Consider the following 54112-nt stretch of genomic DNA (forward strand, 5'->3'; position numbering starts at 1 on the left):
GCATCAGTGCGGGGCACGATGGAACTCTGATTTCGCGACGGTCTGAGAGATCAGTATTTGCGCGCCATTGCGACCGATTGCGCGATCGGATCGATCGCGGCCCTTTTCTGACGACGCAAAGGCTGCGTTGAATGGGCGATAATCTACCCTTCAACAAGTCAGTTTGAAGAGCTTTACTATTTGGGCCAAAGACCCCGCAGAATGCCTCACATGCCGAAGACCAGATTCACCGAAGCTGACGTCAGACGAGCGATCAAAGGCGTTATGGCGAGCGGTGCTACAATTGCGACCGTCGAAATCTGGTCTGATGGACGCATATCTGTCACACTCAAAGAGGACAACGGCAAAACACGTGCGCAGATGGACCCGGAAGACGATCCGGAGGTTACCAGGAGGTTGCTGTGACGAGAGTGGGACGTTCGGCGCTGCCGCTACCCCGCTACACTAGACGCAAACGCCTGAAGAATGGAAGCCTTGCCTATTTTTTCGACGTACCTACCTGGGCACGCAAAAAAGACTGCTCGGTCGAGAACGAACCGCTCGGTACCGATTATGAATTAGCGGTGCAGCGCGTCGAAAGGATATTGCTGCCCGCATTCGATAGCTGGCTGAAAGGCGGCGATGATGGAAATCCGGTTGGCATCGGAGTGGTGATTGGAACGCTCGACTGGATGTTTCACGAATATCGTCGAACCTGAAAACAGAAAACTGCGAAGCGGCTGCAGCCCTTGAGCCCTGGCCAATGTCGTCTGCATGAAACCGGCATCAAGATGATCTGCGAATATCTATTGAAGGACGGGAGGCGTCTTGGCACGCGGCGCGTGTCGAGCATCGACACGGCGTTTGCGGACGATCTGTTTGAGAAGCTGCTGTACAAAGATGTCGATGGCGAGAAGATTGAACGCCGCACCACCGTCAATCACGCGATGAAGACCGCGCGCGGCGCTTGGAATACGATCTCTCGCGCACACCCTCACATGTTTCCGCCGAAGAACCCGTTTGAGAAGATGGGCCTGCAATCAACCTCGCGCGAGACTCCGCACGCGAACTTTGACGAGCTGGCGGCGTTCCGCGCGAAAGCCATCGAGATGGGCTATGCGTCGTTGGCGACGGGTGTCCTGATCGGTTGGGAGTGGCTGCAGCGCAAGGCTCACATCTTTATCCGGTTCATGGCTGAGCACTACCGGCCGGATAACCGTCCGAACCACGTCTATGTCATCAATTACAAGACAAGCACGGGCTCGTGGGAGCCGCTGTTCGATAAGAAGGGCAAGCCGCTCTATCCTCTGCTGATGGCTGAGCTGGACGCCATGAAGGCACTTCGCCCAACGGGCGGCTTGATGTTGCGCCGAGACGGCAGTGGTTTGCCCTGGGGCGGCAAAGGCGAGATGCTCACTCAAGTCGAACGCATCTCAAAGAAGATCATCTTGGCTGCAGGCCTGCGGCCCGAGCTGACATTCACGTCCTTCGGCCGGCATGGTGGAACCACCGAAGCGAGCACGTCCGGTCTCACGGAAACGCAGTTGATGAAGAAGGGCCAATGGTCGTCGACCAAAGCGATGGCGCACTACCTTCATCATGACGACGAGGCCAAACAGGATGCGCAGATCAAGCGCATCAAACGGCGTAAGCATGCGGCCAAAAAGTGAACGTTTGTCGGAATGGCTCAGCCGGGCTTGTCGGAATGGAAGTCGACAAATTCAATAAGTACTTGAAAACATTGGAGCGGGTGAAGGGAATCGAACCCTCGTATTCAGCTTGGAAGGCTGCTGCTCTACCATTGAGCTACACCCGCGAGGCACGGATCACCTAACACGGTCGGCCTGCCCGCTTCAACCGTCCTAACACGCTTGTTCCACGGCCGCTTTAACAGACTGCTTTGCTTTAACAGACTGCTTTAAGGAGCGCCTTTAACCGACGGCCGGGCGTGCCTATATTGGTTATCCCATCAACAACGAAAGGAGGTGATCCAGTGTCTTATCTCAAGCGCTGTCACCTCGCTGAGGTCGCCCGCTAGGTACGTCTAGCGCCTGGCAGTGGGCGCCTCGGCGCCTGGACCAGCGAGTTGCAACAGGTGAGCGCGGCGGGAGCGATTCCGCCGCGTTTCTGTTGGCCGGGTTATCCCCTCAATTTCGCGCCCTCATTTCGAAATGCGCGCCTTCCGGCGTTCGTGCGCTTTGTGGTCTCAGGATCGTTTTGCCGCATTGTGGGGGCGAAGGTTTGTGCGATGTCGGAAAGTGGCAACCGTAAAACGTCCTTGAGTAAGGTCGATCCGGTCAGGAAAGGGGAAAGTGATGCTCTATGCCATTCTCGCCTATCACGTCGAAACCGAGGTGATGGCGTGGACGCCGCAAGCGGATGCGACTGTCATGACGGACCTGGGCAAGGCCCATGAGCGCATCAACCGGCAAGGCAGACTGGGACCTGCGGCGCGGCTGGGCACGACCCAAAAGGCGCGGACCTTGCGCGGGCCCGGTGCCGGCACCGTGCTGGACGGCCCCTTTGCCGAGACCAAGGAGCAATTGCTCGGCTTGTACATCGTCGAGTTCGATGACGAGGATGGTGCGATCGCGGCGGCGCGCGAGCTGAAGAAAGCCAATCCCGGCGCTGTCTATGAGATCCGCCCGATCGCGCTGTTTCTGCCCGGTCAAACCATTTCAAGGAACGAGGCACCCGAGGTGATTCGCCCCGACTAAAGCGCGATGGGATCAGCTCCAATCGGCATCGCACTTCCAGCTTTTTGTTTGAGCATGATCTCGGCGCAAACGCCTCGCGTTTACGCTAACGCGGCCCTCCGGGTCCGGATCATGCTTCGGCTACGCTGCGGTTCGATCGCCGACGAAGCGATGCGCCAGCACGCCGCCGAAGGCGAGCAGCCAGAGATATTGGGCATATTGCGGAGCAACGGTCGCCAGCAGCGTGCCCGCCAGCAGCAGGAACAGCGGAAACAGCGCGCCCGCAAGCTCTGGGCGCGCCGGCTGGCCGCGGGTCGCGATCCACCAGAGCCAGGCGTTCACGGCGGCGATCGCGGTCAGATGCAGCCCATAGAGCACCGCCACCGCACTGCTCGCACCATAATTGCCGTAGAGGCCGTTGCTGACCGGCAGGAGAATAATCAGGAGCAAAAAACCCAAATTGATGAGGACCACCGCACGGTCCGCGTGGGGCTGCCGGGCAAGCCTGCGGTGATGGCTGACCCAGAACACCCCGGCAATGACAAAGCTGAGCACCAGCGCGATCAGCCGTGGCGCATAGAGGTGGTAGAGCTCCGCCCAGCCCGGCGCATGACCGAACTCCGTCGCCCGCGGCAGGTCATAGGCAAGCAGGGTCATGGCAACACCGAAGATGGTGTTGCTCAGCGATTCCAGCCGCCGCATTTCGAACTGTTCGGGGCTGGGTTTATCCATGGCGGTGATGCCTGGTCTAAGTCCGTCTCCGCTTTCGCTCGGCTCAAGCTACGCCGGACACGCTTCGCCCTCACGGACTAGGCGCGGCTGCGCCACGCGTAGCCCGTGAGGGCGAAGCGTGGTGGGGGAGGAAGGACTCGAACCTTCGAAGCCATGAGGCGGCTGATTTACAGTCAGCTCCCTTTGCCACTCGGGACACTCCCCCGCTCGATGGCCTCGCAACCCGCGAGGCCGCTTTCCAAGCGGCGACGGACCGGGACCATGGAGGGTGAAGACCGCACCGCCCAATGACGGCGAACAGTCGGCGCGTTTATGGGGACGGGGCGCGGCAAAGTCAACCAAGGCCGCCGGCGAATTTGGTACCGATTGGGGCCAAATTGCCATTGTCCGGAACCCGTGACACAAGGCGCGCAGGATGAGTGGGAGCCCATGACCGATCGCGACCGAAAGCCGCCGTTCCGGCGCGGTGGAAGACCGTTCGACAAAGGCCGGTCCGGCGGCCGGCCGGCGTGGCGCGCTCGCGAGGGCGTGGGCGATGGCCCGGTCATCCTCTACGGCTGGCACACCGTCACGATGGCGCTCGCGAACCCACAGCGCCGCATCCGCAAGCTCTTGCTCACCGAGAACGCCGCGCGGCGGCTGAGTGAGGAAAATATCGAGACCCGCGTGGCGCCGGAAGTCGTGCGGCCCAACGAGATCGACCGGCTCTTGAGCGCCGATGCCGTGCATCAAGGGCTTTATGCCGAGGCCGATCCCCTGCCCTCGCCGGATCTGTCGACGCTCGCCCCGGAAGGCCTTGTGCTGGTCCTGGACCAGATCACCGATCCGCACAATGTCGGCGCCATCCTGCGCTCGGCGGCAGCGTTCGCGGTGAAGGCGATCGTCACCACCGCGCGTCACAGCCCGGAGGCAACTGGAGTGCTGGCGAAAGCGGCCTCCGGCGCGCTCGAACTGGTGCCGCAGGTCACCGTACAAAATCTGGCGCGGGCGCTGACCGCGCTGAACGAACGCGGCTTCCTGACGGTCGGGCTCGACAGCGAAGGCAGCGAGGATCTCTCCACCATCGAGTTGCGCGAGCCGCTGGCGCTGGTGCTGGGCGCCGAGGGCAAGGGCCTGCGGCAACTGACGCGGGAAACCTGCCGCGCGGTGGCGCGTCTCGATCTGCCCGGCGAGATCAAGAGCCTCAACGTCTCGAACGCTGCGGTGCTCGCGCTCTATATCGGCGCAAGCCGGCTCGGGTTGATGAAATGAGAATGCCCGTCCGCGGGATGCGGACGGGCATTGACGTCCAGGATGAAATTTTAGAGTTCAGTAGTAACGGCGCAGCACGCGGCGGCCATGGTAGTACGGGCCGTAATGGTAGCCATAGTGACGCGGCGCGTAGCTGTGGTGATAGCGATGGTGCCAGCGATAGCCGTAGCCATAGACGGGATAGGCGTCTTCCTCGTAGGCCGGATATGGCGCGAAGGCGCCGGGGCCGGTGTAGGTGGGACCCTGGTTCACATAGTAGTATTGCGTGATCGGCGCCGCGAGACGCTCATAGGCCCAGCCGCCGCAGGTGCCGCATCCCGTGTAGCCATAACCGTAGCCGTAGCTCGGCACATAGGCCGGCGCGCAAGGAGCGACATAGGCTGCGGCGCAAGGTGAGCAGCCACCAAAGCCACACGCGTTCGCCGTCGCGGCGCCCGCGGTCATCACGGCCGCAGCCGCAATCATCCCTGTTAAAATCTGACGCATTACTCTCTCCTGTTAAGCCTGTTTTTGTTGGCTTTTGAAATTCGGTGCGGGCGTTTCTTGATTTCTGGCGGCTCGACATCACCGATAGTTCTGCGGCCCGCGCGCGCCGCCCATCGGCGGGGCAACGATCACGGGCGGCGGATAAAGCGGAACGTCCGGCGCCTGCGTGGCCGGCAGCGGCGCGGAATGCGCCGACCATGACTCGTGATATTCGGGTGGCGGCGGCGGCAATTTGCGATTGGGTGGCGGCTCGATCTCGAGCCGGCCATAGCCGGGCTTCTGGCCGAGGCTCGGATAGTAGTGGCCGACATTGGGCGCGTAATCGACATAGCGTCCGCCGTAAACGGTCGGCAGGTTGTTCACGCCTTTGCCGAGGCCGAACTCGCCCTCGACGACGCCATACGACGCATCGACGCCGTTGATGATCACGGGAATGCCGGGCCGGGCGGGGATGACGACATTGAATCCCTCCGAGGCAGACGCCGCCGAGGTCATTGCGATCAGGATGGCCGATGTCAAAGACAGACGCATGGATTGGTCCGATTGCTAAAATGCAATCTATCCGAAGGCGGGATAGGAAGGGTTAAAGGGGCGCGCCAAACTGCCGGTAAGCCTAACGCACGAGGCATTTACCGCGCTTAATTGCCGCCAATCCCGATACGAAACCGTTAACTGTTCAACCGAACGTGGTCTCGATGAGGGTGCGCAGGCCGATGGCGATGGTGATGACGCCGACCGCGCCCTGCAGCGCGCCGTTCGCGGCCGTAAGCCAGCGCGCGGAGACTGCGATGGGCACCGCGATCACGGTCGACAGCGCGCCCATCCCGATCATCGAGCCGATGCCGAACAGCGCGACATAGCCAAGTCCCGCCGCGACGCTCGGCGCCTGCGACACCGCCAGCACGAGCAGCGCCGCCGAGCCCGCCATGCCGTGCATCAGCCCCACCAGGAGCGTACGCCAGCGGAAGCCGTGGCTGTGCTGATGCGGCGCGCGCCGATGTGGCATGGTCTCGCCGGCATGGCTGTGGGCGTGGAAATGCACGGTGCCGTCGCCATGGCTGTGACTGTGGAAATGGATGCGGTCACGCCAAAGCCGCCACAGCACGTGTGCGCCCAGGCCGACCAGCATGATGCCGACGGCCGTCTCCAAGGTCTGCGACCAGTTGTCCGGAATGGCATGGCCGAGCATGATGGCCGCACCGGCGAAGGCAAACAGGGTCACCGTGTGACCGAGTCCCCAGGTCAAGCCGTGCTTGACGATATCGCCGATCTCGCTTCGCCGGGCTGCGATGCTGGATACGGCGGCGACGTGATCGGCCTCCAGAGCATGTTGCATGCCGAGAAGAAATCCGAGCCCCAAAATACCGAACATCGTCCCCGCCTGCGCTCACGACCGTCTCACCGCCTGTTCCACCATCGATTTGCGGCTGGCGCGGAACTTCACATCCTCCCGGCGCGTGTACAATCCCCCTCGATGCACCTCACAGCTGTGTGAATCGAGAGCGAAGAAAAGAAGGGAACACCGTCTCGCGAACGCGCTTACCGGTACGTTCAACGTCAATGGAGCACCCCATGACAAGATTAGCGATCCTTGGCGCGGCGGCGCTTGCCGTCTCCGCGCTGGCGAGCCCCGCGATGGCCTGGGTTCATCATTCTGGCAGCAGTTACCATGCCGAGCGCGGTTATCGGCACCCTCATCGTGCCTATTACCCTGCAAACCCAGCCTACCAACAGCAGGCTTACCAGCAGCAGGCTTGGAACAACGGCTATTACAACCGTGCCTATTATAACCAGGGCACCGGCTTCTGGCCCGCTGATGTCGCGGCTGGTGCGGTGGGAACCGCGGGTGCCATCGCCGCAGGCGCCGTGAACACAGCGGGCGCCATCGCGACCGCGCCGTTCCGCCCGGCCAATTCCTACGGCTATTACCCGGCCAATTCCTACGCCTATTACAATGGCTATAATGCCGGCTGGCCGCAGCAGACCTATGCCGGGCCAAACGGCTTCGCCTGCACCCCCGGCACCTATTTCATGGGCGCCGACGGCCGCCGGCATCTGTGCCGGTGAGTGGGCAAGCGCGGTTAGAGGACAAAAAGGCGGTCCCTCCGGGACCGCTTTTTCACGCGTTGAAGCGCAGCCTCAGGCAACTCGATCGTTCATCAAAGGGCATGGTAATGGTGCCGGCTGAGGGGATTGAACCCCCGACCTTCGGTTTACAAAACCGCTGCTCTACCGCTGAGCTAAGCCGGCTAAACCCCAACACACTCGTGTGATCGGCTCCCAACCGGACCGACGAGCTGACGCGCCGGTCAGATAGCAGAGTTGGCGGCCAAGGGCTACAGTCCTCACCCCGCCAAGGACAGCAAGTTACCGCCCCTGCTCGATCCCTGGAATGGCCGCAATCTGCTCCGCAAGGAAATCGATCAGCAGCCGCACGCGCGCGATGCCGGCGCGCTCCGGGACGATCAGCATGTTCAGCGGCACCGAGGGCGGTGCGTAGTCGGGCAGGATCGGCTCGAGCCGGCCCGCGGCTATGAGATCATCGACCAGCCAGTGGTGCGTGGGCGCTATGCCGCGGCCGGCAACCAGCGCTTCACGCGCGGCCAGGCCATGGTCGACGCGAAGGCGCCCGCCAAAGGGCACCGCGTGGCGATGGCCGTCGGGCCCCTGCAGCACGAGCGTGTCGCTGCCGGCGACATTCGACATCCGCACGCCCTCATGTCCGGCGAGATCCTGTGGCCGGGTCGGCGTCCCGCGCGCCGCGAGATAATCGGGCGCGGCGACCAGCAGGCGTCGCGACTGACCAAGCGGGCGCAGCTTCATCGAGCTGTCGGCCAGGGGCCCCAGGCGCAACGCGATATCGACGCCCTCGCGCACGAGATCGATGCGCTCGTCGGTGAGACTGAGATCGACGCCGATATCGGGATAGCGATCCTGAAACGCGAAGATCAGCCGGCTCACATGCATCACGCCGAACGCCGCGGTGCAGGAGATGCGGATGTTGCCGGACAGCGCGCCGCGCGTGCCGCGGGCCTCGTCGCCCGCCTGCTCCACCAAGCGCAGGATCTGCACGCAATTGGCGTAATAGCGGCTGCCCTCGTCGGTCATGGTGACACGCCGGGTCGTCCTGCTTAGCAAGGGAACGCCGACGGAGTCCTCGAGCTCTCGGAGCTGCCGCGTCACGGTCGACTGCCCGAGGCCAAGCTCGCGCGCGACCGCCGACAGGCTGCCCCGTTCGGCGACCCGAACGAAGGTCCGCATGCGCTCCAGCGTGACGTCCGATCTATCCATTTTTCGGGATAATATTATGCATTACCGTCATATAGCGGATCGATCGGCAATTTTCTACCTAGGCGGCGATCCCTCACCTACCGGAACCTCCCCATGAAAGTTCTGCTTGTCTTCGCCCATCCTGAACCGCGCTCGCTCAACGGCGCGCTGCGCGACGCCGCCGTCGATGAGCTCAAAGCCCAAGGCCACCAAATCCGGGTCTCGGACCTTTACGCGCAGGGTTGGAAAGCCGTCGTGGATCGTGCCGATTTCCCGCCGCTTGCGCCGGACGCTCGCCTCAAGGTTGCGGATGCCTCCAAGCAAGCTTTCGAGGCGGATGCGCTGACCGAGGATGTGAAAGCTGAGATCGAGAAGCTGTTATGGGCCGACATGCTGATCGTGCAGTTTCCGCTCTGGTGGTTCTCCATGCCGGCGATCCTCAAGGGATGGGTCGATCGCGTGTTCGCCTATGGCTTTGCCTATGGCGTCGGCGAGCACAGCGACAGGCGCTGGGGCGACCGCTACGGCGAAGGCAGGCTGGCAGGCAAGCGCGCGATGCTGATCGTGACCGCCGGCGGCTGGGAGGAGCACTATGCCGCCCGCGGCATCAACGGGCCGATCGAGGACCTGCTGTTCCCGATCCATCACGGCATACTTTATTACCCGGGCTACCAGGTGCTGCCGCCCTTCGTGGTCTACCGGGCCGACCGCCTCGATGAAGCTGCTTTCGGGTCAATTGCGGCACGCCTGCGCGCGCGGATGCGGACGCTTTCGACCACGGCGCCGATTCCTTACCGGCAACAGAACGGAGGCGATTATCTGATTCCGAGCATGCAGCTCCGCGCAGGTCTCAGTGATCCGCACGTGCGCGGCTTTGCGCTGCATGTGAGAGATGAGGACGCGGTTCAGCCTCAGCCAGATCTTGAAGCGGCGGGGTGACAGGGTTCGAACAGCTAATACGGCGTCCCGTCCTTGCGAAAATATCCGGCGACAGTGGCATGCAGATCGACGTCCGGATAATGGGCTTCGTCCTCACGCAGATTGGCCGAGCCGATTTCGAGAATGCGTGCGACCGCTTGGCTGCGGTTTTGCAGGTGATGAGCGTCGGCGTCGCCGGCGCGGAAAGCCGCGCAGTCGCCGGCGCGTAAAATCTCCTCGCCCGCGTCCGTCACCAGCACGACCTCTCCTTCCAGGACGTAGACGAACTCTTCCGCCTTAGTGTGCCAATGCCGCTGGCTCGACCAGACGCCGGGACCCAACTCCAGCAGGTTGATGCCGATCTGCTTCAAGCCGGCGCCCGCGCCGAGCCGGCGGCGAAGCTTGTTGAGGCAGGGCAGCGCCAGTTCTCCGGGATAGCGCGAGCCCGATGAAACGGGTGCTTCTTCAATATCGATCTTTTTCATCCGCCTTCCCCTCCCAAGTTGGCGTTCGCTCGCTCACTCACGCCACGTTGGTCCGACGCCGCAGAAATTAACCCGGCGTTAGCCATAATTGGAGCAGCCTCGGAACGAAGCAATTCGCCGCAAATTGTCCCAGCAAGGAGACGGGGCATGGACAGATTGGCATATCTTCAGGATCAGGCGCTGCGCGCCGAGCGGTTGGCCAAGAGCATCACGGACACGCTCACCATCGAGCGGCTGCAGTCCTTCGCCGCCGAATGCCGGCGCCAGATCAAGCTGATCAGCGGCAGCCCGGATCACATCCTCCGCGCGGCGAAGCTGCACCAGGCGCAACAGGCGACGCTTGCGCAACCTCCTTTCGGCTAAACATTGAGAATACGAAAATCCGACCGCGGCACGGTCCGTACCGGTGCATCCATTGCCTTGCTTCGCACCTGATTTTGCGCCGCCAGCTTTTGCAGGCAGGCCCGTAGCTCGGCGTCGGTTTGCTTGATCTGGTTGCGAATTTCCTGCCGCTCAAAACGGGTCAGCGATGGCTCAGCGAGGTAGCGCCACGCCTGCCTGAGCCATTCCTTCAACGCCTGTACATCTCGTTCCAGAGTGTCGGCCATGGCCTCATCTTTCCAGGTACGGCATCGACAGCTTAAGCGATTCGCGGCCGACCGAGCTCTCATCCGGTAGTTTTACGGGGAGAACTATTGCGCCTTGACCTTGGTCGTCCCCGGCCGAACCTGCCGCGCCATCGCCCACTCCGGATCGGGCGTCGGGCCGGTGGCGTCGCCAGTCGTTCCGACCAGTTGCCCCGGCAGCGCGTCGGTCGTCCGCACCCAGCTTTGTGTGGAGCAGAGCAAACCGAGCAGACAGCCCCTGATGTTCAAGCGCTCAGCGCCGTCGCGCCAGATCGTGATGCCATAGGTCCTGCCGTCCTCGGCATTGTAGATCTCGCCGGCAAAGCGGCCCTCCTGCATCGGCCTCAGGCCGAGGATGAGCTGATGGCCGAGAAGCGCGCGTGCACGCTTGGCAGGATCGGGATTGCGCTTGTCCCGCAACGGCTGGCCTTTGGTGTCGACAGCCTCCTTCATCCAGACGATATAGCCACAGATCCGCTCTGGCGCGACGCCGCAGTGCTCGACTCGAATGCGGGCGCGGCCGTCTTCGGTCAACCAGGTCCCGCTCGGATCGGATGGTGTTGCCGCCTGACCGCGGTTTTGCGCCACGGCCAGCAGGGTGGCCACCGCGGTACGGATGATTATTCGCCACAGGATTTTCATCTCACAACACCATCGCTGTTGTGCACGCGTTGTTGTGCGCGCCTCGCCGAACCATCATCTGAGCTGAGCCACGAGAGCGTCGGCGCCCTTATCTATGCCGGCCTGCGCGGCTGTGAGCGCGCCGACGCTTGCCTTGATGTCGTAGGGGGTCGGGTATTGCTTGCTGACGAAGGCGCTGAGGAGCCGCCCGCTCAGCGCATCAAAGACCTCGACGACATAGACCACCGAGCCTGTCAGCGTTCCCTCGCCGTCGCGCGCGGTCTGCACTCCGTTGTAGACGGCGCCGGCAAGGTCGAAGCGCGACAGCGTGCCCAGCACAGGGGTGTTGGCGACCGCTCCGGTCAATGTGAGCCGCACGCGCAAGGTGTTCGGCGCCCGACTGCTGGTGATCGCAAAACGGCTACCGAGGCTTTCCAGGAAGCGGGTCCGCATATAGGCGGCGAGCGTCGCCCTTGTCGCGCTCGGACATGTCGCCGAATTGGTGATCGCGTCCGCGATAGATCACGACGGGATCGAGCATGACCTTGTCGTAAGACCGCCAGTCCACGGCGGTCGCGTAACGGTACGGCATGCGGCCCGAGGAATCGGACGGGTTGGGCACGAGATAGGCCGACGAGGCGAGCTCCGAATAAGCCACTGGCGCCACGCTGGCGCATCCCGCAGCGCTCGCGCACAGCACCAGCAGCAGCACGCCGCGCGCGGCGGTCCCATCATTCATCTCAGTCTCTCCTCATTCCCGAGCCGGAAAACGGAGGGCGTGGCGCGGCCGACGTCGCGAAAGCGTAAGGCCGAGGCACCGGAGACTGCAGTCCTCGACGTCCGCTTTCGACGAGACAGCGTGAGCAGGTCCGCGCCACGACAAACCCTTTGATGGGGCGCACCATAAAACCGACCGGACGGTTTGTAAATCGGCTAATCAGGGTGAGGCGATCCGTCGCAAGCAGACCAGGCGAGCGCCGTTGACCTGCGGTAAGTGCCTTTAACGGGAGATGGCGCGCTTGTACCTAGCCGTTCCGGCGCGCCGGCGCACGAACGGGCCGTTCGGCCTGCTCCCTCTGCGGCTGCTGGAGCGCGGTCCACTGGCTTTCGTCAAGCAGCCGGGCGAACAGCCGCTCCGACTCGGCTTCTGAGATCGGGGATAGGCGGAGCATCGCGAGCAGTGCGAGTCCGCGCGCCGCCGCCCAGCGCAGCGTCGCCAAATCCGGATCGGCAGCCTCCGCCTTGATGGTCTCGAGGTTCTCGGCGTCGCGGTCGCGGGCTTCGGCAAGCAGGCTGGGCTCGGAAACCAGCGCGGCGAGCATCGCCTGGGCCACCGAATATTGCTGGGCAATGATTTCCCGCGACGTGGCAATGGCCGTCGCCAGCTTTGGTTCGCGCGAAGATGAGCCGGCCGTGTTCAGAAAGTCCGTGGAGAACTGGTTGAAATGCGCGAACTGCTGCTCCAGCAGCGCTCTCAACACTGCGTCCTTAGTGCGGAATTGGTGCATCAGGCCGCCTTTGCTCAAGCCGCTCTCTCGCGCGATCGCGTCCAGCGTCAGCCGACCCGGCCCATCCCGCGCAATAATGGTGAGGGCTGCGGCAAGCGCGGCTTTGCGGGACCGTTCGGACCGAGAAGGATTATCCATCGTTCAACTAGAAAGTGGGACGCGACGGACCGGAAGCAGCGGCCGAGACGCGACACAGGGGCGCAGCGACGCCAATTGCCTGCGTTACCCCAAGCAGTTGGGATGCCAATGCGCCCCCTGTCAAGCCGTCCAGAGATCACGTCCTTGTCCGCTCCACCCGCCACAGCCGACAAGTTCTGCAAGTCGCTGATATTACTTACGACTTGTCGCAGGCCGCTCTTAACCGAAATCCGCATGACCTGCGGCAAGGCCCTGACATGGCTCTTGATTCTCCCCCTGCCCTTTGTTGAAATCGGACCCGGCTGAGGTGTGCCATGAAGTGGATGCGAGAACGCGACGCTTTGATCGCGCAGACACTGGCCTTCGTTCAGTCGGTCACCGGCAGGAAAGTGGCTGCCGGCGCGCCGCCATCTCCTCTTGCGCACGAGTCCGCCGACACCGGCTCCGCCGTCCCCGAGACGGCCAAGTCCGACGCCCCACCGTCCCTGGCATCGAATCCGCCGGCCCTGCCCGCCACCGATCTGCCCCCGCTCCCGGCCGCTATCACGCGATCTAGCATCGCGCGCGACCTCAAGACCGAGATCAATGCCCGTGTCGCCAGCTTTCGCGCGCACCAGGAGCGGTTCAACCGCGAACGCGAGGAGTATTTTTCGGCAACGCTTGCAAAGCTCCGCGCCGCAATCAAGGATGGCGCGCCGCCCCGTCCGCGAAAATAGGCCTTCGCAAGCGGCGACTGAGCATCCAACAGGATCAGAAAAAAGCCCATACCAGCGCGACATTGGCGGTGCAGGCGACCAACAGGCCGGCCGCCAGCGCCAACTGCACGCGTTCGCCGAAGGTATGGAGTGTCGTTCCCATGGGCGAGAACATCCGGCGATTCTGGCCGCGGAGTCTCGGGGATTCTTTTTTTCGGCATTTACTTCCTCTTAAGGACTCAGGCGTCGCCCGAAGGCCGTGGTTTCGGCGCCCAGTCGCTGGTTCCAGCCAGCCTCGCTGGCGGAAACCTGAAGCGGCTCCAAGCGTTATCGGCCGGCCAATCCGGAGCTAAGCCATGCCCTATGCGTTGTTTTTGAATGACGCCAAGTTGAGCAAGACCTATCCCACCGAAGCGGACGTCTGGAAACTGGCCCGCAAGAGCGGTCTCGTGGTTGACGTCGCTTCCGAAGAGGATAAGCCGACGCCCCATCCAGTGCTCGACAATGACTACGAAATCCGCGCCTGCCTGCCGGATCCGCAGGAAGACCCGGAACAGAACCAGGCCGATGCTGAACGCGACGAGGCGCGGACCCCGCAAATCTGACGCACTCCCAGTCGCGATTCACTTTCCGCCCCGCCGCAGCTCCCGCCGCTTGATGTGAACCGAGCAGCCTCAGCGCAACCAATGTCACGGCGTCGCGACCGCAAGTGAGGCCTGCTCGGACGAAAGCACGACGCAAGCGCGCTTACGATGCAAGCCGCGGATCGCGCCGGTGACCTTCAACACCTGGCCCGCGGGGCAGGATGCATCCTGCACGAAGGCGACCTCGTAAGGTCCCAGCACCAGCGGTTCGGATTTCAGGATCGTTCGGCCGGAGCAAGGCAGCACCATCGCAGAGAAAATCAGCACCGCTACTAAGTTACGCATGTTTCTCGTCCACCCGCCGGCGGCCGCATAATAACCGATCATCGGCTAAAGTTTCGCAAAGCGCGAAAAAAATTTTGTGCCGCGAGCGCGCGCAAAGAGCAAAGAGCAGAGAGCAAGAGAAAAGGCCGGCGGTCAGCCGGCCTTTTGCAAGAGACGAAGCGGTTCGGGCGTCTCAGTACCTGGACTGGACCGGACCACCCCAACCGAAGCGGTAGTTCACGCCGACTTTGACCGTGTGCTCATCGTCGCGGAAACGGGAGCCGACGATCTCGGCAGGGCCACTGGTGAAGGTGGTGTTGCCGAAATTGTAATACTGGTACTCGGCCTTGGCCGACCAGTTCGGCGCGAACATGTATTCGAGGCCGGCGCCGACGGTCCAGCCATCCTTATGCGCGCCGTCGGCTGTAAAGGCGACCGGCGTGCCGCCGACGCTCACCCCGATGTTGGGATTATCGCGCCAGGCATAACCGCCCTTGGCGTAGAGCAGCGCCGGGCCCCAGGTGTAGCCGAACCGGCCGGTCACCGAGCCGATCTGGTCATTCTTGCTCGTAATCAGGCTGCCGCCCGGAAACAGCACGCCGCTGCTACCGTTGGTCAGCCAACTGTACTGGGCCTCGGCACCGATCACCCAATTGGTCGCGAACTGGTAATCGAAGCCGCCCTGCACGCCACCGAGAAATCGGCCGTCGCTTCCGACCAGGCTGTTGTTGCCAGCGAAGGCGCCACCGATATGGCCGCCGAGATAGAATCCAGTCCAATTATAGATCGCCTGTGGCGGCGTATAGACGGGAGCCTTTGTATAGGTACGCGCCGGCATGTCGGCCGCCATCGCAGAACTTGCGAAAGCCATCAATGCAGCCGCGCCAAGCAAAAACCTTTTCATCAGAAATCCCCTTATTGCGGTGGCGACCCTATCCAACAACATGGCCTCAATTTGGTTGCCCGGAGGCGATGCCGCAGCTTTGATCGTTCGCGACTGTGACGGACCGGCAACAAAGCGGTTTTGTTCCCGGGCGCGTCAATCTTTCGCAAAACAGCGCATGCTGTTCCCTGTCATTTGGTGATCGGGGTTGCTTGCCGGTTCAGGGTTCGCAGAAAATTGAACGGACATCCTGCGCTGCTTGGCCGCAGTGCCCGCGACATGCGGGGATTTCAGCGGTTAGCGGCTCATATGCTCGAGATCCGGGAACGGCTGGTAATTGACACCGACGCAGACGTCGCTCGCATTCTGCAGCACGCGATCAAGCCTGCCGTTGATGAAGAGCACGGCTTGCTCGCGTGGCGGGCGGTACGTGCCGTCGGATTGCTGCTCGGAAAAGCGCAAGCAGCTAACGTAGCGCACCCTCCCCCCGACCGTTCGCTGCACCGGATCGGCCATCATGGCATCGCGCACGCCGACCGGATTGTTGAGATAGGTCCGCATGAATGCCAGCAATTCCGAATGGTAATTTTCGGGAAAGGGTTGCGGCGCGCTGCTGTCCTCCATGAAGGACGGAGGCCCGCTCTCATCGCTGCCGAGGCAACCCGCAAGCGCGAGCGGCAACAGCACGATCGCGACAAGCCTTGCTGAAATCCCCAATTGCCGAAATCCCCAAGCGCTGAAATCCCGAAGCGCAACTCGTCTTGAAGTTCCTGAATACGCGGCCGACGGGCACGTGCGCCGGCCTTCTATCCCCTCACCTGAGAAAAGGGAATCGACTTTTCGACCAACTTTAAGACACGGCCCGGCCCGCCGCCATGTGTGCCAGCAGATGGCGAGGGCCGGGCCTGACGTCCGTCGGCGCGGTGGGGAAACGGATCAGCCGCGCCGAACGGAATCGGCTCAGCTACGCTTGGTCGAGGGCGCGGCGGGTTTGGTGCTGACCTTCGCGGCGACCTTCGAATGGCTCTTGTGCAGGCTGACCTGCTTGTGGCGATGATGATGGCGGATCATCTTGGCATTCGCGTTGAGCTTTTTGCTCTTGCTCGACGTGGCCGTGGCACTGGTCTGCGGCTGGCCTGTCTTGGCGGCCGGGGCTTGCGCCTGGGTCGGGGTGGTTTGGGTCTGGGTGGTCTTGTTCGCTGGGTTTTGGCTGCCGGAATCGGCGGCAAGCGCGGGGGCTGCGATCATCGAGGCGGCAAGCAGGGCTGCAGAAATCGTCTTGAGCATGGTTCATCTCCTACTCAGGGATCTGACGTTGCCGGCCGGAGCGGCCGAGATCCGTCGATCATGCTGGCCAGCCTAGGCGGCGCGCACTGAACCTGCCCTGAAATGCGAGGTCGGATTTCGTTCATCTGCATGACGACTTCGTCATGTTCCCAATAAATTGAGCACCGGACGCCGAGCTCGGACAAAGAATGGCCTCCGGTTGGGAATTTTCTTTCCTCGCGGCGGTTCAGGTCCTCGGGCCTTTGGCTATGAGCGGAGGCCGCCGGGATACCGGGTCGTCACGACATCAACAGGAGAGATGCATGCGAAAATCTGCGGCCAGGCTTCTGACACTCGCGACATTGTCAATGGTATTGGCGACGGCGCCGGTGATCACAAAAGTCTACGCCAACGGCGACGACAATCCGTCCCCGCCGGCTTCCGAAAGCAAGAAGGGCAAGAAGAAAAGCGAAGCGAGCCCGAGCCAGGAGTACGCGAAGTTCGCAGAAGGCTACCGCGCCGCCTATAGCACCGTGTACGACCGCCAAGATTATGCCGGCGCGATCGATCAGTTGAAGGCGCTCGGCCATGACGACAACGCCGCAGTCGCCAATCTGATCGGCTATTCCTATCGCAAACTGGGCGACTACAAGCTCTCTCAGGTCTGGTACGAGCGCGCGCTGAAGGCCGATCCGAACCATGTGAAGACCTGGCAGTATTACGGCTTGTGGCAGGTCGAGCAGGGCAACCGCGATCAGGCGCTGTATCATCTGAACAAGATCGCGCAGCTCGCCGGCAAGGACAGCGAGGAATACCGCTCGCTCGCGGCAGCGCTTGAGCAGCCGCCTGGAACGGGTCTGGTTTATTGAGACCTAGCCACGTCATTCCGGGGCGATGCGAAGCATCGAACCCGGAATCTCGAGATTCCGGGTTCGCCTCGCAGTTTGTGATCGGTCCGCGCTTTGCGCGGACCCGTTGGAGGCGCCCCAGAACGACGCAAACGGGCGAAAGCCATTTGCATTATTTCATCAACTGCTGAACCTCGGTCCGAAACGCCTGGCGCGAGGCGTCGCGCGAATAGAACATGTGTCCGCCGGGATAGACCGCGAGCCTCACGCGCGAGGCAAAAGGCGGGAGCTGATCCAGCGCGATCTGCGATCCGAAATACGGCGTAGCGAGATCGAACAGCCCATGTGCGACCAGCACCTTCAGCTTCGGATCGAGCGCCACGATCTGGCGCAGGTCAGACATCGATTCCAGCGGGCGCAGGCTGTGGCCGAAATCCCAGGCCCGTTCGACGGCCCCGTTCAACGTCTCGTAAGAACCATCCGGTCGCCAGTTCAGCTTGCGGGTGGTGAGATCGACCGCCGCGCTCGTCAGCGGCGCAACCAGCCTGTCGCCCGACGGGTCGCCGAAATGGAAGAAACTCGAATCCGGATAAGGATCGGTACCGAGCACGGATGCATCATAGCGTCCGGTCACCTTGCCGTCGCGACGGTCGAATTCGCGGCGAAACTCGGCGATGTCGAAACGGCCGGCTAGTCTGCGGCTGACCGACTGGTCGATGCCCGTCAGCGCGGCGATCTTGTCAGCAATCCTGTTGGTCGCATCCGTGTCGGCCTGGCCCTTGGCTAGGTCCACTAGGAAGTCGCTCCGCGCGTAGCTCTCGACATCCTTTACGTCCGCGCGCGAGATATCTCCCTTTTTCTCCCTCTCTCGCGCCACGGCCGCAAAGGTCGGCAGGCTCGCGACATATTGGAGAATGCTGGAGCCCGACCATTCGCGGAAATCGAGCACCGGTGAGATCAAAATCAGCCCGCTGACCCCGACGCCCTGCTGCGACCCCAAATTACGAACCACCTTCGGCCCGCGGATGCCGCCATAGCTCTCGCCCGCAACATATTTGGGCGACAACAGGCGATCGTTCTTTTCCAGCCAGCGGCGGATCGTCACGGCAATCGAGGCGACATCGCCATCGACCGAATAAAATTTCTTTCGCACGTCCTCGCCCGTCGCAACGAAGCGGCTGTAGCCGGTACCGACGGGATCGATGAAGACGAGATCGGTGAAGTCGAGCCAGGTCTCGGCATTGGGCTTGAGATCGGGCGCAGTCGAGGGCGTGACTGCATCCGCATTGATATCAAGCCGCCAGGGGCCGTTGTTGCCGAGTTGCAGCCAGGCGGAGGCCGCACCAGGACCGCCATTGAAGATGAAGGTGACGGGACGGCTGGCGCGATCTGCCCCGTCGAGTTGATAGGCCGTGTAGGCGATATCGGCCTGCGGTTCGCCCTTGTCATCGAACAGGCGGATGGAGCCGGCGGTTGCCGTGAACGACAGCGAGCGGCCGGGCAGTTCGAGCGTGTGCTTGGTCGTGGAATCCGGCGGCAGCTTGTGTTGCTCCGCTGTCGCCGCCGATGCGGGCGTGCTGCCGCTGCGCGCACCCGGTCCGCCCGTTTGCCCCGCTGGTGCGGCGGCCGCCGGCATATGCTCCTGCGCATCCTGGGCGGATGCGCTCGGGACGGCAGCGAACAACATGAGCAATAGGCTGAGGATGCGGACGGCCGGCGTTTCGATCAGCATGATTGTTCTCTCCCAGCTCCCCTGCACAGGCCACGCGGGGTTGTCCGGCCACGCAGGCATGAGCGGCCTTGTGCGGGGTATCTAGCCCGAAATTGCGACATGTCCACGGTATCACCTCGCAATCAGGCCGGCCGTGCATCAAAAATCCGGCAATCCGCGTCCGCAAACGGCGGCATTTACGTTGTTTGGCGCGGAAGCACATTCCTTGACCTCGACAAGCACGGCGGGGGTGTATAGACGACGCGGCGAATTCCCTTCAGGCGTTCCAGACGAGCTTTTAGGTTCATGAGTAAGCCCAAGCGATATGAGAAGATCGCCTTCGTCGCGAGCTCCGTGCCCGAAGCACAGGCGGCGCTGGCGCAACTCTCCGAGCTCTACGGCAATTGCGCGCCGGAGGACGCCGACGTCGTGGTTGCGCTCGGCGGCGACGGCTTGATGCTGCAGACGCTGCACAAGCACATGGGCTTGGGAAAGCCGATCTACGGCATGCACCGCGGCACCGTCGGCTTTCTGATGAACGAGTACTCGACGCATGATCTGCGCACGCGACTTGCCGCCGCGCGCGAATCCGTCATCCATCCGCTTTTGATGCGCGCGACCGACAACCACGGCGGCGTGCACGTCCATCACGCCTTCAATGAAGTCTATCTCTATCGCCAGACCTATCAGGCCGCGCGCTTGCGCATCCTGATCGACGAGCAGGAACGCATGCCGGAGCTCATCGCCGATGGCGTGCTGGTGGCTACGCCTGCCGGATCGACCGCCTACAACCTTTCGGTGCAGGGGCCGATCCTGCCAATCAACGCCGCGCTGCTCGCGCTGACGCCGATCAGTGCGTTCCGGCCGCGTCGCTGGCGCGGCGCGCTACTGCCGAACACCGCCTACGTCACCATCGAGGTGCTCGAGGGCGAGAAGCGCCCCGTCGCGGCGGTCGCCGACCACGACGAGGTGCGCAACGTGTGCCGCGTCGAGGTGCTTTCCGACAAGACGATCTCGATGCGGATGCTGTTCGATCCCGGGCACAGCCTCGAGGAGCGCATCCTGCGCGAGCAGTTCGGTTACTAAAAGCCGCGGCTCCACTAAGCTCTTTGCGAAATGGCTGCTGCCGGGCGTGCAGCGCAAACGCTTCGTTAACCAGCGCCCCATATGGTTAACAGCAATATACCGACATCCGACGTCGCGCCTTCGCGTTCCCAAGGCCGGGCCATGTTCCGCATCGATTTCAACAAGCTGCGATTTCTCGTCTGCGACGACAACCCGCATATGCGGAGAATCTTGCGCACGCTCCTGCACTCGTTCGGCGCGCGCGAGGTCTATGAGGCCGAGGACGGCGCGACAGCCCTGGAAATGTACACCCACTATGCGCCCGACATCGTCATCACCGACTGGGCGATGCCGATCTTCGATGGTCTCGAACTTGCGCAGATGATCCGGCAGCCGGAAGCCAAGGGTAATCCCTACGCGCCCATTATCATGTTGACCGGCCATTCCGAAAAGCGGCGCGTGACGGTCGCGCGTGACGCGGGCGTCACCGAATTCCTGGCCAAGCCGATTTCGGCCAAGGGGCTTTACCAGCGTATTCTCAACGTGGTCGCCAATCCGCGCCCGTTCATCAAGACCAAGACCTATTTCGGCCCCGACCGGCGGCGCAACACCAACAACGCCTATATCGGCCCCGAGCGCCGTGTCGGCGGCGAGGCCGAGGTGCTGCAGCAGCCTTCGCTGCTCGATAAGGCGCGGTCACCGGTCTAGGGCGCAAGGAGACGTTCATGGCCAAAGACAAATCCTCCGGGCTGGAGATCAGGAGCTACGTCACCCATCACGTCATCACCCCGCCCAACCCGCTGCGCAGTGTCTTGCGGCACGTGGATGGCAAGAGCGGCGATGATCCGGTCGCGCGGGCGGAACGGGCGCTCGCCGGCCTGTCAGGTGAATTCAAGGGATGGATGGTGGTCGAGGCCGAGCGGCTGTCGGTCGCTTATGCGGCCGTTCGCAGGCAAGGCTTCACCGATGCCACCAGCGAGGAGTTGTTCCGCGCCGCCCATGACATCAAGGGCGATGCCGCAACCTTCGGCTTTCCTTCCGCCGCCGCGACGGCCGACAGCCTGTGCCGTATCATCGAACACGCCCCCGATCTGGAGAAGGTGCCGCCCGAGCTGATCGAGCACCACATCAATGCCATCCAGGCGATCGTGCACGAGCATACCAAGTTCGACACGGTAGCGATTTCCTCCGAGCTCAGCCGCCGCCTGCGGCGCGTCGCCGACGAATACCTCGCCCACGTCAATCGCGGCCGCCCCGAGCATCTCGAAGCCATTCTCGCCCCGAGCATCGTGCCGGGAGAGTGAGTTAATACCTTCGGCATCTCTTCGGCATTGCGAGGAGCGAAGCGACGAAGCAATCAGAGCCATTGAGTGGCTCTGGATTTCTTCGCGGAGCCTATCATCGGGCCGCGCTTCGCGCGGACCCGTTGGCTCGCAATGACGCTAAGCCGCGATCAACTCATGATGCTGCCGCGCGAGTGCGGCTTCCGCCACCAACTCCTCGCAGAACAGCCGCGCCTCTTCCCGCGCCGATTCCGTTGCAAAGCGACGCAACAGGATCAAAAGCTGCTCGGTGGCGCTGCCGTCGGTCTCGCACTGGGTCAACACGCGCTCCACCATGCGCCGGCGCAGGCGGGCGGCGGTTCCTGCCGAGTCCGCAAAGCCGATCTCATGGCAGACCTCGAGCGCGACACGGAAGGCCGCAAATGTCGATTCCGGCAAGCCCGCACGGCGCAACAGCGCCTCCAGGTTCGCACTGCCGCGGTCATGCAACAGCGATGAGACCCGCGCCTGTGGCAGTTCGGAAAGCTCTGCCAACGCCGCCTCGAACAATTCCAGATTGGCTGACAGCAGCGCGCGCAGGATCAGGCCGGCGGAGAGCTGGCCGCTCTTGCGCAGGTGGCTGACCAGCCCGCGCATGTCGTCACCGCGCGAGCGTGCCGCGATGTGCAGAGCCGAACGGTCGCGGGCTTCGCTCGCGAGGCGCCCTGCCCGATCGGCGCTGAGCCAATTTCTGGCCACAACGAATTGCGCCAGCGTCTCCGAAAGTTTTGCCACCAGCGCCGCGCGCGTCGCAGCGGGCAGATCGTCGAGCAGCAGCATGGATTCCCTGATCGCGGCGAGATGGCCGTGGCGCTCGACGATACGGTCCCACGAAAACGGCGCGAGCTCCGCATAGGGATTTTCGATCAATTCCAGTGCGGCCGCCGCGCTGCCGACCTCGGCAATCGCGGCGCCAACGGATGCCGGCAGGCTGATGCGGCGGGCGATCGCGCATTGGGTTTCGCAATCGCCGGTCGCGACGATGTCCACAAGGTCGGCATCGATCAACAGCGGCGAATGTTCGAGGATCGAGACCGCGACCGATGGCTGGTCGAGCGCGAGCGCCTGCACGATCGCGGCCGGAGCCTCGCCGCTGCGCGCGAACACATCGGCCATGGCCTTTCGCACCAGTGGCGACGGATCATCGAGCATCATGAGCAGCGCGCCTTCAGCCGCCGCACGATCATCCTCGGAAAGATCGGAAATCAACCAAGCCCGCGCCAGCGAGCGCGTCGCTTCCGCGCGCTCGCCCGCGGACGCGGTCCTGACCCAATTTATGAACTGCCGAACGATCATTGTCTTTCCGGCTTACGCAACCAAACCATATCGGCCTCACCGAGTCCGGTCCGCAATCGAGGCCGCGGATCAGGCTGATGGCCACAACAGGGGAAAATAAACCACGACGCTTAACAAAGCGTTCACCATAACCAACTGGTTTCATTGACGTTTTATTAAGACCCGGACTCGCGGAGGTAAGATGAGAGCAGCGGCAGCCGTTTCGGCGACCGCCGCGAACTGCGCGCGGCTCATGACGCGAGCCGCGCCAGTGGCGCACCCGATCGCAATGGATGCCGGCCGGCTGACCGCAGGTATGCCTCAACCGCTGAAGGTGCCGTTGCGGTCGCTGAAGAGATCAAGTGGCGCCGGGGCGCTGGTACTGCCCGTGGACGCCGTATCCGTCGTCAGCGACGAAGAGTTGCCCCACAGGCTGTGAACGGTCGAAGAAACCGGCTGCGATCCGTCGACCTGAAACAGCGAACGAAACATCGGATCGTTCGGCTGCGCGCCGGTGTTCGCGTCGGCCGCCGAAGCCGCCGCTGCCGGCACTGAACGGACATCCGGGAAAGACGAGAGATAGGCCGCGTTGTCGATTGCGGGCCCCGCGCTCGCAACCGAACTCGCGGTCGCCCCCGCACCGAACATCGCTAGCGCCGTTTGCGTCTGCGGCGAACTGGCCGCGCCGGCATAGCGCGCGCTCAAAACCGAATAGACCTCCGAGACGCTGCGCGCCTGCCCCGCCCGATCGTAGAAGATGGAGTGGTTGGCGGCGGCGGCATTCGGAAACAACCGCGCGGCATTGGCTTGCGGAGTGTCCTCGGCGCTGTTGATCAGCCTGGCGGCGCCGCCGACGCCCATGAAATGCGCCATATAGAGCTCGGCATCGCTCGGCCGGCGGCCGATCATGCCCGTGAGCTGAAAGCTGTTGGATTGAGTCAGCGCCCCCGCCATCGCGGACGCGATCGTCGGGTCGTCCCGCAGCTTCATGATGGTCTGTCGCGTCGCGGGATCGCTCACGACATACTCGCCTGACGACGTCTTGCTGATGGCATCGGCGAGCTGGCCATAGCCGAGCTCGCCGCCGGCTTCCTTCACGGTGGCAAGCCAGGTCTGATCGATGAACTGATAGAGCCCGCGCGCCGACGAGGTGGAAGCGCTTGCGGAGGGGTTGAAGTCGGACTCCATCTTCGCGGTGGCCAGAAGATATTCGAAGCTGGCGCCCGTGTTGTTGGACGCCTGCTTGATCGCGCCGGTCACTCGCGTGCGCGAAGGATCAACAGCCGTCATGGCCGTAGCGTTTGACGTGTCGACCGACATTTCCTGCTTCCGCCCTGTTCCGGCGCCTTGATGCGCGGGACAGTGCGGCGATTATGGTTAATGCGGGGTTAAGAAAGTCCTGCCGCTTGTGTCATTCCGGGGCGCGACAAGGTCGCGAACCCGGAAATCCCAGAGGTCGCGGCGCGAGATTCCGGGCTCGCGCCCACGCGCGCCCCGAAAATGACGAGACCATTCAGGCCGGGACTATTTTCGATACACCGTCTCCGGATCGACCAGCCGTTCCGCATCGACAAAAGCGAGCTGCGGTCCGTCCGCGCCCGGCTCAACCTTGCGGTAGAAGCAGGAGCGCCGGCCGGTGTGACAGGCTGCGCCCTTCTGCTCGACCTTGATCCAGACCGCGTCCTGGTCGCAATCGACCCGCACCTCCAGGACGCGCTGAACGTGACCTGACGTCTCGCCTTTTCGCCACAAGGCATTGCGCGACCGGCTGAAGTACCAGGCCTCACCGCTCTCGACGGTACGCCGCAGAGCTTCCTCGTTCATATGCGCGACCATCAGCAATTCGCCGGTAGCCGCATCGGTGGCAATGCAGGTGAGAAGCCCCGACGCGTCGAACTTGGGCTGGAAACCCAAGCCCTCTTCGCGCTCGTCAATCGCTGCTGTGGACACGAAAAACCCTCGCTCGTTCAAGCGAGGGCTGGCCGCTTAGCGGTTCGGCCCTCGCACCATGGACAGGAAACGCTGCTGCTCCGCCGGATTGTCGCGGAACATCCCGGTGAAGCGGCTGGTGAACGTCATCGCGCCATGCTTGGCGACGCCGCGCACCGACATGCAGGTATGCTCCGCTTCGATCATGACCGCAACGCCGCGGGGCTTGAGAACCTCGTCGATCGCGGCGGCGATCTGGGCGGTGAGATGCTCCTGGGTCTGCAAGCGGCGAGCGAAAATATCTGTCAGCCGCGCCAGCTTCGAGAGCCCGACCACCCGTTCGACCGGCGTATACGCGATATGCGCCTTGCCGTAGAACGGCATCATGTGGTGCTCGCATTGCGAGGTGAACTCGATGTCACGCACCAGTACGAAATCGTCATAGCCCGCAGTTTCGCCGAAGGTGCGATCGAGCACCTCCGCCGGGCATTGATGGTAACCCTGATAAAGCTCGTCAAACGCCTCGACCACCCGGCGCGGCGTGTCCAGAAGGCCCTCGCGGCTCGGATCTTCGCCGATGTAGGACAGCAGGGTCTGCACGGCCGCCTCGGCCTCTGCGCGCGAGGGGCGCGGCTGGTCGGGAAGGACGGCAGCTCTCAGGAACTCGGAAGGATCGAGTTCTGCGGGGCGGGCTTCGGGCAACTTTGCGTCGGAAGGCTTGTTGGGGCGGATCGGCTTAATTAATGCGTCCATGTCAACTCCGTTCGACGGTCCGTTCACGGACCGGAGTGTCACCGGCAGACGGGGCGGGATCTCCGCCGGACGCCTGAGGATCGGGGCGAGACTGTATTTCCCCCGCTTGGCGCATATATAAGACGATGAAACCCGGCCGCCAAGGCCGCCTTCCCGCGCCAGCCGCAAGACTCGCATGCCATGCTGAACGACATCTACAACAAAAAGATCATCGAACTGGCAGGAAATATCCCGCGGCTCGGCCGCCTTGCCAATCCCGACGCCAGCGCGACCGCCCATTCCAAGCTGTGCGGGTCGACCGTCAAGGTCGACCTGAAGATGGACGGCGACGTCGTGACCGATTTTGCCCATGACGTGAAGGCCTGCGCGCTCGGCCAGGCCTCCTCCTCCATCATGGCGCGTCATGTCGTCGGCTCGACGGCCAGCGAGCTTCGCCAATTGCGGGAAACCGTGCGCAAAATGCTGAAAGAGAACGGCGCCCCTCCTCCGTCGCAAGACAAATGGGCCGACATCGCGCTCCTGGAACCCGTGCGCGACTTCAAGGCGCGGCACGCCTCGACCATGCTGACCTTCGACGCGGTGGTGGATGCGATCGGCCAGATCGAGGCGAAGAGGCAGCCGGCTGCGGCGGCCGAAGGCTGATCACTTGCTCAGTTATTCGGGGATGCGCCAAGGCGCAGCCCCGGAATCTCAAGCTCCCCCGTTCGGAGCCGTCGCACCGCCCCGGAATGACGGTGCGAAGCGCCGATTACTTGTCTGCCGGTGCCGGGGCGACCGCCGCGGTCGCTTCCGCCGTCTTGGTGGACCTGGCAGTCGTATCCGTCTCCGCCTCGACATTGACGAAGCGTTCCTGCACCGATTTCGACTTGAGGGCTGCTATCGCTCCCGACGGGTCGTTGCGCGGCAGCACGTCGGCAACCCGGTCGGTGGTCACGACATTGGTCAGCCGCAGTTCCGCGGGCGTCAGCTCATGCAGGTCTTCCCACGGCGGCACGTTGAGCGAGAGCGCCAGGAGGTCGCCAGCGCCGCCCATGTCGAACGTATATTTGGCGAGCCGGCCGATATCGCGTTCCACGATCGTGAGGTCCTGCGCCGTATAGCTTGCGGCTTTCGCATCGTCCGCGCGGTCACCCATCCAGATCTGATGCACGCGCACATGCGCGGTCGGCGGAACATAGCGCGCCGTGCCCGACAGCAGGAGATAGACGCACATGGACTCGCAGAAGGCTTCCGGCGCAATGCTCGCGCGATCGCCTTGCTGGGTATGGTTGACCACGCTGATGCCGACCGTCGTCAACATGCCGAGGCCGCGGAAGCGGCGTCCGAGCGTGATCGAGTCGTTGACCGAACCGCCGCTGGAATCCAGCACCAATGTGGCGCCGCCGAGCTGCCGTCCGCGCGCAAAGTCCTCAAAATCCTTCGGCGTATCGGAGGTGACGATGCCGACCGCGCTGACCCAACCGCGGCAATTGGGCCGGCATTCGACCCAGGTGAATTTCATCGGGGCCTTGCGCTCTTCCAGCGGCGCTCCCGCGCGGGCGGTCGCAACCGGGTGGAACAGCGTCAGCGCGGCAATCGCAAGCGACGCCGCGGCAATAATCGTCGAGGTGCGAAATGTGGAGGATCTTGCGAGTTTCAACTTAGTTCCTTCCCCAAGCCCCGATCGACTCACAGCAAGTATCGTGCCGTTCATCAAGTCTCACACGAATGTCGCAAAAATGGTATCCGGGGGACTACGCGTCGTCCAGAGTGGCTTGCTGCACTGCGCCTAAAAGCATGTGATAATTGCTCAAAATATGGCACGATTTCAGGAACTTGAGTTCCCTGCCGAGGAACCGCGCAAATGCGCGCTCACCAGTGTGGCAGCCGGCCTATGAACAGCGCATCCTCTTCCAACGATGGGTTCCATCTTGCCGTCGCGCTCAAGCGATTGCCGCGCAATGTCGGCCGCGCGCTGATCTGGATCTATCGCCACACATTGTCGCCGCTCGTCGGCTACCACTGCCGTCACCTGCCGACCTGTTCGGTCTACGGCGACGAAGCGATCGAGCGGTTTGGGTTGTGGGCTGGAGGCTGGATGACGCTGGCGCGGCTGCTGCGCTGCCATCCCTGGGGTACGTCAGGCCTTGACCTCGTGCCGACCACGCCACCGGCCGGCGCGCGCTGGTATCTGCCGTGGCGTTACGGACGATGGCGCGGCGTCAACGCGCCCTGAAGTGTTCAGCTCGTTGTACGCTTTCAGCCGAAGCTGCATCGGCTCAGGATGTGGGAACGTCCCCTTCTCGCTCGCATTGTTTTGAAAAAAACTCCTTCGGGAGGAAACAACAATGCGCTGGAAAATCAGCGGCCATGGTCACGATCCCCGGCAGATCGATCTCCTTGCCGTCGTGGCGCTCATCCTCATCAGCATCGGCGCCTATTTCTACTACGCCGACTACTCGGCCCCGCGACCGCACACGACAAGCTTTATCGTGCCGAGCCAGAACGTGCGCTGGTGAGAGCACCGGGCGCGAATTAGCGCCATGGCCAGAAGAAATAGCCGGTGGTCGATTGCCCGAGCGGCGCCGGCGGGCGCGGCTTGCGGGCGTGCACCGGTTTCGGCGCTGGAGCTGGAGCGGGTTCACCGGATGAGGCCGTCTCCGCCTGCTCCGGCTCCTTCGATGCCACCTTCACCGAGAGCAGCAGGTTCGATTCATAAGCACGCCAGCGGTAGCCGATGCCGAAATCGATCGGCTGGGCGCGGGTGAACAGCTCGGCATATTGCTGTTGGTAACGTGAGGGGAACTTGTCGATCGGCCCGGCGTAACGGCCGAACGGGAAGAACCGCCATGCCTTCGTGCTGTAGTAGGCGAGCGGGATCCCGGAATCGTCCTGGATAATGGTAGCGCTGTTGGCGAGCAGCCAGTTGCGGACGGTGCTGAAGTTACCCGCGTGCAGCAGATAGGACGCGCTCTTGAGGAGACTGTTGCCGGGGGCCAGCGTATCGCAGAATTTCAGGAAACCGCTGCGCCGCACGCCTGAGTTCGAAAGATCGGTCGAGAAATAATACAGGGTCTTCTCCAACCCGTCGCTGCCCGCGAAGGTGACCTTGACGCCGTGGGTGATCCCTTTGCCGGCGTCGCTGCCTGACAGCAACGTGCCCTTGTCGTCGAGCGAGACCGGCGTGACGCTATCGATGGTCTTGCCGGAGCGCGCCAGGAAAACATAGAGGATCGGCAGCGTGCCGCTGATCTCGTTCGCATCCAAATCCACCTTCATCTGCTTGGTGATGAAGAACGAGAAGCTCAGGATCGAGGCAAGCGAGTGCTCGACATTGGCAAGCGCAGCATCAACGCTGCCGCGTGGCAGCCTGGTGAGATCGGCTACCGCACCTGGCGGCTCGAGCGCAGCGAACACGTAGGTGTTCGCCTTCGCATAGAAGGCATTGGCGTAAAGGAAGTCAGGACCCGAGAACATGTAGAACATGGTCGGGCGCGGCGCCGCCAGATTGGCGTCGGCCCAGTTCCGGATCTTCGAGAGCTGGCGCTGCTCGAGCTGGGCAAAGGCGCCATCGAAGAATTTGGCGTGGCGTTGCCAGACCGGGTCGTTGGTCAGCGACACCAGCGGCGAGTCGGCGGACGGCTGCATGCCGGCGAGAAAGCGCGCGGTGTCGTCCGCGGTCACCTCGGCGGCTCCCGCCGGCACTGCGATTGCGAGGAGCAGGCCGGCGGCAGCGGCCGCAATTTTCAGCAAATGATGCATCGTCCCTCGCGGCCTCAAGCTGCGGTGCCGGATTCGGCCCGCTTGTGGAAAATGGCGTAAATCAAAAGGCCCGACGCCATCATCAGCATGCCCAGGAATGACTGCAGCGGCCGCTCCGTCAGCAGATAGTACATCATGAAACCGGTCACGAGCAGGAAAACCAGTGGCGTCACCGGGTATCCCCAGGCGCGATAGGGCCGCGGCAGATCAGGCCGCATGATCCGCAGCTTGATAACGCCGAGCACGGTGAAGAACGAGCAGAACAGCAGCGCAAACTGAATGAAGTCGAGCACCGCCTCGAAGCTGCGCGTGAATAGCAACAAATTTGCGACCGCGAGCTGGAACAGGATGGCGTAGCCCGGCGCCCCGCTCTGCGAGCGGCGAGCGAAAATTGTCAGCGCCGGGATGTCCTCCCCCATCGTCATCATCACGCGCGGGCCGATCCACATCATTGCGGAGATCGACGATACGAGGCCAACGCAGATCATCACGGCAACAACGCGCCCGCCGATCTCGCCGAAAATGTAGCTGCCGGAGATGCTGGCGACATCGAGCTGGCCGGCCAGCCTGTCCATCGGCGCGGTGTGCAGGAACACCGCGTTGAGCGCGACATAGAGCACCATCACGATCAGCGTTCCCGCAAGCAGCGCGCGCGGCAGGTTCTGCCTGGCGTCATGCATCTCGCCGGTGATGTAGGTCGCCGCGTTCCAGCCCGAGAACGAATACATCACGAAGATGAGGCCGATGGCGAAGGGCGCGCTGACGATATGGGCGAAGTCGCCGGCCTGAGGTGCAAAGGAGATCGGCTGGGCCGTGCCGATCGCGAATCCGGCCGCCAGGAACGCGACGATCAGCACCACCTTCAGAATGGTCGAGATCAATTGGAAGGTCGAAGAGTGCTTCACGCCGGTGAGCTGCACGATCGAGACCAGCCAGACGACGCCGATCGCCAGCGCCAGCGGCGAGCCTTCCGGAAACACCGACTTGCCGTACTCGCCAAACGCCATCGCCGCCAGCGCCACTGGCGCGGCGAAGCCGACGGTGGCCGACACCCAACCTGCAAGAAAGCCAAAGGCCGGATGATAAGCGCGGCTCAAAAAATTATATTCGCCGCTCGAGCGCGGAAACATCGCCCCCAACTCGCTGTAGGAAAACACGCCGCACAGCGCCACGAGCCCGCCCACCGTCCACAACAGCAGGATCGAGAAGCCGGAGGGTATATCCTTGACCTGAAAGCCGAGGCTCGTGAAGACGCCGACGCCGATCATGTCGGCCACGACGATGGCGGTCGCCACGATGACCGAAACCGAGGGCCCGCTCGCGAGAAGCCGGCCCGGCCACGCCGCGCTTCCCGTCTCTGATGCCGTCATGTCGCTTGCCGCCTTGGTGATCGCGTCATGGTGTAGACTGACGCGGCTCCATTCAAGAACGGTTAACAAGGATTAAATTTGACGGGGCGGGGCCGGTACTTTTCTACCGAACCGCCACCCGTGTCACCACGGCGTTGCCGACGACCGCCGGCCGCCTCACAATCAGGACACGATTTGATGGTGTTGTTTGTTGATGGTCTTCTTGGGGTTTTCCGGATGTGGGGAGTATGTCCGGGGAGCACCGACGTCGCCGAGCCCGACGCGCGCTAGCCGCTCGACCCGGTAGACTTGGTGGGGTGGATGGTCGGAGCCAATCCGAATTTCCATGGAAATGGTCGCGCGCGCCCGGAGAAACAACCGGGCGCGCTAGCCCATGTCCGCTCGCCACTCGCCGCCCTCCTGCTTTGTTTGCCGCTATCGCTATTGCTCGCGCAATGCAGCCAGGCGCCCAATCCTGACGCGCTCGCGGCCAATGCGCATCCTGCCCCCACACAGATCGCGGCAAGCGCCACATTCGACGAACGCTTTCCCGCGCCGCAGTTCAGGGACCGCTTCCCCTCACCGAGCGAGAGCCTGGTGGAGCGGCAAATGTCGGATTTCACGCCCAAGCCCGCGGCGGCGCAGGCAGAGACCGCCCCCTACCGCGTCGCCTCGCTGGAGCCGCAGGTGCCCTACAGGCGCCCCGGCGCGCATGACGACCTGACCACGCTGGTCAGCATGAAATCCTCCGCCTTTCCCTATTACGGCAGCAATCCGGCATCCGACGCGCCGTTCCTCAACGTAGCCAAAGGCGATCGTCGCGGCCATCGCAGCTTGTCCGGCCAGGTCTATTGGGAAGACGAGACCTACAACGACAGCCGCGTGCTGGTGCACATCCCGGAGAATTTCAACGTGCGCAAACCCGGCGTGATCGTGGTGTTCTTCCACGGCAACGGCGCGACATTGGAGCGCGACGTCCGCGACCGGCAGTTGGTGCCACGGCAGATCTCCGATTCCGGGGTCAATGCCGTGTTGCTGGCGCCGCAGATGGCAGTCGATGCCGCCGATTCCAGCGCCGGCAAATTCTGGCAGCCCGGCGGCTTCCGCCGCTTCATCATGGAGTCCGCCGACCATCTCGCCCGACTCTACGGCGATCCCGGTTCGGCCAAGGAATTCGCCAAGCTGCCGATCGTCATCGTCGGCTACAGCGGCGGCTTCCTGCCGACCGCCTGGAGTCTCGACGTCGGCGGCCTCAGCGATCAGGTGCGCGGCGTCGTCCTGCTCGACGCCGTCTATGGCCAGCTCGACAAGTTCGCCTCATGGATCGAGAACCACCGCTCCGGCTTTTTCGTGAGCTCTTACACCCACTATACGGCGCGGCATGATCACGAGCTGATGCAGATGCTGCGCGACAAGGGCATCAAGGTTTCCGAAGACATGGATGCGCCGCTGCACCCGGGCAGCGTGCTGTTTGTCGAGACAGCCGAAGGCATCACCCATCGCAACTACGTCACCCAAGCCTGGACCAAATACCCGATCGAGCAGGTGCTGGTGAAGATGGCCGCGGCGCCGGCGCTGAAAGTCGCATCAGGCATCCCCGGCTCCGCGAGCCGCTAGCGGCGCGTCGCGGCCCGCACGTCGCCCGGACGGCAACGCGCTATAACGGCCGCGCGTTGCCTCGTAGCCGACGCCGAGCGGCGATCAGGACTTCGGCAGCTTGGGCATGCTTTCGACAAAGCCGTTGAAGCAGGCCAGCCGCTCGTCTTCCTCCTTGGTGAACTTGCAGTCGGTGACGCGCTTCGCCGTCGCCGCCTTCTCCTTCGGCTCGGGCTTGATCACCGCGTCGTAGCAGTTCAGCCGCTCCTTGGTGCCGTCGTCGATATCGAGACAGGACTGCAGGCGGACGGCCATCGATTGAGGCTTTGTCGGCGCGGCGCTGCGCGGCTTGACCTGCACCAGCGGCTTGTCGCCGACCATCGGGGGCGGAGCTGATTGGGCAAAGGCGGGGGCCGAACAAAGAACCGCGACGAACACCAAAGCTACTCTCATGTCACATAACTCTCATTGGTATTGGAAAGGGCGGGCGCCGGCGACGGACCGGCGCACCCGGTTGCGGCTTGCGCTTTAATCCTGTCCGGTTCCCTTTGCCAAGTTCCAAAGGCGGGATTTGGGCCACAAAAGCCTGGGGAACGGGCCGGGCTAGGTTGCCGGCCAAACGGCCCGCTTCGGCCGGCTCAGGATCACCAGGGTCAGCGCCACGGCCAGAAAGCTCATGGCGACGAAGCCGATGCCCTGGAGCAGATCGCGTCCATAAAGCACCCCGCCGATGGCCGAGCCCATCGCCTGCCCGATATACAGCACCGAGGTGTTGAGCGACACCGAAGCCGAGGCGAGTGGCGGCGCGGCGGCCACAAGCCTCACCTGCTGCATGGAATTGCTCGAGGCAAATCCAAGCCCCCAAATCGCAACCGAGACCGCCATCGAAGGATAATTGCCGGCACAGACCGCCCATCCGGCTATTCCCATCAACACACATGTCGTCGCCAGCACAGAGGTGTTGTACGGGCCCCAACTATCCACGATCCGCGTCGCGATAACGACCCCGACAAAGCCGGCAATCCCGTAGAGCGCAAAGACCAAGCCCACCGCGTCGGACCCGACATGGGCCAGCTTCGACAGCAGCGGACCCATGAAGGTGAACACCACAAACTGCCCCGACATCTGCAGTGTCGTGATCAGCAGCAACAGAACGACGGTCCGGTTGCGCGCGAGCGCGGCCCAGGTCTTTAAGTCCACCGGCACGCCCTTCAGGGCTCGCGGCAGGCGCCATGCGACCAATAGAAAACAGAGAATGCCGAACGCACCGACCGCACCATAGGCGGATCGCCAGCCATAGTGGCTGGCGATGAATGTGATGAGCGGCAGGCCTGCGGCAGCGGCAAGCGACCAGCCGAGAAAGACATAGGCGATGGCGCTGCCGCGTTTTTCGGCCGGCACGATCAGCGCAGTGGTGCCCGCCGCCTGAGGGGTATAAAGCGCGCCGATCGCCAGCATCACCATGCGAATGGCGAGCAGGCTGGCATAACCAGGCGCAAGCGCAGAGGCGAGATTGGCGCAGGCCATCACAGCAAGCGTCGTTGCCAGCAGCGTTCGCCGCTCGATCCGGCTGGTCAGCCAGGCCGTCAGCGGCGAGCCGATGCACAGCACCGCCGCGCCGAAAGTGATGAGCAGGCCTGCGGTGCGGATGCTGATGTCGAGGCCATCGGCCAATTCGGCAAGCATCCCCGCCGGCGCCAGGACCGAGCAGCCGGTGAGGATATTTCCGAGCATCAAGGAGGTGGGAGCGAAGCGGCGAGTCACGCATTCCTCATAGCAGATAGTTCAATGCATTTGCATGAAACCTTCTCATGCGACAAATGCATTGTTTGAGGGACGAGGCGCGCGAAGCCCGATTGCAACACCCGAATCGCCTGCTATATCGGCACTTTCCCGCTTACCTGCGCTCGTTCGCAGGAGTGAGCTCAAGGAGCACCCATGTCCGAGCAAAAGCCGTCCGAACAAAAGCCACCCGAGCACAAATCCGAATCCGGGTTCCAATACAGCCTCTCCAATCTCAAGCCCGTGCAGCCGCCTGAGGAGATCACCCTCACCTTCCCCGACGGCGCCAAACGCAAATTTCCGAAAGACACCACCGGCCTGGACATCGCCAAGGGTATCTCGCCCTCTCTTGCCAAACGCACGGTCGCGATGGCGCTCAATGGCGATCTCGCCGATCTCAACGATCCGATCACGCAGGACGCGAGAATCGAATTCGTGTCCCGTGAGGAGCCGCGCGCGCTGGAATTGATCCGGCATGACTGCGCCCATGTGCTCGCGGAAGCCGTGCAATCGCTGTGGCCGGGCACCCAGGTGACGATCGGCCCGGTGATCGAGAACGGCTTCTATTACGACTTCTTCCGCAACGAGCCGTTTACGCCGGAGGATTTCGCCGCGATCGAGAAGAAGATGCGCGAGATCATCGCCCGCGACAAGCCCTTTACCAAAGAGGTTTGGGATCGCGAAAAGGCAAAGCAGGTGTTCCGCGACAAGGGCGAGGCCTTCAAGGTCGAGCTGGTCGACGCCATTCCTGGCGATGAGCCGATCAAGATTTATTTCCAGGGCGACTGGTTCGATCTCTGCCGCGGTCCGCATATGACCTCGACGGGAAAGATCGGCAATGCCTTCAGGCTGATGAAGGTCGCTGGCGCCTATTGGCGCGGTGATTCCAACAACCCGATGCTGACCCGCATCTACGGCACCGCTTTCGCCAAGCAGGAGGAGCTCGACGCCTACCTGAAGCAGACCGAGGAAGCCGAGAAGCGCGACCATCGCAAGCTCGGCCGCGAGCTCGACCTCTTCCACTTCCAGGAGGAAGGTCCGGGCGTCGTGTTCTGGCACCCGAAGGGCTGGACCATCTTCCAGCAGTTGATCGCCTACATGCGGCGGCGCCTCGCGGGCGACTACAACGAGGTCAACGCCCCGCAGATCCTGGACAAGTCGCTGTGGGAGACCTCCGGCCATTGGGACTGGTACCGCGAAAACATGTTCGCGGCGCAATCAGCCGGCGACGAGGCTGAGGACAAGCGTTGGTTCGCGCTGAAGCCGATGAACTGCCCGGGCCATGTGCAGATCTTCAAGCACGGCTTGAAGAGCTACCGCGACCTGCCGTTGCGGCTTGCGGAATTTGGCGTGGTTCATCGCTATGAGCCGTCCGGCGCCATGCACGGCTTGATGCGCGTGCGCGGCTTCACCCAGGACGATGCGCATATCTTCTGCACCGAGGACCAGCTCGCCGACGAGTGTCTGAAGATCAACGATCTGATCCTCTCGACCTATGCCGATTTCGGCTTCGAGGGCGAGCTGACCGTGAAGCTTTCGACCCGGCCGGAGAAGCGCGTCGGCACGGACGCGATGTGGGACCACGCCGAGCGCGTCATGGCGACTGTGCTGTCGGAGATCGCTGCCCAGCGCAACAACATCAAGACCGAGATCAATCCGGGCGAAGGCGCCTTCTACGGGCCGAAATTCGAATATGTGCTGCGCGATGCCATCGGCCGCGACTGGCAGTGCGGCACCACGCAGGTCGACTTCAACCTGCCGGAGCGGTTCGGCGCGTTCTACATCGACCATGATGGATCGAAGAAAGCGCCCGTCATGGTGCATCGCGCGATCTGCGGCTCGATGGAGCGCTTCATCGGCATCCTGATCGAGCATTACGCCGGCAATTTCCCGCTTTGGCTGGCGCCCATCCAGGCGGTGGTCACCACCATTACCTCCGAAGGCGACGAATACGCCAAGCAGGTGATGGAAGCGGCGCGGCGTTCGGGCCTGCGGGTCGACATCGATCTGCGCAACGAGAAGATCAACTACAAGGTCCGCGAGCATTCGCTGGCGAAGATCCCCGCGCTCCTCGTGGTCGGCAAGAAAGAGGCCGAGACGCATTCGGTCTCGGTGCGCCGGCTGGGCAGCGATGGGCAGAGGGTGATGCCGACGGAAGAGGCGATCGCCGCGCTGGTGGAGGAAGCGATTCCGCCGGACGTGCGGCGGGGGCAACTACGCGCGGCGGCCGAATGAAGCGATCATAATCGCTCTAAACTGCGCTTCCGCTCGCGGGAGCGCACGCCTATCTCTCCGGCGATTGTCATGTCCGAAGAAAGAAACATCGTGCCCGACGCCATTGAACTTCTGAAAGCCCGCCGTTCGGTCAAGCCGCGCGAGATGACCGGCCCCGGCCCCTCGCCCGCCGAGATCGAGACCATCCTGACCATCGGCGCGCGGGTGCCGGATCACGGCAAGCTCGCGCCCTGGCGCTTCATCATCTTCGAGGGTGAAGCGCGCGAGCGCGCGGGTGAAGTGATCGCAAAGGTGTTCGCCAGGAAGAACCCGCAGGCGAGCGCGGCCGAGATTGAGATCGAGAAAAAGCGCCTGACGGACGCGCCGCTGGTGATCGCGGTGGTCAGCTTTACCAAGCCGCATCCGAAGGTGCCTCCGTTCGAGCAGGAACTGTCGGCCGGCGCCAGCGCGATGAACATCGTGACCGCGGCTACTGCGCTCGGCTACGGCGCCTGCTGGCTGACGGGCTGGTTCGCCTTCGACCGCGACGTGCTCGATGGTCTCGGATTGAAGCCGGACGAAAAGATCGCGGGCTTTATTCATATCGGCAAGCCAAGCAAGCCGAACGAGGAGCGCCCGCGGCCGGCGCTGTCGGAGATCGTGACGCGGTTCTAGCTCTTTGTCGCCCCGGCGAAGGCCGGTGCATACCAAGCATTTCCTAAACGACATCCCGCCGTCATGGTCCGCGAAGGCGGGGTATCCAGTACGTCGCGGCTTCACCGTAACAGAGTGACGAGCTATGCGAACGGAAAGTTCTCACGCCGCCTTCGATGATCGCGCGCCGAAGCGGAACAATAACTGCTCGACTTCGGCGGCCGGCTTGGCCCCGCTGAACAGAAAGCCCTGCACCTCGTTGCAGCCCTCCGCGCGGAGCCAGTCGAGCTGATCGACGGTCTCCACTCCTTCCGCCGTGGTGGTGATATTGAGGCTGCGGCCCAGTCCTGAGATCGCGCGCACGATGGCGAGGCAGTCGCTGCGCTTTGCCAAGTCTTTCACAAAGGAGCGATCGATCTTGATCTTGTCGAACGGGAAGCTGCGCAAATAACTCAACGACGAATAGCCGGTACCGAAATCGTCCATCGAAATGCTGACGCCGAGCTCGCGAAGCTGATGCAGGATCGCGAGATTGGCCTCGGTCTCGGCCAGGAACACCGACTCGGTGATCTCGAGCTCGAGCCGCTTCGGCGACAGGCCGGAATTCGCCAGCGCCGAAATCACCACCTGGACCAGGTTGCGGCTGCGGAATTGCACCGGCGACAGATTGACCGCGACCTTGACCTGGTCGGGCCATTTCACCGCCTCGTTGCAGGCTTCGCGCAGTACCCACTCGCCGATCGACGTGATCAATCCGATGTCTTCCGCGATCGGAACGAATTCCGCCGGCGAGATCATGCCTTTCTCCGGATGGCGCCAGCGCAATAGCGACTCGAAGCCGGAGATGCGGCCGCTCGCGATGTCGACCAGCGGCTGGTAATGCAGCTCGAACTCGCCATTGGCAAAGGCGTGCCGCAGATCGAGCTCCATGTCCCGGCGCTTCTGCGCCTGGCGGTCCATTTCCGGCTCGAAGAAGCGATGCACGCCGCGGCCGTCTTGCTTCGCCCGATAAAGTGCCATGTCTGCGTTGCGCAACAGTTCCTCGCCGCTCATGCCATCTCCGGGCGAGAGCGCGATCCCGATGGAGGCACCGATCACCACTTCGTTGCCGTCGATCTCATAGGGCTGACTGAGAACATGGATCAGGCGCCCGGCAAAGTCGCTGGTCTCGTTCGGCGAAGCGATGGAGGTGAGAATCACCGCGAATTCGTCGCCCCCGAGCCGCGCGGCAAGGTTGTTGCCATGGACATGCGACTGCAAGCGGTCGGCGACCTGCCTCAGCAGGCGATCGCCCATGGGATGGCCGTAGGAATCGTTGACGTTCTTGAACAGGTCGAGATCGACGCAGAGCACCGCGACGCGCTTGCCGTCCGCATTGCCGCCCTCCAGCGCCTGCTGCAGGCGCTCCTGGTAAAGCTCGCGATTGGCCAGATTGGTCAGGCCGTCATGGTGGGCCATATAGGCGATGCGCGCCTCGGCCTTGAGCCGTTCGGTAATGTCGACGACAGCGACGAGATAGGCGTTGCGTCCCTCGAATGAGAGGCGGCGCCCGAAGGTGAGCACGCAAATCTCACTGCCGTCGGCCCGCAGATGCCGCCAATGCCGTCCGGACTGATAGTGCTCGCCGAGATGCCGCAATGCCTGGCTGTGGCTCACCCATTCATCCTGCGGCCACATCTCCCGGATCTTCATGCTCAGGAATTTTTCGCGGCTGTAGCCATAATGCTGCACGGCCGCGTCATTGACCTTCAAAAATCCCGTCGTCTCCGGATCGAACACCCACATCGGCATCGGATTGCTGTCGAACAGCAGCCGGAATGAGGCTTCGCGCCGCTTCAACGGCGTGACATCGGAAATCGTCAGCGACAGGATATCGCCGAAAGCGGTTACCCCCAGTCGCAGACTGCGCTCGTCGCTGTCGATCTCGAACTGGTCGCGCACCCCTTTCGCGACCGCCTCACGCAGTCGCGCGACCACCAATTCCGAACAGAGCAGATGCCCACCCTCGCTCAAGCGCCGCCACTGCAGGCCTTGCGCGGGGACCTTGAGCAGTTTCGCCGCCCCCTCATTGTGGTGCACGATCTGGAAGTCGGATGGAGCGCCGCTCGCGTCGCGAATGGTCGAAACCGAGATCACGCCGTCTTCGGTGGTGGAAAAGATCGCGTCCAGGAGATTGTATTGCGCCCCGCGCTCGTTGACATAGGTGCCGACCAGCGTGCCGCCCCAGCGCGAGAACGTCGGCAGCGCCAAGACGTCATAGGTCCGCACCATGCCGTCGCGCACGCAATGAGCGACGGCCTGATAGGGGCGGCTGTTCTTCACCGCGTTGGATGCCGCTTCAGTAAGGACAGTCGCGCAATCCGGCGGCAGCACGTGCATCGGAATGTCCCAGCGCTCGTCGCCGAGCCATTTCTGGGCATAGCGGCCGGTGCGCGATACCGCGAACGCGTCATTATCGCCATTCAGCAGTACCATGTGGTCGGCGAGCCGTCCGAGGCTGCCCAGCATCACGTCCTCGTAACGGGGAAGTCTTTCGCCGGGCTTGAGCGCCGCCTGCCACTTGCGCCGCAGCACCGGCACGTCTTCGAACATGTCTGTCGTTAGTTTTGCGGACTGCTTTTTGGCGACGCCCATGAGATTCCCCGCGCACCCGGCTTCTGCCCCGCGCATCCAATGCGGACCGGCTTAATGGGATGTAAAAAATGAACGACGCGCGCGCACGATAGGTCATTATGACAGTTTTAAGTCATCCAATGGTTAGTGCGCGTTAGGGATTATGACAGCGGCCCACCAACTGGTTGCACATGCTCCGCAATTTCGCTCAGCCTTAGCGCGAATCTCTACTCACTTCTACGCTAACGCGCGATCACCTCGACCTCGCCGTCGACGCCATTGACCACGTTGAACGGCCGCTCATAGACCTTGCCTTCATTCTTGGCGATGGCGCGGTATTCGCCCTCCGACAGCACCACTTTTGGAAAGGCGCCGATCGATTCCTTGATGACGTCGCCGCCCGGCGTAATCACCGACCAGGCAGTATTGGCCAGCGCCTCGCCGCCCTTGTCGGTGACGAGTTTCAGGGTGATGACGGCGGCGCGATGACTGACGGTGACGTCCGTCAGCTTGCCGGCCTGCACGCGGATGTCGGAGCGCACCACGGAGTTGGCGTCGCCATAATTGGAGACGATGTAGTAAGTGCCCTCGGGAAGCAGCACGACGTCGCCGGCTGCCACGTTGGGCACTAACGGCGCGCGCTCGCCGACTTCGAACTGGCTGCCTTTGTAGATCGCAAAGGATATCTGGTTCTGCGGAATCTTGCTGCTGCCAACCCGGCCCTCCAGTCGCAAGCCGCCGGCCGGAAGCACGAACGCCTCGCGATCGGTTTCGGCCTTTAGCGAGACGGTCCGGATAGCGGTGACCAGCCCCAGCGCGACGTGCACGACGTAGTTGCCCTGCGGCAGCACGATGCTCGGCGTGGCCGCGCGGTCTTCGCGGATCATCTTGAACGTGCCGGTTTCGTCGGGCCGATCCGCAAACACCCGCCAGACCAGCCCGGCATTGATGACCGGCAGATCCTTGCCATAGCGCGCCGAGAGCGACAGCACGCCTTGCCCCGGCGCCACGCTTGGAGCCGCGGTCGGCGGGACCGAGGTACTCGACGGCTGATTAAGCGCCGGCTGCGTCAGTGAGGGTTGCGTCAGCACCGGCGGCAGACTCGGGCCCGCCGCAGGCCCGCCGGAGGGTGCGAGGCTGACGGCGGGGCCTGGATCCGGTACCGCGCCCGGCGGGACCGGTGGAGGGCGGTCGCTGAACCACTGGGCTCTTGCGGGCGCAAACGCCAGCGCAGCCAGGGCGATGGTCAGCATCAAGCGCGGCAGCAGCCGACTGCTGCGCCGGACATCGATGAAACCGTCGCTCCCCCGTATCATGAAGCAGCCTTTTACCGGAAACACGGCAAATTCAAGCCGGAAGCTGAACCAAGGGTGGGACAACGGAACCCATCGGAACCAGAAATGTTGTCTCGATCCAGTCACAAATCCCGCCTACCGACCTCGCTAACGGCATAAACCATGCTTCTGACAGATTCTGGCAAGAGGCAATTGCCGCGCGTAGCCTGGTGAGAGGCCTCCTCGCTTGGCGGGAGGCCTCCGGGAGAGCTTTCGGTGTTGGACGGCCTGATCAGACGCGGACGAGACGAAGGGAACGGCATCGAAAAGGTGGGGCTCGGCACCATTCGGCGCCCCGTCATCGGGCTTGCGCTCGGCGGAGGCGCAGCGCGAGGATTTGCTCATATCGGCGTTCTGCGGACCCTGCTCGCCCACGGCATCGTCCCGAACATCGTGGTCGGCACCTCGATCGGCGCGGTGGTCGGCGGCGCCTACGCGGCCGGCCACCTCGACACGCTGGAGGAGTGGGCCCGCGGCCTGCAGGTGCGAAACATTCTCGGCTATCTCGACATTCGCCTCAACGGCTCAGGCCTGATCGGCGGCGAGAAGCTTGCGGCAAAGCTCGAAGCTTCCATGGGCAATACGCTGATCGAAGACCTGCCGGTGAAATTCGCCAGCGTCGCCACCGAAGTGCGCACCGGTCATGAGATCTGGCTGACCCATGGCCGAGTCGTCGACGGCATGCGCGCATCTTACGCCCTGCCGGGCATCTTCGCGCCGGTCCTGATCGGCGACCGCTGGCTGGTCGACGGCGCGCTGGTCAATCCGGTCCCGGTGTCGGCGGCGCGCGCGCTCGGCGCGGAGATTGTCATTGCCGCCAACCTCTCCAGCGACGTGTTCACGCACTCGACCACGATCTATTCGCACGGCGCACCGGCCGAAGTGCCGGAGACCGTGATAGATTCCACCGTGCCGCCCAAGCGCGGCATCGGCCGCTTCTTCTCGCCGGAGCGCACGGTCAAGCGCGAATTTTTCGGCAGCGCCGGCCGACCCGGCATCTCCTCCATCATGGTCGATGCCTTCAACATCATGCAGGACCGCATCACCCGCGCGCGCCTTGCTGGCGATCCGCCGGATCTGCTGATCACGCCGCGGGTCGGCCAGATCGGCTGGTTCGATTTCCATCGCGCCGCCGACCTGATCGACTTCGGCGCGCGTGCCGCCGAGCGCGCGCTGGATTCGATCCACGAAGCGATCCCGGCGCTGGCGCCGAAAGCGGAGTGAGGTCAGCCGAGCCGCCAGCCACACGCGCGGCTCTGCTCCTTCTCCCCGCGTTGTGGGCGTGACGAGCAAAGCTCGCGCTGGGAAGGTTGGGATGAAGGGGGCTGCCTCCGCGAGCGCGGTTCGTGGCGAGTCCCCTCGCCCGCATCGCAGTTACAATGCGATCCGACCTCTCCCAGCCAGCGCGGGGAGGTAAACCGACAGCGCCCTACGCCGTCTTGATGTATGTCCGCAGCGCTTCCTGCTCGGTCTCGTATTCCTGGACGCGCCATTTGACGACGTCGCCGATCGAGATCAGACCGACGATCCGCTCGCCCTCGAGCACCGGCAAATGGCGGAACTTGCCGAGCGTCATCATTTCCATGATGGCCGCGACCGTATCGTTCGGCCGGCAACTCACGACCTTGCGCGTCATGACCGCGCTCACCGGCTCCTCCAGCACGGCGGCTCCCCGCTCGCCCAGCACGCGCACGATGTCGCGCTCGGACAGAATGCCTTCGATGCGGCCCTCGCTCATGACCAAGACGGCACCGATCTTGCGCTCTCCGAGGAGCTTGATCGCCTCGAAGAGCTTGGCCTCCAGCGGGACACTTACGATTTGGTGGCCTTTGGTGTCGAGGATTGCACGTACCGTCATTGTCGTCTCCCTGAAGCGATCGCGCTCCTAAAAAGCTGGCGCGGTCTTTTTGCGAGTTTCAAACAACAGTCGGGCGCCAATTTCGTTGCAGGCGCTTGCTTGCAGGCACGCTTCTTCATCGAGCGCCGCTTTCCCGCGGGCGCGCGGCCCTCAGGCCGCATGAGTTGAGCCATCGATGATGGAGGAAATCGCCTGATGCCGCAAGCTAGTACGCCGCACCTGCAGCATCGGGATTTGTGCGCGGCACAGGATCGAACAGCGAGAACGACACGAGCCCGGCAAAGAAACCGCCGATATGCGCCTGCCAGGCGACGCTGGTGCCGTCGGCGCCGATCGCCAGCGAGCCGATACCGAAGATGAGGTTGACCCCGAACCACACCAGGAGAAAGGCGAGCACGCGCCCATTGCGCAAGGACCGCGACAGCGACAGCGCCGGTACCTTGGCGGCAGCCTCCGCATCGCCGCGGTTCAACGAGAGAAAGCTGCCTCGCACGAAAGCAAAGCGGATCGCAGCGGCCATGGCGCCCGAGACCGACGCAGAGGCGCCGATCATCGGCGCCACCGCGTGCTCATGGGTGATGAGATGCGCGAGCGCGCCCGCGGCGGCGGTCACCGCCATGAACAGGAAAAAGCGGAACGCGCCGAAGCGGCGCGCCAGCGCGCTGCCGAACGGCAAGAGCCACAGCACGTTGAAGCCAAGATGGGTGAGATTGGCATGCAGCAGAGAGTAGGTGACGAAGGTCCAGACCTTGGCCCCGGCCCCGCCGGGAAAGGTCAAGTCGATCAGCGTCGAATCGTAGCGCTTCGGAATGAATCCGAAGACATCGATGGTCCAGTCCTCCCATTCGACCGGCAGCAGCACGCGCAAATGGATCGCGGCGAGCACGAGAATGTAGGCAGTCAGCGCCGGCGGCAGCGTCAGGATCGGCTCGCGCGGGCGATGTTGCTGCAGTTCCGACGAGGCGTCCTGCGGGGGGTCGAGAGGGGCTTCCAAGGGGATTTTAGACCTCAAAATGAGCGTCACCAGGCGATGATGGCCAGATAGGCGGCTTTGTCCCCGCTGCGCAAGGGCACCGAGGAGACCCAAAAATCAAAAATCCCACCGAGCTGCCCCGCCGGAGAAAATTACATGCGCACGCACGCCGCAAAACAGATTTCGCTGCCATTGCTTTCAAACGGCCAATTCACGACATTTGCAGCGGAAAATCGCGCGCGAACGATGATGCAGGACCCCCAATTCGATCCCTTTGGCGAGCCGGTGGCAATCGCCGATACGCGGACAACGGCGCGCGGGTCGCGCTGGTTGACGCGAACCGGCGCCGGCCTGTTCTGGGCGCTGGTGATCGTCATCGTGGCGGCGCGTGCGATCTACTTCGAACCGGGCGTCTTCAACGGCTTCGATCGCGCCGTCGCCTTCGCACAAAGCCTGCTCGCGTCACTGTGATCGGACTGGCCCCCGGCGTAAGGGAGCCGGTCGCGGCCCATGCTCATTTGCGTGGCTGATAAACGCTGCGAGATGCAATTTCTTTCTATCGCGGCAATCTGAAAATATATTACCCTCCGGCCCTCACTCAGCGCACAGTTTGTTCTGAAGCGAGGGTTTGTGCCGCTCGACAAGACAATTGCGAAGAAGGATTCCGAGGAAGGCCGCCTGGGCTCCGCGTTCCGGCGCCTCGGCGCTGCGCTGCCCGGCGTCGCGCTCTGTCTGTTGATTACCGTAACGTCCTTGGCGATCCAGCGGCTGGAGGAGCGGCTTTTCGGGCACCCTTATGTCGAGGCGCTGGTGATCGCGATCCTGCTCGGCATGGCGGTGCGCTCGTTCTGGCGCCCACCCGAGCGCTGGCAGATCGGCATTGCCTTCAGCGCCAAGCAGCTCCTCGAAATCGCCGTGACGCTGCTCGGGGCTTCCATCAGCTTTGCCGCGATCGCCGCCTCGGGCTCGCTGCTGCTGGCCGCCATCATCGGCACCGTGATCGTCGCGCTCGGCGTGAGCTTCGGCGTTGCCCGCGCGCTCGGCCTGCCGACGAAGCTCTCGATCCTGATCGCCTGCGGCAATTCGATTTGCGGTAATTCGGCGATCGCCGCCGTGGCGCCCGTGATCGGCGCCGACGGGGACGACATCGCCTCCTCCATCTCCTTTACCGCCGTGCTCGGCGTGCTCATGGTATTGGGACTGCCGCTGCTCATTCCGCTGCTCAAGCTCTCGGCGACCCAATACGGGATTCTCGCGGGGCTCACCGTCTACGCGGTGCCCCAGGTGCTCGCCGCCACCGTCCCCGCGGGCGTGGTCAGCACGCAGATCGGGACGCTGGTGAAGCTGGTTCGCGTGCTGATGCTCGGACCTGTCGTGGTCGGGCTTTCGCTGATCGCCTCGCGCAGGCTCGGCGTCGGAGCAGCCAAGGCCGGCGGAAAGCCGGTAGGCCCTTTCAAGCTGGTGCCGTGGTTCATCATCGGCTTTCTCGTGCTCGCCGCGTTGCGCTCGCTGCAGATCGTGCCGGACGTGGTCGTGGAACCGGTGACGCGGACGGCGGCGCTGCTCACGGTCGTCTCGATGGCGGCGCTGGGGCTCGGCGTCGATGTCCGCGTTCTCTCCAACGTCGGCGGCAAGGTGACGGCGGCGGTGACACTATCCCTGGTGCTGCTGCTTGCGATGAGCATCGTGATCATTCAGCTCTTCAAGTGAAGAGTTCGCCGCAAGACACTTTCCTGACAAACGCTTTTTCGAAAACGAAAAAGGGAGGATGCTGAGAACATCCTCCCTCACGTGGTTGGTTATTTTCACGCGGGTCCGGGGCAACATCCGCACCCCTCCGCGCGCTGACCCAATCCGTTTGACGTCGCCCGTGTGACTGCGCTTCCGCACTGCCCGCGGCCGGCAACCTGGAGCAAGCGGCCGACGGCGAAAGCACCATCACCTTACCAGCCACCCAGCGTGCGCCAAGCACATCGTTAATTTAACCTTAACGACGTAAAGCCCTCGGGAAAACGGCGCGAAAGCCGCCGGCGGCATGGACGCTGCACGACCCCTCCTGCACTAATGGTTAAGGGAAAGTAAGTGCGCGAGAACGGGACAGAACTGTCCCGATCGCAGCACCGGGGAGTATGCGTCATGAAGCATCCGTCCAGCCGCGAGTTCTTCGCTTATTGGGACGGCAAACGCGGAAGCGCGCGCGCCCCCGACCGCAGCGACATCGAGCCGAACGCCGTGCGCGGCCTGCTCGGCGACATCTTCGTCCTCTCCTGTGATCTCGATGCCGGCTATCCGTTTCGCGTCGCCGGCACCCGGGTGTGCGCGCTGTTCGGCCGCGACCTCAAGGACGAGAGCTTCGCCGCGTTGTTTACGCGCGAAAGCCGCCGCGAGATCGAGGACATCGCAACCGTCGTTGCCGAGGAAATGCTGCCGAGCATCGCAGGCCTCACCGCGACCGCCACCGACGGCACGCGGACGCATCTCGAACTGTTGCTGCTGCCGTTCAACGCGCGCGCACACGCCCCCATCAGCATGACCGGCCTGCTTGCTCCGTTCGAAAGCAATCCCGGCATGCTCGGCGCGCTCGAACTGGTCTCGCACCGCTATCTGCATCAGCCGGAAAAGATCATTCCGCGCGCGATCCGCAAGCTCGCGATCGCCCGCGGCTTCATGGTGTACGAGGGACTGCGCTAGTCCTTCAACCGCCGCGTCAGCGCTGCGACGAAGCGATCGGCATCGACTTCGTCGTTATAGACATGCGGTGCAATGCGCATGCGACCAAGGCGCGCCGCGACGTAGATGCCCTCGCTTGCCAGCCCCTCGATCAGCCCCGTCGGCATGCTGCCCTTGAAACCGAGGCTCAGAATATGCGGCGCCCGCAAAGTGCGGTCCGGCGCGGACAGGCCCAAACCGCGGATGTCCTGCGCGATACGATCGGTCAACATCGACAGCCGCTGCACCACCGCGCCCTGTCCCCAGTCGGCCATCATCTCCATGCCGATCGAGGCCATCTCCATCGAGATGAAGTGGTCGCGCTCTCCCATGTCGAAGCGGCGCGCGTCCGGCACATAGCGCAGATCGGCGAAATAGACCGCGTTCTCGGCGCGCACATCGCGGCGGCCGTAGGATGTCTGCTCGAGCGGAACGCCGCCCTGATGCCGCTTGGCGATGTAGATGAAGGCGCGACCATAGGGCCCGAGCAGCCACTTGTAGGTCGGAAAGATCACGAAATCCGGATCCAGGCGCTGCACGTCCATCGCCAGCACGCCGGCGCTCTGCGTCGCATCGACAAGGAGCATCGCGCCCTGCCGCTTGAGCGCAGCGCGTATCGCTTGAACATCGATCAGTCCGCCGTCCGACCAGTGCACCGAGGAAATCGAGGCGAGTCCGACCGGCGGCCCACCCGGGCGTTCGACGATCGCAAGGATAGCGGATGTCCAATCGCCGTCGTCGGGCCGGTTCACCGTCTCGACGGTGAAACCCTGCGCTTCCGCACGCACGCGCCATTCGAGCACCGGCGAGGAGTGATCGTTCTCCAAAACGACCACGCGCGAGCCGCGCGCGATCGTGACGATCTTTGCGGCCGTCGCAACGCCATAGCTGACCGAGGGAATGAGCGCGATGTCGGCCGCATCGGCACTGATCAGGCGCGCCGCGGCCCTGCGCGCGCGCTCATACTGCTCGCCCGCGAAGCTTGCATCGAGTGTCCATGGTGTCGCCTTGCGCCCGACAGCGGCGCGGCCGGCTTCTCGGGTCCGCAACGGTAGCGGGCTGTAGGACGCCGCATTCAAGTAGCAGATGTGGCGCGGTATCTCGAACAGCTCACGTTGCGATGCAAGCATACGAATCTCTTTAATATCTTGCCGATTGCATTTAGACTGGAACACACGCGCCCACTGTTCGCCGCCGGCTGGCGCTCCCGGCCTTTCTCATTTGATTACCATAACTTTCTCGGGCGGCATTCGCATCAATTGCACGCGGCGAGCGTTCGTCGCGGAAACGTCAAAATCCCCCCTGATGTTGGGTTCCGGGATGATCGGAGACACAACGCCGGAAGCGAAAGTAACGAAGCGTTCAACATTTGGGCGCCGCAGGGTCGTGCCGCGCGCCACCGTCGTCGACAGCAAGAAGCATAACCAGGCTTTCCTGCTGGAGACGCTTGGCGAACTCGGATTCATTGCCAGCCCCTGCCCCGCCGAGCCGGCCAGCATCATGGAGACGGCGCCGGATCTCGTGGTGCTCGGAATCTCTGGCGGTGACGGCGTCGAGATCAGCCAAATTTTACGCGTTCTCGCCGATGCCGAGTTCGTGGGCTCGGTGCTTGCCATCGGCCCGGCTCATTCGGTTCTGGTCCAGGCCGTCCGGCAGCTCTGCAATGAGCTCGGCCTTGCCATGCTGCCGATGCTGCCCACGCCTTTCAGTGTCGAGGTGCTGCGCGGGCGCGTTGCGGGATTTCTTTCTCCGGGAGCCGCGCCCAGCCCCGTGGTCGACGTCGCCGAAGCGCTCAAGCTTGGCTGGCTTGAATTGTGGTATCAGCACAAGATCGACGTCCACTCGTTGCAGCCGAGCGGCGCAGAAGCGCTTGTCCGCATCCGTCACCCCGCGTGGGGTGTCGTTTCGCCCGCGGACTTCATCCCGGACAGCAGGGATCCGAGCTTCCGCGGGTTTTCCGAGTTCGTGGTCAGCCGCGCCGTGGAAGACTGGCATACGTTCGTGCAGGAGCGCGGTCCGGTCGAAATCTCGATCAACCTTCCGCTGGCCTTTCTGAAGGACGGTCCCGCGGTGCTTGATCTTTGCCGGAAGCTGCCGAGCCATCCGGCATTCGGCGGCCTGCTGGTTGAAATCAATTGCGATGACATCATCCGCAACGGCGATCTGGTGGTGGATATCGCCCAGCAGCTCCGGTTTCGCAATCTCGCCATCTCGGTCGACGATGTCGGCGCCGAATGGCCGGAATTGAGGCGGCTTGCGATCTTCCCGTTTGTCGAATTGAAGGTTGACCGCCAATTCGTCACCGGTTGCGCCGAGGACCGGCTCAAGCAGGTGGTGTGCCGAGGCATCATCGATCTCGCCCGGAATTATGGCGCACGCGTCGTGGCCAAGGGCATCGAGACACGCGCCGATTTCCGTGCCGCCCACGAATTGGGCTTTGATCAAGTGCAGGGTTTTCTGTTCGGCAAGCCGGTCAGCTCCCAGAAATTCGCGCGCTCCCCCCGCGTGGCTCCCGGCTGAAGTCGCCGATCGCAAGGTTTGGGCGACGCCCACATCTCACGCAACCACCGCTAACCACCCATTAACCCTGTCGGACTTAGGGTCTTTCAACACCGGGCCGCCGGTGGTCGGGTGCAACGATGGCGTTGGCGAACAAGAAATCCATTCTTCCCGCAACGGAAGAGCGTCGGCGCTTTCAGCGCGTCAAGGTGCATCTGCTCGGCCGCTACATGCTGCCGGATCGCCGTGAATTTCCGTGCCAGATCATCAATATGTCCCCCGGCGGGCTTGCATTGCTCGCGCCCGGGATCGGCAATGTCGGCGACCGCGTCATCGCCTATCTCGACCATATCGGCCGGGTCGAGGGCAAGATCACCCGCATCATCGACAATGGTTTTGCGATGACGATCGCGGCAACCGCCCGCAAGCGCGACAAGCTTGCGGCACAGCTCACCTGGCTCGCCAATCGCGACATTCTCAATCTGCCGGAGGATCGCAGGCACGATCGCATCATCCCGCGCAACCCGATCGCGGTGCTCACGCTCGAGGACGGCAGCAAGATGACCTGCCGCATCATCGACATGTCGCTGTCGGGCGCCGCGATTGCCGCGGAGACCCGTCCGCCGCTGCGCTCACTGGTGATGCTCGGCCGCGTCCAGGCCCGCGCGGTGCGCAACCTGGAGGATGGCTTTGCCATCGAGTTTGTCCATCAGCAGATGGCGGAAACTCTCGAAGAGAACGTTACCGCGCGGTAAAGCACCGCCTCCCGCAAATCGTCCGGACTTGCCGCGGCGCGCACGCGCCGCTCTCCCACCGCATGCTCCCCCCGGCGGATCTCCCTCGCTCGCAGTCGGTTAACGCCCCCGCAGAAACGGAGAAAAAGGCTGTAACGACCGCACTTGAGAGCTTAATAGATAAAATTTTATACAATTGCGATCGTTTCAAATTTTATTCGAATAATGCTCAAGTCTATATCGATTTTTCGGCAGTTTTTACTTTCATTCATCTCAATTGTACTCCGCTGACTTAGCGGCACCGCAAAACCTTTGTGCGAAACGTGGTCCCAACAAGAAAACGGGGGCCACAATGGACTTCAGGGGACAGGCAAAGGGACTGGCGTTGATCGCCGTCCTGCTCTCCATCGGCGCGAAAGCTCATGCGGGCGACGAGCGCGTGCTCTACGCGAGCCTGGGTGACACGACGCGCGCACCGATTGGTTGGGTCGAGTTCTGCGCGGAGAATCCGGGCGAATGCCAGAGCGGCCAGAGCGAGCCGCGCGACATCGTGTTGTCGCAGGCGGCCTGGCGCGATCTGCTGAAGGTCAACCGCTGGGTCAACGAGACCGTCAAGCCGATGACCGACATGGAGCATTGGGGCGTGATCGAGAAATGGTCGCTCCCGACCGACGGCTACGGTGATTGCGAGGATTATGTGCTGCTCAAGCGCAAGATGCTGATCGACGCCGGCTGGCCGCGCCAAGCGCTACTCATCACGGTCGTGCGCGACAAGAAAGGCGAAGGTCACGCGGTGCTGACGGTGAAGACCGACAAGGGCGAGTTCATTCTCGACAATCAGAACGAGAACGTCGTGGCCTGGACCGAGACCGGCTACCGCTTCGTCAAGCGTCAGTCGCAGAGCGATCCGAACGTTTGGGTTTCGCTCGGCGATGGCCGTCCGGCGGTCGCGACCGCCAGCGCCCGGGACGGGCGCTGAGATCCACAAGGCTTAGGAGTTACGCGACCCGGTCACATCCCCACCCCTCCCCGTCCCAGACCGGTTCGCGCGCGGCCAGCTGTCCCCCAACAGCTGGCCGCACCCCTTTGTGGCGCTGCGAGCCGCCGGCTGAAACCCTACAAAGCAAGAGCCCCTTGGCCCGGCCAGTTAAGACGAAATGATAGTTTTCGCGACTAGAGCGCGGTGAGATCAGGTTGAATCATCATCGCGCTCCAAGATTTTTGTTTGGGCATGATATTTTTGGAGAACCGGATCATGCTCAAAATGACTGAAATGCCAAGAAACGAAAAGACGAAAGAAAAATACGCTCGCCCGGCTGGCGTTCAGCGATCGCCAACCCGGCCCCTTCACACCCGACCGCACGCATTGCGGCGCAACAACCTGCAAATCCAACGGCTGCCCCTGCGAAGAAGGTTTCGCTGAACCCGCTTTAGCTATCGCTGTTGCTTTCAATTCGACGTTTCACCGTCTCGCAGGTCTTGCGGACATCCTCAGTGAAGATCGTGCAATCCTCGATGCGCTTGAAGATCTTCTTGGCTTCTTCCCGATAAGCCGCTGCCGTCTCGCGCATATAGGCGATGGCATTATGCACCTCGGCAGTCATCGCCTCGCACTTCTGCGCCGCGCTGATCAGCTCGGCGCCCATCGCCTCGATTTCCTTCGCGGCGGCCTCATAGTCGCGTACCACGGCCTCCGCACTGAGCGCGCCGACGCGCGGAACGCCGTCTTGGTGCTCGACATAGTCCGGCATGGAGTCAGTTTGAACGGACGGCGCGCGGACCGATGGCAGTGACGTCTGCCCTGGAAGTCCTGCCGTGACGTCGGATTCAAGTTTAGCCAAGTCTAAGGGAGTGACTCTGTGAACCTGCTCGCTGCTACTCATAGGTTAATCCTTCCGATACCCAGTGGAACAACCCAGCAGGAGGATAGTAACAAAATATCGGGAACTGTCACTTGACTGCAGGATTTCGGCCAGCCTGACCGATTACTTCGCTCGTGCTCCTCCCTTTCCGCCCGTTCGCCTAGGCCGGCGTTTTTGGTAACAAAATACCGTGAAAGGCCCGCTATTGCCGGCTGCCGTGACGGCCCAGCCTCGGTTTTGTCGGATTCCTTGCCGAAAGCTTAATTTGCGCCGGGAAACGCTCTCGAATCGCTTGGCTTGACGTGAGAACCACCGCTGGCGCGACATAGTCGGCAACGTTCAGTTCAATGGGGGCTTGCATCTCATGATTGAACTCGCACGCGAAGACACAAGCCCAAACGTCACACGGATTGGCGCGCAGCCGATCGCGCTCGCGGCTGTAACGCTGATCGTCATCCTGGCCGGCGCCGCGGCGATGGCGCTCTGGCGCGCTTACGCCGGGACCTCCCCCGAAACCGACCGCGTCATGGCCGCCCGGCAGTTGCAGCAGGCCCACGCCGCGCAGGTTTCGCAGCAGTTGGTCGAGAAAACCAATGGGCTCGAGGTTACGCAGCAGGAATCGATCGACCAGTTGCAGGTTGTCCAGGATCAGCTCCAGCAGGTCCGCAAGCAACTCGCCGCCCAACAGGCCGATGCCAAGCGCCTCTCCGACCAGGTCGCCGGCCTGAGCGAGGCGGTGGACAGCCTTCGCCAGTCCTTTGCGAGCGCACAAACCGCTTCCGAGCCGTCTAACCCGCCGACGCCCCGCCACAGGGCCTCGCGCCGGGTCCATTCCGTGAGGACCGCAGCCGCCAAGCCCCGGAGCTGAGGCGCCGGGCCGCGCTTGGGTGCAATTTTTTGCACCCATTGTGAACCAGGTCACACTTTCCCGGGGTAATCCGGGGCATGATCCGATTACCGGAAGGCGTGAGCCGATTTCAATTTCCGGGGCTGGCAAGGTCGTCGGCGGCATACTGCGCCGGCGGCCTTGTTTATTTTTGCCGGGGCCGCGCCTTTATTCCCGTCCGTTCGAGTTTTTTGTTCGCCAGCCTCGCAGGCTGGTGATTTGCGTTTCGGTCTCAATTACTCGTGAATGCGCTGTCTGAGCGCGAGGGGATTGATCGCGCTCCTCAGTTTTGATCGCGCATGGTCCTTCCGGAAAACCGGCACCCGCCTTTCCGGATCATGTAGGCTTGAGGGACAAACCGATGACTGCCAAGACCGCCACGACGTCCGACGTGATCGGACTGACCAAGCCCGCACCGTTCTCGCGCCGTGGCTTCATGACCGCCACCGCCGCTGTGGCCGCCGGGTATACGCTCGCCACCGGGCCCGTGCGGGCCGACGTCATCAGGACCGACACCAATGGCATGCAGGCGGGCGAGACCAAAATCAAGGTCGGCGACGGCGAAATGCCCGGCTATTTCGCGCGCCCCGCTGGCGTGAGCAACCCGCCGGTGATCCTGGTTGCGATGGAGATTTTCGGCCTGCACGAATACATCAAGGACGTAACACGGCGTCTGGCCAAGCTCGGCGCGTTCGCCGTGGCGCCCGATTACTATTTTCGCAAGGGCGTCGATCTCACCAAGATCACCGATATCAAGGAGCTGCTGCCGATCGTGAACGCGAAGCCCGACGCGGAGCTGTTGTCCGACCTTGATGCGACGGTGGCTTGGGCGAACTCGCAGGGCGGCGATACCACGCGGCTCGGCATTGTCGGCTTCTGCAGGGGTGGGCGGACCGTGTGGGAATATGCCGCGCATAACGGCGGGCTGAAGGCCGGGGTTGCCTTTTACGGTCCGCCGGTCGATCCGCCCAATCCGGTCTGGCCGAAGAGCCCGACCCAGCTCGCGGCCGACATGAAGGCGCCGGTGCTCGGGCTCTATGGCGAAGCCGATACCGGGATTCCGGTCTCCCAGGTGGAGGCGCTGAAGGCGGCTCTGGCGGCAAACCACAAGACCGCCGAGTTCAAGATCTATCCGGGCGCGCCGCACGGCTTCCACGCCGATTACCGTGCGAGCTACCGCAAGGAAGCGGCGGAGGATGCCTGGAATCAGATGCAGGCCTGGTTCAAGAAACACAACGTGCTGAGCTAAGCCTCGGCCGATTGGCGAGCGGCGACACATGCCGCTCGCGCGAAGTCGTAAATGGGTAGAGGGTAGCGAGACCCATCCTGCTTGACCACTCGTGCTTGAGCAATTGTGTGGTGGGTTTCGCTTGCGCTCAACCCATCCACCCGATTTACACGTTCGCTCTGTTCGGAAGAACAATTACTCGCACACCTGGACGGTGCGGTAGCGCCAACCGTGGCGCGTATGGATACGGTGCCGGACGATGTAGCAGCCGGCGGAGTAATCGCCGTAGCCGACATAGGGGTCATCGTAATAGGGATAGCCATAGTAATAGGGCCCGTAGAAACCGAGCCCCAACGCTAGTCCGGACCCAAAGCCAAAACCATGGTGGTGAAAGCCGCCGCCATGGACGCCTCCGTGGAAGCCGCCACCGTGGAAGCCGCCAAAGCCGCCATGAAAACCGCCACCGTGGAAGCCGCCGCCAAAGCCACCATGCCCGCCGAACCCGCCGCGCGCCAAAGCGGCGTCAGGCGCAACGACGGCCATCGAAGCCGTCGCCAACAAGGCGATCATGGTTTTACGCAACATACTCATCATTCATTCTCCTGCCTCGTCGAAAGCCGCATATGCGGCACGACGTGACGGCAAGATATCTATGATGAGCATTACAAGCCCAGCTTGACGTTGCTCAATTCTCGGCGAGCAAAGGGAAAGCCGT

General features: G+C 63.0%; 62 protein-coding genes, 3 tRNA genes and 1 pseudogene (1 of these 66 cut by a window edge). 29 read left to right on the plus strand and 37 right to left on the minus strand.

Annotated features, from left to right (window positions below; all coding sequences use genetic code 11):
• The first annotated feature begins 210 nt into the window (after positions 1–210).
• From F758_RS0125895 to F758_RS44575, 3 genes are all read left to right on the plus strand, one after another.
• Positions 211–405 carry a hypothetical protein gene (locus tag F758_RS0125895; RefSeq protein ID WP_024510606.1) on the plus strand — a complete coding sequence of 65 codons (195 nt, stop codon included), beginning with the start codon at positions 211–213 and terminating at the stop codon, positions 403–405.
• On the plus strand, positions 402–698 hold the full coding sequence (locus F758_RS52050) for a hypothetical protein (protein ID WP_245286593.1): 297 nt from the start codon (positions 402–404) through the stop codon (positions 696–698). Before F758_RS0125895 ends, F758_RS52050 begins: the two co-directional genes overlap by 4 nt.
• A 279-nt stretch (positions 699–977) precedes the next feature.
• Positions 978–1649 carry a site-specific integrase gene (locus F758_RS44575; protein ID WP_245286594.1) on the plus strand — a complete coding sequence of 224 codons (672 nt, stop codon included), beginning with the start codon at positions 978–980 and terminating at the stop codon, positions 1647–1649.
• A gap of 72 nt (positions 1650–1721) precedes the next feature.
• Here F758_RS44575 and F758_RS0125905 read toward each other — a convergent pair.
• Positions 1722–1795 (minus strand) — tRNA-Gly (locus tag F758_RS0125905).
• A gap of 499 nt (positions 1796–2294) precedes the next feature.
• On the opposite strand from F758_RS0125905, the gene F758_RS0125910 reads away from it, so the two are divergent.
• A complete protein-coding gene (locus tag F758_RS0125910) occupies positions 2295–2696 on the plus strand; it encodes a YciI family protein (protein ID WP_024510607.1) in 402 nt (133 codons plus the stop codon).
• Between the two features lie 120 nt (positions 2697–2816).
• On the opposite strand, the gene F758_RS0125915 is transcribed toward F758_RS0125910, so the two are convergent.
• Together F758_RS0125915 and F758_RS0125920 are read right to left on the minus strand one after the other, a co-directional pair.
• Positions 2817–3407 carry a TMEM175 family protein gene (locus tag F758_RS0125915; RefSeq protein ID WP_024510608.1) on the minus strand — a complete coding sequence of 197 codons (591 nt, stop codon included), beginning with the start codon at positions 3405–3407 and terminating at the stop codon, positions 2817–2819.
• Between the two features lie 119 nt (positions 3408–3526).
• Positions 3527–3612 (minus strand) — tRNA-Tyr (locus tag F758_RS0125920).
• 224 nt (positions 3613–3836) lie between these two features.
• On the opposite strand from F758_RS0125920, the gene rlmB reads away from it, so the two are divergent.
• The gene (rlmB, locus tag F758_RS0125925) at positions 3837–4658 is read left to right on the plus strand and encodes a 23S rRNA (guanosine(2251)-2'-O)-methyltransferase RlmB (protein WP_024510609.1); all 822 of its coding nucleotides are present in this window, start codon (positions 3837–3839) and stop codon (positions 4656–4658) included.
• A 57-nt stretch (positions 4659–4715) separates the two neighbouring features.
• On the opposite strand, the gene F758_RS0125930 is transcribed toward rlmB, so the two are convergent.
• From F758_RS0125930 to F758_RS0125940, 3 genes are all read right to left on the minus strand, one after another.
• A complete protein-coding gene (locus tag F758_RS0125930) occupies positions 4716–5144 on the minus strand; it encodes a hypothetical protein (RefSeq protein ID WP_024510610.1) in 429 nt (142 codons plus the stop codon).
• Positions 5145–5222: 78 nt separating this feature from the next.
• A complete protein-coding gene (locus F758_RS0125935) occupies positions 5223–5675 on the minus strand; it encodes a hypothetical protein (RefSeq protein ID WP_024510611.1) in 453 nt (150 codons plus the stop codon).
• A gap of 145 nt (positions 5676–5820) precedes the next feature.
• On the minus strand, positions 5821–6516 hold the full coding sequence (locus F758_RS0125940) for a HoxN/HupN/NixA family nickel/cobalt transporter (protein WP_024510612.1): 696 nt from the start codon (positions 6514–6516) through the stop codon (positions 5821–5823).
• A gap of 200 nt (positions 6517–6716) precedes the next feature.
• Between F758_RS0125940 and F758_RS0125945 the strand changes: the two genes are divergently transcribed.
• Positions 6717–7211 (plus strand): hypothetical protein, encoded by a 495-nt coding sequence (locus tag F758_RS0125945; protein ID WP_024510613.1) that lies wholly within the window; start codon positions 6717–6719, stop codon positions 7209–7211.
• A 108-nt stretch (positions 7212–7319) separates the two neighbouring features.
• Here F758_RS0125945 and F758_RS0125950 read toward each other — a convergent pair.
• A tRNA-Thr gene (locus F758_RS0125950) sits at positions 7320–7394 on the minus strand.
• Between the two features lie 117 nt (positions 7395–7511).
• Positions 7512–8435 carry a LysR family transcriptional regulator gene (locus F758_RS0125955; protein ID WP_024510614.1) on the minus strand — a complete coding sequence of 308 codons (924 nt, stop codon included), beginning with the start codon at positions 8433–8435 and terminating at the stop codon, positions 7512–7514.
• 93 nt (positions 8436–8528) lie between these two features.
• On the opposite strand from F758_RS0125955, the gene F758_RS0125960 reads away from it, so the two are divergent.
• Positions 8529–9353 carry an NAD(P)H-dependent oxidoreductase gene (locus tag F758_RS0125960; RefSeq protein WP_024510615.1) on the plus strand — a complete coding sequence of 275 codons (825 nt, stop codon included), beginning with the start codon at positions 8529–8531 and terminating at the stop codon, positions 9351–9353.
• A 14-nt stretch (positions 9354–9367) separates the two neighbouring features.
• Here F758_RS0125960 and F758_RS0125965 read toward each other — a convergent pair whose 3' ends face one another.
• On the minus strand, positions 9368–9817 hold the full coding sequence (locus F758_RS0125965) for a cupin domain-containing protein (protein ID WP_024510616.1): 450 nt from the start codon (positions 9815–9817) through the stop codon (positions 9368–9370).
• 147 nt (positions 9818–9964) lie between these two features.
• Between F758_RS0125965 and F758_RS0125970 the strand changes: the two genes are divergently transcribed.
• Positions 9965–10180 (plus strand): hypothetical protein, encoded by a 216-nt coding sequence (locus F758_RS0125970; RefSeq protein WP_024510617.1) that lies wholly within the window; start codon positions 9965–9967, stop codon positions 10178–10180.
• Here the strand turns inward: F758_RS0125970 and F758_RS0125975 are convergent.
• The 4 genes and pseudogenes from F758_RS0125975 to F758_RS0125990 all read right to left on the minus strand — a co-directional run bounded on the left by F758_RS0125975 (position 10177) and on the right by F758_RS0125990 (position 12710).
• Positions 10177–10425: a hypothetical protein gene (locus tag F758_RS0125975; protein WP_024510618.1), complete on the minus strand. Its 249-nt coding sequence runs from the start codon at positions 10423–10425 to the stop codon at positions 10177–10179. The genes F758_RS0125970 and F758_RS0125975 overlap by 4 nt on opposite strands.
• Before the next feature lie 84 nt (positions 10426–10509).
• Positions 10510–11085, minus strand: coding sequence for a DUF2147 domain-containing protein (locus tag F758_RS0125980; protein ID WP_024510619.1), 576 nt, complete (start codon positions 11083–11085; stop codon positions 10510–10512).
• Positions 11086–11139: 54 nt separating this feature from the next.
• A pseudogene (locus F758_RS44580) lies at positions 11140–11803 on the minus strand (DUF3313 domain-containing protein).
• Positions 11804–12089: 286 nt separating this feature from the next.
• Positions 12090–12710, minus strand: coding sequence for a TetR/AcrR family transcriptional regulator (locus F758_RS0125990; protein WP_024510620.1), 621 nt, complete (start codon positions 12708–12710; stop codon positions 12090–12092).
• 314 nt (positions 12711–13024) lie between these two features.
• Here F758_RS0125990 and F758_RS0125995 point away from each other — a divergent pair, with 314 nt between their 5' ends.
• Positions 13025–13426, plus strand: a complete 402-nt coding sequence (locus tag F758_RS0125995; protein WP_024510621.1) for a hypothetical protein — start codon at positions 13025–13027, stop codon at positions 13424–13426.
• 34 nt (positions 13427–13460) lie between these two features.
• Here the strand turns inward: F758_RS0125995 and F758_RS50950 are convergent, their stop codons facing one another.
• Complete coding sequence (locus F758_RS50950; RefSeq protein WP_198026568.1) at positions 13461–13568, minus strand: glucose transporter; 108 nt, start codon at positions 13566–13568, stop codon at positions 13461–13463.
• A gap of 193 nt (positions 13569–13761) precedes the next feature.
• Between F758_RS50950 and F758_RS0126005 the strand changes: the two genes are divergently transcribed.
• A complete protein-coding gene (locus F758_RS0126005) occupies positions 13762–14010 on the plus strand; it encodes a hypothetical protein (protein ID WP_024510622.1) in 249 nt (82 codons plus the stop codon).
• Between the two features lie 84 nt (positions 14011–14094).
• Here F758_RS0126005 and F758_RS0126010 read toward each other — a convergent pair whose 3' ends face one another.
• The 4 genes from F758_RS0126010 to F758_RS0126025 all read right to left on the minus strand — a co-directional run bounded on the left by F758_RS0126010 (position 14095) and on the right by F758_RS0126025 (position 16483).
• Positions 14095–14334, minus strand: coding sequence for a DUF6719 family protein (locus F758_RS0126010; protein ID WP_024510623.1), 240 nt, complete (start codon positions 14332–14334; stop codon positions 14095–14097).
• Positions 14335–14506: 172 nt separating this feature from the next.
• On the minus strand, positions 14507–15217 hold the full coding sequence (locus F758_RS0126015; RefSeq protein WP_024510624.1) for an outer membrane protein: 711 nt from the start codon (positions 15215–15217) through the stop codon (positions 14507–14509).
• A 276-nt stretch (positions 15218–15493) separates the two neighbouring features.
• The gene (locus F758_RS0126020) at positions 15494–15913 is read right to left on the minus strand and encodes a hypothetical protein (protein WP_245286595.1); all 420 of its coding nucleotides are present in this window, start codon (positions 15911–15913) and stop codon (positions 15494–15496) included.
• Positions 15914–16156: 243 nt separating this feature from the next.
• A complete protein-coding gene (locus tag F758_RS0126025) occupies positions 16157–16483 on the minus strand; it encodes a His-rich protein BRANT (protein WP_024510626.1) in 327 nt (108 codons plus the stop codon).
• A gap of 302 nt (positions 16484–16785) precedes the next feature.
• On the opposite strand from F758_RS0126025, the gene F758_RS0126030 reads away from it, so the two are divergent.
• Positions 16786–17331 (plus strand): tetratricopeptide repeat protein, encoded by a 546-nt coding sequence (locus F758_RS0126030; RefSeq protein ID WP_024510627.1) that lies wholly within the window; start codon positions 16786–16788, stop codon positions 17329–17331.
• A 151-nt stretch (positions 17332–17482) separates the two neighbouring features.
• Here F758_RS0126030 and F758_RS0126035 read toward each other — a convergent pair whose 3' ends face one another.
• Complete coding sequence (locus F758_RS0126035; protein WP_024510628.1) at positions 17483–19042, minus strand: S10 family peptidase; 1560 nt, start codon at positions 19040–19042, stop codon at positions 17483–17485.
• Between the two features lie 285 nt (positions 19043–19327).
• On the opposite strand from F758_RS0126035, the gene F758_RS0126040 reads away from it, so the two are divergent.
• The 3 genes from F758_RS0126040 to F758_RS0126050 all read left to right on the plus strand — a co-directional run bounded on the left by F758_RS0126040 (position 19328) and on the right by F758_RS0126050 (position 21390).
• Positions 19328–20107 (plus strand): NAD kinase, encoded by a 780-nt coding sequence (locus F758_RS0126040; RefSeq protein ID WP_024510629.1) that lies wholly within the window; start codon positions 19328–19330, stop codon positions 20105–20107.
• A 141-nt stretch (positions 20108–20248) separates the two neighbouring features.
• Positions 20249–20794 carry a response regulator gene (locus F758_RS0126045; RefSeq protein WP_024510630.1) on the plus strand — a complete coding sequence of 182 codons (546 nt, stop codon included), beginning with the start codon at positions 20249–20251 and terminating at the stop codon, positions 20792–20794.
• Positions 20795–20811: 17 nt separating this feature from the next.
• Positions 20812–21390 (plus strand): Hpt domain-containing protein, encoded by a 579-nt coding sequence (locus F758_RS0126050; protein WP_024510631.1) that lies wholly within the window; start codon positions 20812–20814, stop codon positions 21388–21390.
• Positions 21391–21528: 138 nt separating this feature from the next.
• Here the strand turns inward: F758_RS0126050 and F758_RS0126055 are convergent, their stop codons facing one another.
• The 4 genes from F758_RS0126055 to folE form a co-directional block, all read right to left on the minus strand.
• On the minus strand, positions 21529–22704 hold the full coding sequence (locus tag F758_RS0126055) for a DUF2336 domain-containing protein (protein WP_024510632.1): 1176 nt from the start codon (positions 22702–22704) through the stop codon (positions 21529–21531).
• A gap of 300 nt (positions 22705–23004) precedes the next feature.
• Positions 23005–24003 (minus strand): transglycosylase SLT domain-containing protein, encoded by a 999-nt coding sequence (locus F758_RS0126060; protein WP_024510633.1) that lies wholly within the window; start codon positions 24001–24003, stop codon positions 23005–23007.
• Between the two features lie 204 nt (positions 24004–24207).
• On the minus strand, positions 24208–24633 hold the full coding sequence (hisI, locus tag F758_RS0126065; RefSeq protein ID WP_024510634.1) for a phosphoribosyl-AMP cyclohydrolase: 426 nt from the start codon (positions 24631–24633) through the stop codon (positions 24208–24210).
• Positions 24634–24669: 36 nt separating this feature from the next.
• Positions 24670–25365 carry a GTP cyclohydrolase I FolE gene (gene folE / locus F758_RS0126070; protein ID WP_024510635.1) on the minus strand — a complete coding sequence of 232 codons (696 nt, stop codon included), beginning with the start codon at positions 25363–25365 and terminating at the stop codon, positions 24670–24672.
• A 180-nt stretch (positions 25366–25545) separates the two neighbouring features.
• Here folE and F758_RS0126075 point away from each other — a divergent pair, with 180 nt between their 5' ends.
• Positions 25546–26007: an iron-sulfur cluster assembly scaffold protein gene (locus tag F758_RS0126075; RefSeq protein WP_024510636.1), complete on the plus strand. Its 462-nt coding sequence runs from the start codon at positions 25546–25548 to the stop codon at positions 26005–26007.
• 106 nt (positions 26008–26113) lie between these two features.
• Here the strand turns inward: F758_RS0126075 and F758_RS0126080 are convergent, their stop codons facing one another.
• Complete coding sequence (locus F758_RS0126080) at positions 26114–27004, minus strand: hypothetical protein (protein WP_024510637.1); 891 nt, start codon at positions 27002–27004, stop codon at positions 26114–26116.
• Between the two features lie 234 nt (positions 27005–27238).
• Here F758_RS0126080 and yidD point away from each other — a divergent pair, with 234 nt between their 5' ends.
• Both yidD and F758_RS50955 read left to right on the plus strand, forming a co-directional pair.
• Positions 27239–27580 carry a membrane protein insertion efficiency factor YidD gene (gene yidD, locus F758_RS0126085; protein WP_024510638.1) on the plus strand — a complete coding sequence of 114 codons (342 nt, stop codon included), beginning with the start codon at positions 27239–27241 and terminating at the stop codon, positions 27578–27580.
• Between the two features lie 112 nt (positions 27581–27692).
• Positions 27693–27863, plus strand: a complete 171-nt coding sequence (locus tag F758_RS50955) for a hypothetical protein (protein WP_198026569.1) — start codon at positions 27693–27695, stop codon at positions 27861–27863.
• Positions 27864–27879: 16 nt separating this feature from the next.
• Here the strand turns inward: F758_RS50955 and F758_RS0126095 are convergent, their stop codons facing one another.
• Together F758_RS0126095 and F758_RS44585 are read right to left on the minus strand one after the other, a co-directional pair.
• Complete coding sequence (locus tag F758_RS0126095; RefSeq protein ID WP_024510639.1) at positions 27880–29106, minus strand: hypothetical protein; 1227 nt, start codon at positions 29104–29106, stop codon at positions 27880–27882.
• Between the two features lie 14 nt (positions 29107–29120).
• On the minus strand, positions 29121–30476 hold the full coding sequence (locus tag F758_RS44585; RefSeq protein WP_035723117.1) for an APC family permease: 1356 nt from the start codon (positions 30474–30476) through the stop codon (positions 29121–29123).
• Positions 30477–30776: 300 nt separating this feature from the next.
• On the opposite strand from F758_RS44585, the gene F758_RS0126105 reads away from it, so the two are divergent.
• Positions 30777–32072 carry an alpha/beta hydrolase gene (locus F758_RS0126105; protein WP_024510640.1) on the plus strand — a complete coding sequence of 432 codons (1296 nt, stop codon included), beginning with the start codon at positions 30777–30779 and terminating at the stop codon, positions 32070–32072.
• A gap of 84 nt (positions 32073–32156) precedes the next feature.
• Here F758_RS0126105 and F758_RS0126110 read toward each other — a convergent pair whose 3' ends face one another.
• The gene (locus tag F758_RS0126110; protein ID WP_024510641.1) at positions 32157–32504 is read right to left on the minus strand and encodes a hypothetical protein; all 348 of its coding nucleotides are present in this window, start codon (positions 32502–32504) and stop codon (positions 32157–32159) included.
• Between the two features lie 150 nt (positions 32505–32654).
• Positions 32655–33785, minus strand: a complete 1131-nt coding sequence (locus F758_RS0126115) for an MFS transporter (protein ID WP_024510642.1) — start codon at positions 33783–33785, stop codon at positions 32655–32657.
• A gap of 204 nt (positions 33786–33989) precedes the next feature.
• Here F758_RS0126115 and thrS point away from each other — a divergent pair, with 204 nt between their 5' ends.
• Positions 33990–36068: a threonine--tRNA ligase gene (gene thrS, locus F758_RS0126120; RefSeq protein WP_024510643.1), complete on the plus strand. Its 2079-nt coding sequence runs from the start codon at positions 33990–33992 to the stop codon at positions 36066–36068.
• Positions 36069–36158: 90 nt separating this feature from the next.
• Positions 36159–36722 carry a nitroreductase family protein gene (locus F758_RS0126125; RefSeq protein WP_024510644.1) on the plus strand — a complete coding sequence of 188 codons (564 nt, stop codon included), beginning with the start codon at positions 36159–36161 and terminating at the stop codon, positions 36720–36722.
• A gap of 141 nt (positions 36723–36863) precedes the next feature.
• Here F758_RS0126125 and F758_RS0126130 read toward each other — a convergent pair whose 3' ends face one another.
• The gene (locus F758_RS0126130; RefSeq protein WP_024510645.1) at positions 36864–39335 is read right to left on the minus strand and encodes a putative bifunctional diguanylate cyclase/phosphodiesterase; all 2472 of its coding nucleotides are present in this window, start codon (positions 39333–39335) and stop codon (positions 36864–36866) included.
• 221 nt (positions 39336–39556) lie between these two features.
• Positions 39557–40630: an RgsD C-terminal domain-containing protein gene (locus F758_RS0126135; RefSeq protein WP_024510646.1), complete on the minus strand. Its 1074-nt coding sequence runs from the start codon at positions 40628–40630 to the stop codon at positions 39557–39559.
• A gap of 234 nt (positions 40631–40864) precedes the next feature.
• On the opposite strand from F758_RS0126135, the gene F758_RS0126140 reads away from it, so the two are divergent.
• Positions 40865–41872 (plus strand): patatin-like phospholipase family protein, encoded by a 1008-nt coding sequence (locus F758_RS0126140; RefSeq protein ID WP_024510647.1) that lies wholly within the window; start codon positions 40865–40867, stop codon positions 41870–41872.
• A 205-nt stretch (positions 41873–42077) separates the two neighbouring features.
• Here the strand turns inward: F758_RS0126140 and F758_RS0126145 are convergent, their stop codons facing one another.
• Complete coding sequence (locus F758_RS0126145) at positions 42078–42506, minus strand: CBS domain-containing protein (RefSeq protein ID WP_024510648.1); 429 nt, start codon at positions 42504–42506, stop codon at positions 42078–42080.
• Positions 42507–42711: 205 nt separating this feature from the next.
• Positions 42712–43500, minus strand: coding sequence for a rhomboid family intramembrane serine protease (locus F758_RS0126150; protein ID WP_024510649.1), 789 nt, complete (start codon positions 43498–43500; stop codon positions 42712–42714).
• Between the two features lie 135 nt (positions 43501–43635).
• Between F758_RS0126150 and F758_RS0126155 the strand changes: the two genes are divergently transcribed.
• The 3 genes from F758_RS0126155 to F758_RS0126165 all read left to right on the plus strand — a co-directional run bounded on the left by F758_RS0126155 (position 43636) and on the right by F758_RS0126165 (position 46170).
• On the plus strand, positions 43636–43950 hold the full coding sequence (locus F758_RS0126155; RefSeq protein WP_245286596.1) for a hypothetical protein: 315 nt from the start codon (positions 43636–43638) through the stop codon (positions 43948–43950).
• A gap of 177 nt (positions 43951–44127) precedes the next feature.
• On the plus strand, positions 44128–45189 hold the full coding sequence (locus tag F758_RS0126160) for a YeiH family protein (protein ID WP_035723120.1): 1062 nt from the start codon (positions 44128–44130) through the stop codon (positions 45187–45189).
• A 426-nt stretch (positions 45190–45615) separates the two neighbouring features.
• Positions 45616–46170, plus strand: a complete 555-nt coding sequence (locus tag F758_RS0126165) for a PAS domain-containing protein (protein ID WP_024510652.1) — start codon at positions 45616–45618, stop codon at positions 46168–46170.
• Here F758_RS0126165 and F758_RS0126170 read toward each other — a convergent pair.
• A complete protein-coding gene (locus tag F758_RS0126170; RefSeq protein ID WP_024510653.1) occupies positions 46167–47318 on the minus strand; it encodes an aminotransferase class V-fold PLP-dependent enzyme in 1152 nt (383 codons plus the stop codon). The two genes, F758_RS0126165 and F758_RS0126170, sit on opposite strands and share 4 nt — an antisense overlap.
• Before the next feature lie 256 nt (positions 47319–47574).
• Between F758_RS0126170 and F758_RS0126175 the strand changes: the two genes are divergently transcribed.
• The 3 genes from F758_RS0126175 (at position 47575) to F758_RS0126185 (ending at position 50400) form a co-directional block, all read left to right on the plus strand.
• Complete coding sequence (locus F758_RS0126175) at positions 47575–48708, plus strand: EAL domain-containing response regulator (RefSeq protein WP_349543326.1); 1134 nt, start codon at positions 47575–47577, stop codon at positions 48706–48708.
• A 119-nt stretch (positions 48709–48827) separates the two neighbouring features.
• Positions 48828–49442, plus strand: a complete 615-nt coding sequence (locus F758_RS0126180) for a PilZ domain-containing protein (RefSeq protein ID WP_024510655.1) — start codon at positions 48828–48830, stop codon at positions 49440–49442.
• 331 nt (positions 49443–49773) lie between these two features.
• Entirely contained in the window at positions 49774–50400 is a 627-nt protein-coding gene (locus tag F758_RS0126185; RefSeq protein WP_024510656.1) for a transglutaminase-like cysteine peptidase, read from the plus strand.
• A gap of 210 nt (positions 50401–50610) precedes the next feature.
• Here the strand turns inward: F758_RS0126185 and F758_RS49840 are convergent, their stop codons facing one another.
• On the minus strand, positions 50611–50874 hold the full coding sequence (locus F758_RS49840) for a hypothetical protein (protein ID WP_157450162.1): 264 nt from the start codon (positions 50872–50874) through the stop codon (positions 50611–50613).
• Positions 50852–51304: a cell division regulator GpsB gene (locus tag F758_RS0126195; protein WP_024510657.1), complete on the minus strand. Its 453-nt coding sequence runs from the start codon at positions 51302–51304 to the stop codon at positions 50852–50854. The genes F758_RS49840 and F758_RS0126195 overlap by 23 nt, the downstream gene beginning before the upstream one ends.
• Before the next feature lie 343 nt (positions 51305–51647).
• On the opposite strand from F758_RS0126195, the gene F758_RS52055 reads away from it, so the two are divergent.
• A complete protein-coding gene (locus F758_RS52055) occupies positions 51648–52151 on the plus strand; it encodes a hypothetical protein (RefSeq protein WP_024510658.1) in 504 nt (167 codons plus the stop codon).
• A 379-nt stretch (positions 52152–52530) separates the two neighbouring features.
• Entirely contained in the window at positions 52531–53418 is an 888-nt protein-coding gene (locus tag F758_RS0126205; RefSeq protein WP_024510659.1) for a dienelactone hydrolase family protein, read from the plus strand.
• Positions 53419–53592: 174 nt separating this feature from the next.
• Here F758_RS0126205 and F758_RS0126210 read toward each other — a convergent pair whose 3' ends face one another.
• Both F758_RS0126210 and F758_RS49850 read right to left on the minus strand, forming a co-directional pair.
• Positions 53593–53991: a hypothetical protein gene (locus tag F758_RS0126210; RefSeq protein WP_349543330.1), complete on the minus strand. Its 399-nt coding sequence runs from the start codon at positions 53989–53991 to the stop codon at positions 53593–53595.
• Positions 53992–54111: 120 nt separating this feature from the next.
• Position 54112, minus strand: a 1-nt sliver of a protein-coding gene (locus tag F758_RS49850; RefSeq protein WP_157450164.1) for a hypothetical protein. The gene runs 371 nt beyond the window's last position; a 1-nt sliver of its 372-nt coding sequence is all that appears in the window; its start codon lies beyond the right edge, outside the window — the gene reads right to left on this strand; only part of the stop codon is in view: it crosses the right edge, with 1 base visible at position 54112.

The sequence above is a fragment of the Bradyrhizobium sp. ARR65 genome (assembly GCF_000472385.1).
Taxonomy (GTDB): domain Bacteria; phylum Pseudomonadota; class Alphaproteobacteria; order Rhizobiales; family Xanthobacteraceae; genus Bradyrhizobium.

Excerpts from the sequence above, each read along its gene's own strand:
- F758_RS0126115 (WP_024510642.1), bottom strand. The coding sequence starts at position 33,785 with ATGCTCGGAAATATCCTCACCGGCTGCTCGGTCCTGGCGCCGGCGGGG.
- F758_RS50950 (WP_198026568.1), bottom strand. The coding sequence starts at position 13,568 with ATGGGAACGACACTCCATACCTTCGGCGAACGCGTGCAGTTGGCGCTG.
- F758_RS0125955 (WP_024510614.1), bottom strand. The coding sequence starts at position 8,435 with ATGGATAGATCGGACGTCACGCTGGAGCGCATGCGGACCTTCGTTCGG.
- F758_RS0126155 (WP_245286596.1), top strand. The coding sequence starts at position 43,636 with ATGCGCACGCACGCCGCAAAACAGATTTCGCTGCCATTGCTTTCAAAC.
- F758_RS0126135 (WP_024510646.1), bottom strand. The coding sequence starts at position 40,630 with ATGATACGGGGGAGCGACGGTTTCATCGATGTCCGGCGCAGCAGTCGG.
- F758_RS0126165 (WP_024510652.1), top strand. The coding sequence starts at position 45,616 with ATGAAGCATCCGTCCAGCCGCGAGTTCTTCGCTTATTGGGACGGCAAA.
- F758_RS0125970 (WP_024510617.1), top strand. The coding sequence starts at position 9,965 with ATGGACAGATTGGCATATCTTCAGGATCAGGCGCTGCGCGCCGAGCGG.
- F758_RS0126075 (WP_024510636.1), top strand. The coding sequence starts at position 25,546 with ATGCTGAACGACATCTACAACAAAAAGATCATCGAACTGGCAGGAAAT.
- F758_RS0126030 (WP_024510627.1), top strand. The coding sequence starts at position 16,786 with ATGCGAAAATCTGCGGCCAGGCTTCTGACACTCGCGACATTGTCAATG.
- F758_RS0126025 (WP_024510626.1), bottom strand. The coding sequence starts at position 16,483 with ATGCTCAAGACGATTTCTGCAGCCCTGCTTGCCGCCTCGATGATCGCA.
- yidD (WP_024510638.1), top strand. The coding sequence starts at position 27,239 with ATGAACAGCGCATCCTCTTCCAACGATGGGTTCCATCTTGCCGTCGCG.
- F758_RS0125930 (WP_024510610.1), bottom strand. The coding sequence starts at position 5,144 with ATGCGTCAGATTTTAACAGGGATGATTGCGGCTGCGGCCGTGATGACC.
- F758_RS0126130 (WP_024510645.1), bottom strand. The coding sequence starts at position 39,335 with ATGGGCGTCGCCAAAAAGCAGTCCGCAAAACTAACGACAGACATGTTC.
- F758_RS0126055 (WP_024510632.1), bottom strand. The coding sequence starts at position 22,704 with ATGATCGTTCGGCAGTTCATAAATTGGGTCAGGACCGCGTCCGCGGGC.
- F758_RS50955 (WP_198026569.1), top strand. The coding sequence starts at position 27,693 with ATGCGCTGGAAAATCAGCGGCCATGGTCACGATCCCCGGCAGATCGAT.
- F758_RS0126185 (WP_024510656.1), top strand. The coding sequence starts at position 49,774 with ATGGACTTCAGGGGACAGGCAAAGGGACTGGCGTTGATCGCCGTCCTG.
- F758_RS0126050 (WP_024510631.1), top strand. The coding sequence starts at position 20,812 with ATGGCCAAAGACAAATCCTCCGGGCTGGAGATCAGGAGCTACGTCACC.
- F758_RS0126110 (WP_024510641.1), bottom strand. The coding sequence starts at position 32,504 with ATGAGAGTAGCTTTGGTGTTCGTCGCGGTTCTTTGTTCGGCCCCCGCC.
- F758_RS0125910 (WP_024510607.1), top strand. The coding sequence starts at position 2,295 with ATGCTCTATGCCATTCTCGCCTATCACGTCGAAACCGAGGTGATGGCG.
- F758_RS0125915 (WP_024510608.1), bottom strand. The coding sequence starts at position 3,407 with ATGGATAAACCCAGCCCCGAACAGTTCGAAATGCGGCGGCTGGAATCG.
- F758_RS0126010 (WP_024510623.1), bottom strand. The coding sequence starts at position 14,334 with ATGCGTAACTTAGTAGCGGTGCTGATTTTCTCTGCGATGGTGCTGCCT.
- F758_RS0125995 (WP_024510621.1), top strand. The coding sequence starts at position 13,025 with ATGAAGTGGATGCGAGAACGCGACGCTTTGATCGCGCAGACACTGGCC.
- F758_RS0126105 (WP_024510640.1), top strand. The coding sequence starts at position 30,777 with ATGGTCGGAGCCAATCCGAATTTCCATGGAAATGGTCGCGCGCGCCCG.
- F758_RS0126060 (WP_024510633.1), bottom strand. The coding sequence starts at position 24,003 with ATGTCGGTCGACACGTCAAACGCTACGGCCATGACGGCTGTTGATCCT.
- F758_RS0126005 (WP_024510622.1), top strand. The coding sequence starts at position 13,762 with ATGCCCTATGCGTTGTTTTTGAATGACGCCAAGTTGAGCAAGACCTAT.
- F758_RS0126170 (WP_024510653.1), bottom strand. The coding sequence starts at position 47,318 with ATGCTTGCATCGCAACGTGAGCTGTTCGAGATACCGCGCCACATCTGC.
- F758_RS0125960 (WP_024510615.1), top strand. The coding sequence starts at position 8,529 with ATGAAAGTTCTGCTTGTCTTCGCCCATCCTGAACCGCGCTCGCTCAAC.
- F758_RS0126145 (WP_024510648.1), bottom strand. The coding sequence starts at position 42,506 with ATGACGGTACGTGCAATCCTCGACACCAAAGGCCACCAAATCGTAAGT.
- F758_RS0125990 (WP_024510620.1), bottom strand. The coding sequence starts at position 12,710 with ATGGATAATCCTTCTCGGTCCGAACGGTCCCGCAAAGCCGCGCTTGCC.
- F758_RS44575 (WP_245286594.1), top strand. The coding sequence starts at position 978 with ATGTTTCCGCCGAAGAACCCGTTTGAGAAGATGGGCCTGCAATCAACC.
- F758_RS0126210 (WP_349543330.1), bottom strand. The coding sequence starts at position 53,991 with ATGATGAGTATGTTGCGTAAAACCATGATCGCCTTGTTGGCGACGGCT.
- F758_RS52055 (WP_024510658.1), top strand. The coding sequence starts at position 51,648 with ATGATTGAACTCGCACGCGAAGACACAAGCCCAAACGTCACACGGATT.
- F758_RS0125980 (WP_024510619.1), bottom strand. The coding sequence starts at position 11,085 with ATGAAAATCCTGTGGCGAATAATCATCCGTACCGCGGTGGCCACCCTG.
- F758_RS0125965 (WP_024510616.1), bottom strand. The coding sequence starts at position 9,817 with ATGAAAAAGATCGATATTGAAGAAGCACCCGTTTCATCGGGCTCGCGC.
- F758_RS0125895 (WP_024510606.1), top strand. The coding sequence starts at position 211 with ATGCCGAAGACCAGATTCACCGAAGCTGACGTCAGACGAGCGATCAAA.
- rlmB (WP_024510609.1), top strand. The coding sequence starts at position 3,837 with ATGACCGATCGCGACCGAAAGCCGCCGTTCCGGCGCGGTGGAAGACCG.
- F758_RS0126095 (WP_024510639.1), bottom strand. The coding sequence starts at position 29,106 with ATGCATCATTTGCTGAAAATTGCGGCCGCTGCCGCCGGCCTGCTCCTC.
- F758_RS0126015 (WP_024510624.1), bottom strand. The coding sequence starts at position 15,217 with ATGAAAAGGTTTTTGCTTGGCGCGGCTGCATTGATGGCTTTCGCAAGT.
- folE (WP_024510635.1), bottom strand. The coding sequence starts at position 25,365 with ATGGACGCATTAATTAAGCCGATCCGCCCCAACAAGCCTTCCGACGCA.
- thrS (WP_024510643.1), top strand. The coding sequence starts at position 33,990 with ATGTCCGAGCAAAAGCCGTCCGAACAAAAGCCACCCGAGCACAAATCC.
- F758_RS0126195 (WP_024510657.1), bottom strand. The coding sequence starts at position 51,304 with ATGAGTAGCAGCGAGCAGGTTCACAGAGTCACTCCCTTAGACTTGGCT.
- F758_RS44585 (WP_035723117.1), bottom strand. The coding sequence starts at position 30,476 with ATGACGGCATCAGAGACGGGAAGCGCGGCGTGGCCGGGCCGGCTTCTC.
- F758_RS0126040 (WP_024510629.1), top strand. The coding sequence starts at position 19,328 with ATGAGTAAGCCCAAGCGATATGAGAAGATCGCCTTCGTCGCGAGCTCC.
- F758_RS0126205 (WP_024510659.1), top strand. The coding sequence starts at position 52,531 with ATGACTGCCAAGACCGCCACGACGTCCGACGTGATCGGACTGACCAAG.
- F758_RS0126180 (WP_024510655.1), top strand. The coding sequence starts at position 48,828 with ATGGCGTTGGCGAACAAGAAATCCATTCTTCCCGCAACGGAAGAGCGT.
- F758_RS0125975 (WP_024510618.1), bottom strand. The coding sequence starts at position 10,425 with ATGGCCGACACTCTGGAACGAGATGTACAGGCGTTGAAGGAATGGCTC.
- F758_RS0125935 (WP_024510611.1), bottom strand. The coding sequence starts at position 5,675 with ATGCGTCTGTCTTTGACATCGGCCATCCTGATCGCAATGACCTCGGCG.
- F758_RS0126045 (WP_024510630.1), top strand. The coding sequence starts at position 20,249 with ATGTTCCGCATCGATTTCAACAAGCTGCGATTTCTCGTCTGCGACGAC.
- F758_RS0126035 (WP_024510628.1), bottom strand. The coding sequence starts at position 19,042 with ATGCTGATCGAAACGCCGGCCGTCCGCATCCTCAGCCTATTGCTCATG.
- F758_RS0125945 (WP_024510613.1), top strand. The coding sequence starts at position 6,717 with ATGACAAGATTAGCGATCCTTGGCGCGGCGGCGCTTGCCGTCTCCGCG.
- F758_RS0125940 (WP_024510612.1), bottom strand. The coding sequence starts at position 6,516 with ATGTTCGGTATTTTGGGGCTCGGATTTCTTCTCGGCATGCAACATGCT.